We start from the raw sequence: 56,112 nt of genomic DNA, 5'->3' as shown, positions 1-56,112 counted from the left end.
ATCGTCAGCGCGCTGATCGCCCCGTTTTACGTCTGGTGGTTTAAACCCCAATTCACCTTCCCGGTATCGATGCTCTCCTGCTTGATCCTGCTGCGTCATCACGACAATATCCAGCGCCTGTGGCGACGCCAGGAAACGAAGATCTGGACGAAGCTCAAGCGAAAGAAAAAAGATCCCGAGTAGGCGGTTAGTTATGCCTTATAACCAAATGTGATTTTTGTCACCTTCTGCCTGTGGTAACTGTTAGAGACACAACACAACCACACAAAAAGAAAATGGCAGAAATCACAGACACAACTCCCCTTTCAACGGCAGGAATTCCCCCTGATGGCGACATTCAGTGGGTGCGCAGTGCATCGGACGTTTCACGTCTCGTTAATGACGGCTCACAGGGCCGGGCTAACGCCCGGATCGTGGTGGGTATCGCTCTGGGCGGGATTTTCCTCGATGCCTACGATCTGGGCGCGCTGGCGTTCGGCATTAAAGACATCACACGCGAATTTAACCTGACGCCTGCCGGTACCGGCATGGTGGCCTCGGCGATTACCTTTGGTGCGATTGTCGGGGCGCTGCTCGGCGGTTACCTCACGGATAAAATCGGGCGCTACCGCGTCTTTATGGCCGACATGGTATTCTTTGTCGTCGCCGCTATCGCCTGCGCGCTGGCCCCGAATGAATATGTGCTGGCGGGCGCGCGCTTTGTGATGGGCCTTGGCGTGGGGATCGACCTTCCCGTGGCGATGGCGTTCCTGAGCGAGTTTGCCAGGCTGAAAGGGCCGGGCAATAAGGCCTCCAGCGTCGCGATGTGGTGCCCTACCTGGTATGCGGCGATCAGCATCTCTTACCTTCTGGTTCTCTTTTTCTACGCCGTGCTGCCGGAAAGCCACAGCGACTGGCTCTGGCGTTTGATTCTCGGCTTTGGTGCAGTACCCGCGCTGGTGATTATCGCCATCCGCAGCCGCTATATGAGCGAATCGCCGGTCTGGGCGGCGAATCAGGGCAACCTGAAAGAGGCGGCGTCCATTTTACGCCAGTCGTACAATATTAACGCCCACGTCCCGCAGGATGCGCTCACCCAGCCTGCGCCTGTCGTGAATAAAGCCAAATGGTCGAACTATCTGAACCTGTTCCGCGGCATCTATCTGCGGCGTACCACGCTCGCCACGCTGCTGTCCGTCGTCTCCTCGTTCGCCTATAACGCCGTGGCCTTTGGCCTGCCGGTGATTATTTCAAGCTTCTTCGTGCAGTCTATGCTGACCACTATTGTGATCTCGCTGGCGCTGAACCTGCTTTTTGCGTTTATCGGCGGATTACTGGCGGTGCGCTATGTGCCGCGCTTCGGCGCGTGGCGGATGTCGCTGGCGGGTTACGCCTGTCAGCTTGTGGCGCTGCTGGGGCTGGCGCTGATTGGTCGACCGGACGGTGCTTTTGAAGGGGTGCTTGCCGTGGCGATGCTGGCGCTTTTCCTGTTCGGTCAGGGATTTGGCCCGGGCGCGCATACCATGACGTTCGCCTCGCTGAGCTACCCGACCTCGCTGCGCGGCGTGGGCGTGGGTCTCAACCAGACGCTGATGCGCAGCAGCTCCACGCTGTCGCTGTTCCTGTTCCCGCTGCTGGTCGCGTCTCTCGACACCGCCGTGTTCTGGGTGATTGCGCTGGCGCCGTTTATCGGTCTGGCGTCATTGCTGGCGATCCGCTGGGAGCCGTCCGGGTATGATGTGGATGCGGAGGACTACAGGTAACGACACATCGCTTCGGTGGGTTCAGCCCCACCGAAGTGCGCTTACAAATCTTCCAGCAGCGTTCGGGAGAGTTTTTTTAGCATTTCCAGCTCATCATCATTCATTCGCATGCTGCAGCGAATCTGGTCCGGCAGCGCCATCACCTGCTTTTTCAGTTCTTTCGCCTTATCGGTCAATACGACATTTTTCATCCTTTCATCCCCCACAACCGCGATACGGTTGAGAAAACCTTTTGCCTCAAGCTTCTGAACCAGCGGGGTCAATGTGCCTGAATCAAAATAGGTTTTATCGCTGAGATCGCGAAGCGGGATGTTGTCTTTTTCATAAAGCGCCATCAAAACAACAAATTGCGGATAGGTCAGATCCATCTCCTGCAGCAGGGGGCGATACTGGCGCACGAACGCATTGGTGACCGAGTACAGCGAGAAGCACAATAAATCATCTAGTGTTTTGTTTTCTTTCATTTTTCTATCAACCCTGAATCTGTTGTCTAAAAAAAATTATAAATAATGTTTGACTAAAAGTATCTTGCGCGCAAGCATTATACCAACAACTAAGTAGCGCACTATTTAGTTATCCAATCAAATACGTTAAAAGGGGTACCACCATGAAAACATTAACCGCCATCCTGATTTCTTCCGTCTTCGCGTCAGCCGCGGCATCCGCTCAAACCACCAATACTCCAGCCCCGACCGCAGGCGTACAGGCATTTCTTGATGTCCTGAATGCTGGCAAAGGGAAACCGATGGAACAGATGACCCCGCAGGAGGCCCGCCAGGTACTGATCGGCGCACAGCAAGGAGCAAAATTGCCGCCCGCTCAGGTGACTGAAAAAACGATCCAGGTCAATGGCCAGACGATCGCCCTAAAAATTGTGAAGCCTGAACATGCTGCCGGTACGCTCCCGGTATTTATGTTCTTCCACGGTGGCGGTTGGGTGCTGGGTGATTTTCCAACCCACGAACGTTTAATCCGCGATCTGGTTCGTGCATCAGGCGCCGCAGCGGTTTACGTTGATTACACACCGTCACCTGAAGCCCATTTCCCGGTGGCAATCAATCAGGCCTATGAAGCGACAAAATGGGTAGCCGAGCACGGCCATGTAATTGGCGTGGACGGCAGCCGTCTGGGCCTGGTTGGTAACAGCGTGGGCGGCAACATGGTGGCTTCAGTGGCGTTGCAGGCCAAACAGTTTAATGGGCCAAAAATTCGCTACAACGTGATGCTCTGGCCAGTGACGGACGCCAGCTTTGATACGGCTTCCTATCACCAGTTCGAAAATGGCTACTTCCTGTCAAAAAACATGATGAAATGGTTCTGGGATAACTACACCACCAGCGCTGCCGATCGTAACAATATCCTTGCCTCTCCGCTTCGCGCCAGCACTGCACAGTTGAAAGGCTTCCCGGAGACGCTGATTCAGACAGCTGAGCTGGACGTTCTGCGGGATGAAGGTGAAGCATTCGGGCGTAAACTGGATGCGGCTGGCGTCCCGGTGACCGTCACGCGCTATAACGGCATGATCCACGATTACGGCCTGCTTAACCCGCTGAGCCAGGAGCCAACGGTTAAAGTCGCCCTTGAGCAGGCAGGTGCAGCATTGCATGACCACCTGAAATAGGATCGTCATGCTTCATACAGAGCACGGCCCCGGGCCGTGCTTTTTAATTTCCTCTATCCATAAGCGACTCATATGACAGCCTTCATTTCCGCCAGGGCATACTGAAACGACCCCGATGATGCGCAGATGGAAGCAGCATGTTAGCAGCTCAGGTCACTGATAATACGTATAAAGGCTGGCAGGCGTCGCTTGCCCTGCAGTTTTGTCACGCCCCTGAGAAAACCCTCCTGCGTTCCGCGCGCCACGTCGGGCCGCTCACCGTACAACGTCCGTTTTACCCCGAAGGAAAAACCTGCCACCTCTATCTGCTGCACCCGCCCGGCGGCGTTGTGGGCGGCGATTCGCTGGATATTTCCGTTCGGCTCGATGCCAAAAGCCACGCGCTTATCACCATGCCCGGCGCCAGCAAGTTCTACCGCAGCAGCGGCCCGCAGGCGCGTCTGAGCCAGCACTTTTATCTTGATGAAAACGCCACGCTGGAGTGGCTGCCGCAGGACACCATTATCTTTCCCGGCGCGAACGCCGCGCTGCGTTCCGTCTTCCACCTTAAGGCTTCCAGCACGCTGCTGGCGTGGGAGCTGTACTGCCTGGGCCGCCCGGTAATCGGTGAGACCTTCAGCCACGGCACGCTGGAGAGCCGCCTTGAGGTGTGGGTGGATGACGAACCGCGCCTGATAGAACGCCAGCACCTCGGCGACGGCGATCTCACGCCCGTTGCCGGACACCCGTGGATCGGCACCCTGCTGTTCTATCCGGCCCGGGAAGATCATCTCGACACGGTGCGCGCGCTGCTCGCGCCTCTGGGCCATTTTGCGGGGGCAACGCTCACCGACGCTCTGCTGTCGGTGCGTTTTCTCTCCCACGACAACCTGATTTGCCAGCGGGCGATGCGCGACATCTGGCAGTCGCTTCGCCCGCTTCTTACTACCAAAACCGCCTGTTCGCCGCGCATCTGGCAGACATAAGAGAAACGTTATGGAACTGACCCCCAGAGAAAAAGACAAGCTGTTGCTGTTTACCGCCGCGCTGGTTGCCGAACGCCGCCTTGCGCGCGGGGTAAAGCTCAACTACCCGGAATCGGTCGCGCTGATCAGCGCCTTCATCATGGAAGGCGCGCGCGATGGCGAAACCGTCGCCGCGCTGATGGAGGCGGGCCGACACGTCCTGACGCGCGATCAGGTGATGGAGGGCGTGCCGGAGATGATCCCGGATATACAGGTGGAAGCCACCTTCCCGGACGGCTCCAAGCTCGTCACCGTCCACAACCCGATCGTGTAAGGAGCACGTGATGATCCCAGGTGAATACCAGATCCAGCCCGGCACTATTGCGATCAACGTCGGGCGAGACACTCAAAGCGTGATTGTGGAAAACCACGGCGACAGGCCGATCCAGGTCGGATCGCACTACCACTTTTACGAGGTCAACCCGGCGCTGAAGTTTGATCGCGAAGCCACCAGGGGCTACCGGCTGAACATTCCGGCGGGCACCGCCGTGCGCTTCGAGCCAGGCCAGAAGCGAGAGGTGACGCTGGTGCAGGTGACGGGCGCGCAGCGCATTTTTGGCTTTCGCGGCGAAGTCATGGGCGAGGTGAAACATGGCTGAAATTTCACGTCAGGCGTATGCCGACATGTTCGGCCCCACCACCGGGGATAAGGTGCGGCTGGCGGACAGCGAGCTGTGGATCGAAGTGGAAGACGATCTCACGGTCTACGGCGAAGAGGTCAAGTTCGGCGGCGGGAAGGTGATCCGCGACGGCATGGGTCAGGGGCAGATGACCGCTGACGGCTGCGTGGATCTGGTTCTCACCAACGCGCTGATCGTCGACCACTGGGGGATCGTGAAGGCCGATATCGGCGTGAAGAACGGGCGGATCTTCGCCGTCGGCAAAGCCGGGAACCCGGACATTCAGCCCGGCGTGACGATCCCGATCGGCGCCGCGACGGAAGTGATTGCCGCCGAGGGGAAGATCGTCACCGCTGGCGGGATCGACACCCACATCCACTGGATCTGCCCTCAGCAGGCGGAAGAGGCGCTGGTCTCCGGCATCACCACCATGATTGGCGGCGGCACCGGTCCGGCGGCGGGCACCAACGCCACCACCTGCACGCCGGGGCCGTGGTATATCGCGCGCATGCTGCAGGCCGCCGATACGCTGCCGGTGAATATTGGCCTGCTCGGCAAAGGTAACGGCTCCAACCCGGATGCCCTGCGCGAGCAGATCGCCGCCGGCGCCATCGGGCTGAAGATCCACGAAGACTGGGGCGCGACGCCCGCTGCGATTAACTGCTCGCTGGAGGTGGCCGAAGAGATGGATATTCAGGTGGCGCTGCACAGCGACACGCTGAACGAGTCCGGGTTTGTCGAAGACACGCTGGCGGCCATCGGCGGGCGCACGATCCACACCTTCCACACCGAAGGCGCGGGCGGCGGCCACGCGCCGGATATCATCACCGCCTGCGCGCACCCGAATATTCTGCCCTCTTCCACCAACCCGACCTTGCCCTACACGGTGAACACCATCGACGAGCACCTCGACATGCTGATGGTTTGCCATCACCTTGACCCGGATATCGCCGAGGACGTGGCGTTTGCCGAATCCCGCATTCGCCGTGAGACCATCGCTGCGGAAGACGTGCTGCACGATATCGGCGCGTTCTCGCTCACCTCGTCAGATTCGCAGGCCATGGGCCGCGTCGGGGAAGTGATTATCCGCACCTGGCAGGTGGCGCACCGCATGAAGGTCCAACGCGGCGCGCTGCCGGAAGAGACGGGCGATAACGACAACTTCCGCGTGAAGCGCTATGTCGCCAAATACACCATCAACCCGGCGCTGACCCACGGCATCGCCCATGAAGTCGGTTCGATTGAGGTGGGTAAGCTGGCGGATCTGGTGGTCTGGTCCCCCGCCTTCTTTGGCGTAAAACCGGCCACCATCGTCAAAGGCGGGATGATCGCCTGCGCGCCGATGGGCGACATCAACGCCTCGATCCCCACGCCGCAGCCAGTGCATTACCGCCCGATGTTTGGCGCGCTGGGCGCCGCACGTCACGCCACGCGGCTGACGTTTGTTTCTCAGGCGGCCCACGCGAACGGCATCCCGCAGCAGCTTAGCCTGCAGAGCGCCACGGCGGTGGTAAAAGGCTGCCGGACGGTGAAAAAGGCCGACATGATCCATAACGCTCTGCAACCGAACATCACCGTCGATTCGCAAACCTACGAGGTGCGCGTCGACGGTGAACTGATTACCAGCGAACCGGCCGACGTTCTGCCGATGGCGCAACGCTATTTCCTGTTTTGAGGAGTGAAGATGATCTACTTAACACAACGTCTGGACCACGCGCATCCGACTACCGCCAGCGTCACGCTGCCGATTGACGTGCGGGTGAAAAGCCGCGCTCGTGTGGCGCTTAACGACGGGCGCGAAGCCGGACTGATGCTGCCGCGCGGCCTGCTGCTGCGCGGGGGCGACCTGTTGACCACCGACGACGGCAGCGAAGTGATCGAAGTGATCGCCGCCCCGGAGTCGGTTTCCGTGGTGCGCTGCGCCGATCCGTTCCTGCTCGCCCGCGCCTGCTACCACCTGGGCAACCGCCACGTGCCGCTGCAGGTCATGCCCGGCGAGCTGCGTTATCACCACGATCACGTTCTCGACGACATGCTGCGCCAGTTCGGGCTGGAGGTAACCTTCGCCAGCCTGCCGTTTGAACCGGAAGCGGGCGCTTACGCCAGCGATGCCCACAGCCATAGCCATTCTCACGCCCATTCACATTAAGGATCAATCATGCGTAAGTATTTACCGCTGTTACTGCTGGCTTTTTCCGTTCCCGCGCTCGCGCATCCCGGCCACGGCGCCGACAGCTTTCAGGCCGGTTTTCTCCACCCGCTGACCGGGCTGGATCACCTGCTGATGCTGACCGGGGCTGGCGTGCTGTCTGCCCTGAGCGGCCGCAAGCTCCTGCTGCCGTTTGCCACCCTCGGCATGATGCTTGTTGGCGCCGTTGCGGGCAGCCTGCTCGGCGGCTTTAGCGGCATGGAGATGCTGATTATCGCCTCGCTGGCGGTCTGCGGCGTGATGATGTTTAAAACCGAAAACCGCCTGCTGCTGGCGGTGCCTGCCCTGGCGATGTTCCACGGCTGGGCGCATGGCGTGGAGATGTCTGGCCACAGCTTCTGGCTGTTCACCAGCGGTTTTATGCTGGCCAGCGCGACGGTGCTGTGCGCCAGTTTCGCCGCAGGCTTGCTGCTGCGCCGTCACGACGGGCTGCGTAAAACCTTCGGCGGCGGGCTGATCGTCTCCGCCCTGCTGGCGCTGATGAGCTGATGGAGCACGCTCGCCAGCGGCTGCGCCTGATGCAGCTCTCCAGCAGTAGCCTGCCGGTCGGATCGTTTACCTGGTCGCAGGGGCTGGAGTGGGCCGTTGAGGCGGGCTGGGTTACGAGCACCGACGCCTTCAGGCGCTGGCAGATCCAGCAGATGGAGCAGAGCTTTTTCGGCGTCGATCTGCCGATGTTTATCCGGCTGTTCCGGGCCTGCGAACAGCAGGACGTCGCGGCAGCAAAACGCTGGACGGCATATTTGCTCGCCTGCCGGGAAACGCGCGAGCTGCGCGAAGAGGAGCGCAACCGTGGTGCGGCCTTTACGCGCCTGATTAAAAGCTGGGAGCCGAACTGCCCGCCAGAGTGGCAGCCGCTGTTTGCGCAGAGCCAGCTCTGCGGCATGGCGTGGCTCGGCGTGCGCTGGGGCATTGGCGCGCACGAGCTGGCGCTGAGCCTCGGCTACAGCTGGATAGAGAGCGCGGTGATGGCGGGCGTCAAGCTCGTCCCCTTCGGACAGCAGGCGGCGCAGCAGCTGATTATCGAGCTGAGCGACCATTTTGCCGCCGGGTTTGAACAGGCATTTTTACGTGGCGACGACGCGCTGGGGGCAGCTACGCCACTGTCGGCCATCGCCTCCGCGCGCCACGAAACACAATATTCACGACTATTCCGTTCCTGAGGAGTCAACATGGCTGATTACAAACATCCCCTGCGCGTGGGCGTGGGCGGTCCGGTAGGATCGGGCAAAACCGCGCTGCTGGAAGCGCTCTGCAAGGCGATGCGCGACACGTACCATCTGGCGGTGGTGACCAATGATATCTACACCAAAGAGGATCAGCGCATCCTCACCGAGGCGGGCGCGCTTGAGCCGGAGCGCATCGTGGGCGTGGAGACGGGCGGCTGCCCGCATACCGCCATCCGCGAAGATGCCTCAATGAACCTCGCGGCGGTAGAAGCACTCAGCGAGAAGTTCGGTAATCTGGATCTGATCTTCGTTGAAAGCGGCGGGGACAACCTGAGCGCGACCTTCAGCCCGGAGCTGGCGGACCTGACCATTTACGTGATCGACGTGGCCGAAGGGGAAAAAATTCCGCGCAAGGGCGGACCGGGGATCACCAAATCCGATTTTCTGGTGATCAACAAAACCGATCTTGCGCCATACGTGGGGGCGTCGCTGGAGGTGATGGAGCGTGATACTAACCGCATGCGCGGCGAGCGCCCGTGGACGTTTACCAACCTGAAGGCGGGTGACGGTCTGGGGACGATTATTGCGTTTCTGGAAGAGAAAGGGATGCTGCGGGTGTAGTCGTAAATTTCCCTCTCCCCTGTGGGGAGAGGGTTAGGGTGAGGGGGTTACGCCTCAGGCAGTTCCGCCAGCGGCCAGCGCGGACGCACGGACACGCTCAGGTCGGACGTTGCCCCCGCATTCAGGCGCACCATACCGGCGTAAGCGATCATCGCCCCGTTATCGGTACAGAATTCCGGACGCGCGTAGAACACTTCCCCGCGACGCTTTTGCATCATCTCCGCAAGCTTCGCACGCAGCGTGCGGTTGGCGCTGACGCCGCCCGCCATCACCAGGCGCTTAAACCCGGTCTGATCCAGCGCACGCTTGCACTTGATCATCAGCGTATCCACCACCGCATCTTCGAACGCGCGGGCGATATCGGCGCGGGTCTGCTCGTCGTTGTCGTTATTACGGATAGTATTCGCCGCGAAGGTTTTCAGCCCGGAGAAGCTGAAATCCAGCCCCGGACGGTCGGTCATCGGACGCGGGAAGACGAAGCGCCCTTCCGTTCCCTGCGACGCCATTTTTGACAGCATCGGGCCGCCCGGGTAATCCAGGCCCAGCAGCTTGGCGGTTTTATCGAACGCCTCGCCGGCGGCGTCGTCGATCGACTCGCCCAGCAGCTCGTACTTGCCAATACCCGTTACGCTAATCAGCTGGGTATGCCCGCCGGAAACCAGCAGCGCCACGAACGGGAACTCAGGCGGATTGTCTTCCAGCATCGGCGCCAGAAGATGCCCTTCCATGTGGTGAACCGGAATGGCGGGAACGTCCCACGCGAAGGCCAGCGAACGCCCTACCGTCGCGCCGACCAGCAGCGCACCGACCAGACCCGGCCCTGCGGTATAGGCTACGGCGTCAATATCGGTTGAGCTTAATCCGGCCTCTTTCAGCGCCGCCTGAATCAGGGGAACCGTTTTACGCACGTGGTCACGAGAGGCCAGTTCAGGTACGACGCCGCCGTAGTCAGCGTGCAATTTCACCTGACTATACAGCTGGTTGGCCAGAAGCCCTTTTTCGTCGTCGTAAATGGCGATGCCGGTTTCATCGCAGGATGTTTCAATACCCAGTACACGCATGACTTGTTTTACCTCGTTTCAATACCGCGCAGTGTAGAGCCTGGGCGGGTTGATGTAAAACTTTGTTCGCCCCAGGAAGAAGGCTCGTGTATACTCCTCACCCTTATTAAAGTCCCTTTCAAAATCGCATCGGTGCTTTACAAAGCAGCAGCATTTGCAGTAAAATTCCGCACCATTTTGAAATAAGCTGGCGTTGATGCCAGCGGCAAACCGAATTTATTAAAGGTGAGAGTTACATGCCGGTAATTAAAGTACGTGAAAACGAGCCGTTCGACGTAGCACTGCGTCGCTTCAAACGTTCATGCGAGAAAGCAGGTGTTCTGGCTGAAGTTCGTCGTCGTGAGTTTTATGAAAAACCAACGACCGAACGTAAGCGCGCTAAAGCTTCCGCTGTGAAACGTCACGCGAAGAAACTGGCTCGCGAAAACGCACGCCGTACTCGTCTGTACTAATCTGTTGAGGGCCAACGCCCTCAATTGACAGACAGAGTAGTAGTCGTAAGGCCGTGCTTCCGGAAGGAATGCGCGGCTTGTTTTCGTTTATAAGTCGCTTAAATTTTTGGGGCATATGGCCGGAAGAATCCCACGCGTTTTCATCAATGACCTGCTCGCCAGAACCGACATCGTCGATCTCATCGACGCGCGGGTAAAGCTGAAAAAGCAGGGCAAGAACTACCATGCGTGCTGTCCGTTCCATAACGAAAAAACCCCCTCCTTCACCGTAAACGGTGAAAAGCAGTTTTACCATTGCTTCGGCTGTGGCGCACACGGTAATGCCGTCGATTTTTTAATGAACTACGACAAGCTCGAGTTCGTTGAAACCGTCGAAGAACTGGCGGCGATGCATAATCTTGAAGTGCCGTATGAAGCAGGCAGTGGGCCAAGTCAGATCGAGCGCCATCAGCGGCAAACGCTGTATCAACTGATGGATGGCCTGAATTCGTTTTACCAACAGTCTCTTAAGCACTCTGCGGCTGAGCCTGCGCGTCAGTATCTGAACAAGCGCGGACTGAGCGACGATGTGATTGCGCGTTTCGCTATTGGTTACGCCCCGCCCGGCTGGGACAACGTGTTAAAGCGTTTTGGCGGCAATAGCGAAGATCGTAAATCCCTCATCGACGCAGGCATGCTGGTCACTAACGACCAGGGACGAAGCTACGACCGCTTCCGTGAACGGGTGATGTTCCCGATCCGCGACAAGCGTGGCCGGGTAATTGGTTTTGGTGGTCGCGTGCTGGGTGATGCCCTGCCGAAATACCTCAACTCTCCGGAAACCGATATTTTCCATAAGGGCCGCCAGTTGTACGGTCTTTATGAGGCGCAGCAGGACAATGCGGAACCTCCGCGTCTGCTGGTCGTCGAAGGCTATATGGACGTCGTTGCGCTGGCGCAGTACGACATTAACTACGCGGTTGCGTCGTTAGGTACGTCCACCACTGCCGATCATATTCAACTGCTGTTCAGGGTGACCAACAACGTCATCTGCTGTTACGACGGTGACCGAGCCGGACGCGACGCCGCCTGGCGAGCGCTGGAAACCGCGCTGCCGTATATGACCGACGGACGTCAGCTACGCTTTATGTTCCTGCCCGACGGTGAAGACCCGGATACGCTGGTGCGTAAAGAGGGCAAAGCGGCATTCGAAGCGCGGATGGAGCAGGCACAGCCGCTCTCGACGTTTCTGTTTAACAGCCTGATGCCGCAGGTGGATTTGAGTACCCCTGACGGGCGCGCGCAGCTCAGTACTCTGGCGCTGCCGTTAATCAGCCAAGTGCCCGGCGAAACGCTGCGCATCTATCTGCGTCAGGAGTTAGGCAACAAGCTCGGTATCCTGGATGACAGCCAGCTTGAACGTTTAATGCCTAAACAGGCTGAAAACGGCACGGTTCGCCCCGCGCCTCAGCTAAAACGCACAACCATGCGTATACTGATAGGGTTACTGGTGCAAAACCCCGAACTTGCTCCGCAAGTGCCGTCGCTGGCGGGTTTGAACCACGAAAAGTTGCCCGGACTTGGCTTATTTTCAGAACTGGTCAACACTTGTTTGTCTCAGCCAGGTCTGACCACAGGACAACTTTTAGAGCATTATCGCGGCACAAAAGAGGCCGCTACCCTTGAAAAACTGTCGATGTGGGACGATATAGCAGATAAGGAAATTGCAGAAAAAACGTTCACCGACTCGCTCAACCATATGTTTGATTCGATGCTTGAGTTGCGCCAGGAAGAGTTGATAGCTCGCGAGCGCACCCATGGCTTAAGCAGCGAAGAACGCCGGGAGCTCTGGATGATTAACCAGGAGCTGGCGAAGAAATAAAAAATTTAACGGCTTAAGTGCCGAATATCGATCGGGAAGCCCCCGGCAGCCGCACTGAGAGGCAGCGGCAAAAATATAAGTACGCCCTCGCTTTAAAGGTTGGCAGCACCATCGCCGACACCAATCAAACGAATTAAGTGTGGATACCGTCTTATGGAGCAAAACCCGCAGTCACAGCTGAAACTTCTTGTCCAACGCGGTAAGGAGCAAGGCTATCTGACCTATGCCGAGGTCAATGACCATCTGCCGGAAGATATCGTCGATTCAGACCAGATCGAAGACATCATCCAAATGATCAATGACATGGGCATTCAGGTGATGGAAGAAGCACCGGATGCCGATGATCTGTTGCTGGCTGAAACCTCCAACAACACTGACGAAGATGCGGAAGAAGCTGCTGCACAGGTCCTGTCCAGCGTGGAATCTGAAATCGGGCGTACCACTGACCCGGTCCGCATGTACATGCGCGAAATGGGTACCGTTGAACTGTTGACCCGCGAAGGCGAAATTGACATCGCAAAACGCATCGAAGACGGGATCAACCAGGTTCAGTGCTCTGTTGCCGAATACCCGGAAGCGATTACCTATCTGCTGGAGCAGTACGATCGCGTTGAAGCGGAAGAAGCGCGCCTGTCTGACCTGATCACCGGTTTTGTTGACCCGAACGCTGAAGAAGATATGGCGCCTACCGCCACTCACGTCGGTTCTGAGCTGTCTCAGGAAGAGATGGATGACGACGAAGATGAAGATGAGGAAGAAGACGACGACAGCGCGGACGATGACAACAGCATCGACCCGGAACTGGCGCGCGAGAAGTTTGCCGAGCTGCGTACCCAGTATGAAGTAACGCGTGACACCATCAAAGCGAAAGGCCGCAGCCATGCCGCCGCTCAGGAAGAGATCCTGAAGCTGTCTGAAGTATTCAAACAGTTCCGCCTGGTGCCAAAACAGTTCGACTACCTGGTAAACAGCATGCGCGTGATGATGGATCGCGTACGCACCCAGGAACGCATCATCATGAAGCTGTGCGTTGAGCAGTGCAAAATGCCGAAGAAGAACTTCATCACCCTCTTCACCGGCAACGAAACCAGCGAAACCTGGTTCAACGCGGCTATCGCGATGAACAAGCCGTGGTCTGAAAAACTGCACGACGTGAAGGACGATGTCTATCGCGGTCTGCAGAAGCTGCAGCAAATTGAAGAAGAGACCGGCCTGACCATCGAGCAGGTCAAAGACATCAACCGTCGTATGTCCATCGGTGAAGCGAAAGCCCGCCGTGCGAAGAAAGAGATGGTTGAGGCGAACTTGCGTCTGGTTATCTCTATCGCCAAGAAATACACCAACCGCGGTCTGCAGTTCCTGGATCTGATTCAGGAAGGCAACATCGGTCTGATGAAAGCGGTAGATAAGTTTGAATACCGTCGTGGTTACAAGTTCTCTACTTACGCGACATGGTGGATCCGTCAGGCGATCACCCGCTCTATCGCGGACCAGGCTCGCACCATCCGTATTCCGGTTCATATGATTGAGACCATCAACAAGCTCAACCGTATCTCCCGCCAGATGCTGCAGGAGATGGGCCGCGAGCCGACGCCGGAAGAGCTGGCCGAGCGCATGCTGATGCCGGAAGACAAGATCCGTAAAGTGCTGAAGATCGCCAAAGAGCCAATCTCCATGGAAACACCGATCGGTGATGATGAAGATTCGCATCTGGGGGATTTCATCGAGGATACCACCCTCGAGCTGCCGCTGGACTCGGCTACTACCGAGAGCCTGCGTGCCGCCACGCACGACGTTCTGGCTGGCCTGACCGCCCGTGAAGCGAAAGTGCTGCGTATGCGTTTCGGTATCGATATGAACACCGACCACACGCTGGAAGAAGTGGGTAAACAGTTCGACGTGACCCGCGAACGTATCCGTCAGATCGAAGCGAAGGCGCTGCGTAAGCTGCGTCATCCAAGCCGCTCTGAAGTGCTGCGTAGCTTCCTGGACGACTAAACTGTCGTGACCGTGAAAAAGCTCCCTTCGGGGAGCTTTTTTATTGCCTCTTGCTGTGGGAGAGGACCAGGGTGAGGACATCAGGCCGCAGAGGCTCCTAAAGCCCCCGCACCATCAGCGCCTCATCCAGCTCCCGATACGCCTCTACCAGCTTATCCAGCGTTGCCCTGTTGAGCCCGCTCGGATTCGGCAACACCCACACCTGCGTAACGCCGATGGTGATGTTCTGCTTACCCCACTTAGCCCCGCGCTGGCTAAACGCCTGCTCGTAGGCCTGCTTACCGAGGATCGCCAGCGCGGCGGGCTGATAGTCTTCAATCTTCTTTACCAGTTCCCGCCCGCCGCTGCGCAGCTCATGCAGGTTGACCTCGCTTGCCTGTACCGTCGGCCTCTCGACCAACATGGTAATTCCGCAGCCCGTGTCCAGCAGGTGCTGCTCCTCTTCCGGCTTGAGTAACCTGTCGGTAAACCCGGCCTGATAGATCACCTTCCAGAAGCGATTGCCCGGATGGGCGAAGTGAAAGCCGGTGTGCGCCGAGGACTTTCCTGGATTGATTCCGCAAAACACCACCCGCAGGCCAGGGGCCAGAATGTCGTTGATCATCTTTACTCCCGCTGATACGTCGTAATGGAAGTATAAAGGATTGATAATGCGTTGTTTATAAAAACAGCAGGCAGGTGTGAATGGCTGGATTGCTGCGGGGAGTTACTTTATAATTCACCGCCACGGCCCCTTAGCTCAGTGGTTAGAGCAGGCGACTCATAATCGCTTGGTCGCTGGTTCAAGTCCAGCAGGGGCCACCAAATTTTAGCTATAGAATCATATAATTAAGTCACTCGCAAGAGTGGCTTTTTTGTTTTCTAATTCTGGAGTAGCAATAAAATGGCGGTAGGTATTGCAGCGCAGTGTGATTGGTTCAACCTTTTGACTAACGGTTCACTCATTCCTTTGTCCGCATTAGTTGCGATTTGTCTTTTCATTATAAGAGAATTGTTGGATTGTTATCGTAAGTCACAATCCAAGAAAAATGAGATCAGGGCTCTAAAAAAGATTTTTGCTAGAGAGTGTCAACTCGCCTGGAGTGTATGTGTAACAATTAAAGAACTATGTGAGCAGTTTGCGCCCTACGAAGCACGTCCTATGAACGAGTGTCCGCTCAACTTCAGCATCACGAGAACGACAGCTGGTAAAACGCGTTATGCCGTCAAAGAAAATGATAATTTGAGTTCAGGAGGAGTTCTTAACAAGCCATCTGTAGAAACTTTCAAAAAACACCTCTACGATATCCTGAAACTTGATTCTTCCTTCTATAAAGAGGCAAACTCAGCCTTTTCAGCTGTGATAGAGCTGCAACATTTTTACGAATCTTTAGTCGATAATGATGATACTGCTCAGCTATTGGGACTTAATAGCGTAATGTATGGCTTTTCAGGGTATGCCATTGAAGAAATCGTGTGGATTGAAAGAGATATTAAGGGGCTCTATCAATACTGTACTGATGAAGAACTGACTGAAGGCCTTTTACGTTAAAACCCGCCGAAGCGGGTTTTATCAGAGCCACAATGACCGCTGACCACCAATAGTCGGGTGAGGTGGGGCTGGAGTTATAGTTCCGGGTGTAACAATAAAACGCTCTACCGACTCCATCGTCACAAACGTACAACTGCAATTTATATTTTTGCATTGATGGTAGCGCTCTTTGGTATTCTCACTTAGATATCTACTGGTTCGAGCATGCGCCCCGTGCTGGCATTTCGGACATAGGAAAATTATTACGCTCTCAATTCACAATTTGTGAATAAATGATACGCCACATCTCACAAACTGAGAATGGTTTATATTTATTCACCTCTTCGGTAAAATACCCCACATCCGAAACCTTAAGCTCTAAGCCCGTCGTGTAGCTGTTTCCGTTAAGGTTATGCACCACCCGGCTGATTATCCAAGTCTGTTCGTCTATAACGCGCTTAAAGTCTAAATAGACCCGTTTTAGTTCCAAGAGTTTTTTGAGATCCTGGCCAGATAATGGTGCTGTCGGTATTCCTCCGGTGTCATATTGTTCAGCGATTCATGCGGGCGTTCACAGTAGTATTCTGATAACCATTTATCTGTGATTTCCTGCACCCCATTCAGCGTTCTGAGCAGATAAAAATCGAGTATTTCTGTAAGGTATATCCGGTTAAAAAGCTCAATGAAAGCGTTCTGCGTTGGCTTACCCGGCTGGATAAACTCCAATTTTACTGCATGTTTATCTGCTCATTCAGCCAGTTAAGGTTGCGGATCGCGCAAGCGATATCCTTCAGAGAAGTTAGATTGTTCATGGAGGGCAGGATGCCGTCGGGGTAGAGATAGGGCAATAAAGCGGGGTTTTATGAAGGATGAAACAACAATCATACCCTAAGTTTTAACCAACGAATTTGGCGAACTCAGTTTGACAAAAGTGGTGACTAGAATGGTAAGTTGTGATGAGGTTACTAGCATGACCTACGCTATTGATTCTAAATTCAATTAGACTTACATTAAAGTTATCTGAGTAGAAACAAGGGACGTAAAATGAATGGTCTGCAAAAAATAGAATTATTAGAAGAAATCGGCACAAAATTACAATCACGGATGACATTTTCGGATATTGATATTTATTTCCGCGGACATGGAGTACCAACTCAGGATAATTACCCAAATAATAGCAAAAGATCCTATGCAAAAGATATGCTGGCTAATGCAAATGAAAATCTATTATTGGTCATTGCGAGCGAATTGGGGCTTCTGGAGCAAGTAAATGATCATGAAACAAAGGATGTCGAAGTTAGTTTTTGGCAGCCAGGCTATTTCAGGTTGTTTTTAAGTCATTTAGCTTCATTCAAAGTTCAAACCTCACACCTCCAGTCCGCATTACGAAAGTTTGCAATATCAAGTTTTGTAGCACATGAAGATATTGAGCCAACTAAAGAATGGCAAAATGAAATTGAAGCTGGCCTTAAAACCATGGATGCTTTAGTGGCAATTTTAATGCCTGGATTCCCTGAGAGCAAGTGGTGTGATCAAGAGGTTGGAGTTGCAGTGGGGCGTGATATTTTAATAATACCTGTTCGCAGAGGACTTGACCCATACGGTTTCATTGGAAAATATCAAGGCATTCAGGCTCAGGGAAAGAAAACGGGAGAAGTTGCAGAAGCTATCTTCAACACCCTTGTGAAATCACCTAAGACGAGGAATAAAATCCTTCTCGCCCTCTCTGGTTCACTCTCAAATGCAATCACAGTAAAGGATGCAATCGAGAAAATAGAAATTTTCAATTCTCTTACATTGGTACCTCCTGACATTTTGGAAAGTCTTAAACAACAAATCATAAAGAATAAAAGACTAGTCGATTCAAAAGAACTCCTAAATAAGTTAAATTTAATGTTAGAAAAATTCAATGTTGAAAAACTTAAAACAGGAAATATCGAACAAGAAACTCATTGGGACGACATTCCTTTTTAACAAAACCTTATCGAATCACATTTTTGATATTATATAGCAAATAAAAAACTCCAGCGAGGATTAAATATGAGTTCAATGGATTATGATTCCTACATGAAAAAATTAATGGCCGAATCTGGGGTCAAAAGCACATTGGAAATATTGACGATGAAATCTCTGTTTATCGAAATGTTCTTCGATGAACAAAAACTTAGCTCGGGAACCGCTTTTTTAGCAGCAAATGATACGACTTCCCATTGTGCCTTGATAACTAACAGGCATAACGTTACAGGCAGAAATCAAGAAACAGATGAATGCCTTAGCAGGCTAGGCGCCATTCCTAATAACATTGTTATCCATTTTCATAAAAAAGGTTCAATAGGAGAATGGCATAAAGTTAACTTGCCATTATATAGAGAGAATGGCGAACCATATTGGATAGAAGATCCACTTCATGGAAAAAAGGCAGATGTAATAGCTTTAAATCTAAATTGGGGAAGTGATGTAAACAAATTACCTTACTACATGAAAACCACCTTAGACCGAGACAACTTATATGTTGGCCCGTCTGACACTGTAAGTGTGATAGGGTTTCCTTTTGGGATAAGTAGTTCTGGGAAATTCCCTGTATGGGCTACGGGTTTTATGGCTCAAGAATTACTTCTGATAACAAAGGAAAATCCAGTTTTTTTAATTGATTGCAGAGCAAGGCAAGGTCAATCAGGTTCACCTGTAGTTGCATATCGGTCAGGCGGATTTAGAAAAATCGATGGGGATAAAATAACCTCGATTCTATCCGCCGCACCGAAATGGGAGTTTTTAGGGATTTACAGCGGGCGAATTAATAACGAATCAGATTTAGGGAGGGTATGGCATGCATCTGTTATTGAGAGGATTTTAAATGCAGCAGAAAAAGACTTTCAAGATAGAATGACCAAATCAAAAGAAAAGAATTAAACCCATTTCATAGACCTACGAGCCTTTATCACAGAAAATGATTAAGGCTTCTATTCCTGAAAGCATTTCCACCACACAAATTATCAAAAAAAACCAACACCTTTTAAATTAACCCGGCACCTCTTCAAGGCCAATCCATTATATCTAACGTGCAATTTAGTATTTTTAATATCTCAATTGGAATATTTCATAATTACCTCCTCAATAAGCTGCGGCCGTCATCGAACGTGCAGATATCCGGCTGATTTTCCCTGAGCCATACGGCCACCGGCACTAAAATCAAGTCAGGGTCGCCCACGCAGTCACACACGAGCACATTCAGGATGTAAATTTTCTCATGCGACAGCGAGGCCGTGAGCCGCGCATCGATATTCCCCTCATCGGCAAAGATGCGCATCATTTCGGGATTTGTTTCAAGCTGCGGGACGGCTTTAATCAGCGCTTCGCTCAGGCTGCGTGCTTTCTTCATCGAGTACCTGACAGTCTTTGACGGTTTCAACCTGCAGCGCGCAGGCGGCGAGCGCGTGCTCAAGCCTGCGAATATCGGCGCTGAGGTCGTTATTAGTGGCTGGGTCACTTGTCGGCATCGGGCAATAGCTCACCTTCGGGCAGGCGCTGTAAACAATGACCGGCGCGGGTGTGCAGCCTGCGCACAACATCAGGCAGCTCAGCGCTATACCAGCGGCGTAACGTTTCATTCCAATTTATCAGCCTCGTAATGGTTTCTTCACTCCGCACGACCATCGCACCAGCGGCCAGCAGTTCGCCGCATAAACTGACCTGCGCGGTTTCATTTCGCTTGGCAATTCCCTGCGAAACGGAAAGCTGATTTTTCAGTATCCCGATCACGTTTTCCTGTTCACCTGCGATCTTGTTTGCCCGTTCAAAAGAACGCGTCAGGTTCCCACGTTGAATGAGAAGCAGACCAGCGCGTCGTAAACGTACTGCGGCATTTTAACCGGCGCGCATACCCAAACGGTGCAAAAGGCAAACGTATCAGAAAGAAATTCGCTACAAAGGGCGAGGCTCTGGCGTTTGAACAGTACACCGTTCAAAACCCGTGGCTGAAGAAAAGTAAGACAGGCGCACGTTAAAAGAACTCGTTGATTCATGGTATAGGGCTCATGGTATTACATTGAAAGACGGCTTGAAGTGCCAGCTAACCATGCACCATGCTTTTGAGTGTATGGGCGAACCACTTGCACGCGATTTCGATGCCCAGATGTTTTCCCGCTACCGAGAAAAACGGTTAAAAGGTGAATACGTCCGTTCAAACAGAGTGAAAGACGTTTCGCCTCGCACGCTTAATCTTGAACTGGCCTACTTCCGGTCTGTATTCAATGAGCTAAACCGCCTCGGAGAATGGAAGGGTGAAAACCCACTGAAAAACATGCGCCCATTCCGCATATAAGAAATGGAAATGGCCTGGCTAACTCACTACCAGATATCGCTACTGCCAGGAGAGTGTAAACGGCATGACTACCCTGATTTAGAAACTGTGGTAAGAATTTGTCTCGCCACTGGCGCACGGTGGTCTGAGACCGAGAGCCTGAGAAAAAGCCAGCTTGCGAAATACAAAATCACATACATCAACACGAAAGGCAAAAAAAAACCGCACCGTTCCAATTAGCAAAGAGCTCTATGAGTCTCTGCCTGATGATAAAAAAGGGAAATTGTTTAGTGATTATTATGGCGCGTTCCGGTCTGCGCAGGAAAGAACAGACATCGAATTACCGGCAGGGCAACTTCCCCATGTTTTACGCCACACCTTCGCCAGTCACTTTATGATGAATGGAGGTAATATTCTGGTCTTGCAGCGCGTGCTCGGTCATACCGACATCAAAATGACAATGCGTTACGCACATTTCGCACCAGACCATCTGGAGGATGCTGTGAGGCTAAACCCACTGAACAACAACAGAGATTAGCTCCATTAAGTCATTTGCCGAGCATCTCTCTTAAATCTTGAGCCCAATGCGTATCGTCAGATTTGATCGTTCCTTCAACATCAGTAAGCAGTTTTTGCTCAAGAATTGTCTCGGCATTTCGACTCTGGCTAAAGTATCTTACTGTTTCGGCAAAGTCCCAATTCTCATCTGCAAGCAGGCGCGGCTGGAAAGAATGACAGTAGATTGCAGCTATATCTTTACCCATAAAGTTAAAATCAGAAATCAATTCGCAAATTTTCATATCACGTGCAAATTCGACCTCAGGGCCATGCAAGGTTTCATATCCAATATGAATTATTGTTGATTCTCCAATCGGTGCCTGCTTTACAGCCTGAACAAGTACCCTTTTTATATCTTTTGCTTTTTTATCGACAGACTCATCAGCGAGACAAATCCATTTTGCGCAGAAAGGCATTTCTATCTCATCAATGAATACGTTTATTGTACTAAGTTCATCATTGCTAAAAGTGCATAACTTGGCGTTGCAAACCATTGTATAACTTCCAAACGGGTCATACTGGTCATCTAATAAGGAATTTAACTGAGGAGAAGGATATTTCACATGCCACTTTCTTAAATGATTATCCACCCGTTCCATATCAATTAAGTTAGCCTGGACCAAAATAACATCGCTCTCACATACTGCAACCTTACCTTTCACAAGATGATCAGAGCCGTAAATTTTTGCTACAGCACCGAGAAGCACATCGATACGTGTTTGTACTATTTCAGTTTTAAAAATCACATCAAAAAAAACTGGCTTATGGTATCGAGTAATCAATGGTCGAGCCATTTCCCACCGCTTCAACCACTCCGCCCTTTCTTCTTCTGAATACTGAGTCACCTTTGCTAATCGCTTGCACTCAACATAAAAAATATCAGCGCCTTTAACAACTTTGAGGTCTGGTGTTTTATGAGCACCTGTTTCTGGAATGAACTCAACTTGCCAGCCATTTTTCAAATAGCAGATAGCCACAATCAACTCAAACAAAATGGAATCAGGTTGATTAATTGTCTTAACAAGCAAGTCATTTAATTTGGATTCAATACCTTTGACCTGCTTCAACTTTTCGCTATGTTCACCGATAACTGCGAAAAAATGCCAAATTCTTGACGATTGAGCTGGCTCATCTACTGTTGGGCGATCAGCCAAAGATTCAACTAAGTACAAATACCATGCAATCCAGTCATCATAGAATGCCAGCCGTGCATCTTTCTCATGGAAAGAAACGTCAGATTTTCCTGTGAAAAGGCGCTCCGACATTTCGCGGAAGTAAGCCAAAACAGCCCCACGACGCTCAACCCATTTATCTTCACCCATTACATCAATAAACCAACGGTATGCTGTTTTTATCTCTTTGACTAATGGTGCATCATGTCTATGATTGAAGCGTTCAAAAAATGCAGCATACTCATCTTCAACATTTTGATTTTTAATATTTTTTTCACCCACCGTGATTCCACCTAGCTTATGCGGTTTATGCATTCAAGATTAACTAACTTGCATGTTATCATTTTTGATATCAGGCAAGTGTTAGTCACGCTATAAAGGCTAGGTTGTCGCTTAAAGGCAATTTGATAAGTGGCGATAAAGTGGCGGTAGAAATAGCTGATAATGTCTAATCACTGGCAAACGCTGGCAATTTATGTCAATAATAAATAACGCAAACTATTGATTTTCTATTGTTCAGGTAGGAACTCATAATCGCTTGGTCGCTGGTTCAAGTCCAGCAGGGGCCACCAAATTTTAGTTTTAGAATCATATGATTAAGCCACTCTAGCGAGTGGCTTTTTTGTTGGCTGAATAACGGGTACCATCTTGTTGTCCCCTGAGTTTTCCCCCAAGCATTCGCCAGGCTGTATCCCTCCTTTGATTTTGCTGCCCCCTATGCAAGCACATACGGAATCAATCACACGTAGCCCGGCCTGCAGCTCACCCTCACAAACTGCAAATCTAAAGAAATCCCCCATCGCGCCGATCATCATCCGTGTGTATTATTTCCTGTAGCTTTTACAACAACTACCCTTAACTCAAATACTTAAGCGCCAAAGCGAAAGGCATCATGAGCACACCGATCAAACGGCTAGAAATCATTAAAAATGCCATTGAACTGGAAGATGACGACATCATCCAGAGCCAGCTGACACGCCTGAAAAATGAAGCGTTTGACGATGAGCTACAGGCAATCGTCGTGGCGCTTGAGGAAAAGAACTATACCTCGGCCATGGCGGCCATAACCGCCTGGCTGCAGGGCCAACGCGCCGTGACCCAGTGGCGTGACCCACAGGTAGCCGCCAGCAAGCTGGAGCTGAAGGCGCTGGAAGAGCGTCTGCGCGATCTGATTGACCGCCGCAACGCGCGCGTGCAGCAGCTTGATGAGTTCAACGATCTCTATTTCTCCCGCCTCGGACCGCTGATGCAGCAGATCCTCGCCCTGCGTAAAACGCTGGCGGAGCTGAACCTGCGTCGTCAGCAGGCGGAGGCACGTCGTCGCGAGGAGGATTACCGCCGCTGTCAGCGCTATATGGCGCAGGCGGTGGAGGTGCTGGCGACGCTTACCCAGCGCTGGCGCGATCTCCCGGCTGACTCCGTCCAGGCCGCTCAGGCGCGTAAGCATCTGGAGCAGCAAAGCAATCTGATTGCCAACCTGCTGGCCGAAGCGCTCGAACTGGAAAGCGGCTTAACGCGCGAAGAAGAGCCCGCGCGTCAGGCGCGCGACGAGGCCAACGAAGAGTACGAGAAGTATCGCGAACAGCATCACGATGCCGAAGTGCGGCTGCGCAAGGGCAAACATCTCTCGGAAGAAGATCAGAACGAACTCAAGCGCCTCTGGCGGCAGGCGAGCAAGCTCTGCCATCCGGATTTAGTCGCAGACGATCTGAAAGAGGAAGCCAACGCGATGATGGTGCAGCTCAACCAGGCCAAACAGCGCGGCGACGTCAAAACCATTCGCTCGCTGGTGGCCCGCCTGCAGCAGGGGTTCGAGCCATTGATGGCGAGCGACAGGCTGAACGATCTGGAGCGTATCCGCAAAAAAATGGCGCAGGTCCGCGAGCAAATCGACACCTTAGTGAACGAGCTGGCGGAGCTGGAAAAAGAGGAGTCCTGGCTGCTGGTATCGTCGCTGAGCAATATGGAAGCGTACTTTGCTCAGCAGGAGAAAGCGCTAAAAGAGGTATGCGCCTCGCTCGAACACCAGGTTAACGAAGCGCAGATGGATTCGGCAGCCTGATTATTTAGCGTGCCAGTATGCGCTGGCACGCACCAGATGCTGGTCAATCGCGTTGGTTTCAAACTGGCGGCTCAGGCTTTTTACCACCTTCCCTTCTCCGGTCAGCCAGATAAAGTAATCCTCCGCCGGCACGGCCAGCGCCGCCAGACGGTCAGCCACTGCCTGCTCGCTGTGGCCCACCACCCAGGTGATGTTGAAATCACTCAGGTGCGCCAGATAGTCCTTATAAGATTCGTCACCTACGGTCACCACCGCGTGAATCTCCGGACAAACCGGCAGTTTAGCAATGCTCTCTAAACGTCGACGCAGCGCCGGCATGCCGGACTCGTCGCACACGTACAGCTGCCAGGCGTAATCCTCCGGCACTACCAGCGAACCGCGCGGGCCGCCGATCGTCAACCTGTCGCCCACCTTCGCCTCGACTGCCCAGCCGCTGGCAATCCCGCCGTCATGAATGAAGAAATCGAGCGCCAGTTCATGATTTGCCTCATCGTACAGCGGCGTATAGTCGCGCGCCTGTGGACGTACGCCGTCGCCCCAGTCGATGCCTTCATCGGTGACCTTCGGCGGGACAAACGTGGTGCCAGGTGCAGGGAAAAAGACTTTGGTGTGGTCGTCGAAGCCGCGGGAGCTAAAGCCCTCCAGCGCCTCGCCGCCTAAAACAATGCGCTGAAAGCCTGCGCTAACGCGTTCAACGCGGCGCACCGTCAACTCGCGAAAGCGCAGGTCATTACGCACGCGCTGTGGGTAACGGGTAGATGCCATTTTTAGCCTCTTCTCTGGTAAATACGATATATCGGAATTGATTTTTAAATGATAATGATTACTAATCAGTAAAAAAGCAAGATTTTTTAGATTGCATCTGAATATATCTTAGATATAGTTTAGATATATCAAATTAAGAGACACAACATGCGACATGAACACGACGGCGGCGGACGCCGACCGCGCTTTTTCGGCCACGGCGACCTGCGACTGGTGATTCTGGATATCCTGACCCGCAGCGCCAGCCACGGCTATGAGCTGATCAAAGAGATCGAGAACCTGACCCAGGGGAACTACACGCCGAGCCCCGGTGTGATCTACCCGACGCTGGAATATCTGCAGGATCAAACCTTTATCACCATTACGGAAGAAGAGAGCGGTCGTAAGAAGATTGCGATTACCGCTGAAGGACAGCGCTGGCTGGACGAAAACCTGGAACAGCTGGAACAGATCCAGGTGCGTATTAAGGCGCGCAGCGTCGGCTTTGAGCTGCGCAAAAACCCGCAGATGAAGCGGGCGCTGGATAACTTTAAAGCGGTGTTAGACCTGAAGGTAAATCAGGGAGAGCTCAGCGACGCGCAGCTCAAGCAGATTATCGGCATAATCGACCGCGCGGCGCTGGAGATCTCCCAGCTGGATTAAGCTGGCGCGTGCTCGCTCACTCGGAATACGCGTACCAACTCTTTCAGGTGCATCGCCTGCTCGTTAAGGGATGCCGCCGCCGCGACGGACTCCTCCACCAGCGCAGAGTTCTGCTGGGTGGTGGCATCAATCAGGCCAATCGCGCTGTTGATCTGCGAGATCCCCTCCGTCTGTTCGTGGCTGGCCTGGCGGATCTCGCGCAGGATCGTGTCCATCTCCTCCACGTTGCCGACCATGCCGTTGATCAACGCGCTCGCTTTTTCCACCAGATTCATCCCGTCCTGGGTCTGGCTAGTGGAGCTCTCGATCAGCTCGCGAATTTCACTGGCAGACGACGCGCTCTTCTGGGCAAGCTGGCGAACCTCACCGGCAACCACCGCGAAGCCGCGGCCGTGCTCGCCCGCACGCGCCGCTTCCACCGCCGCGTTCAGCGCCAGAATGTTGGTCTGGAACGCAATAGCGTCGATCAGGTCGATAATGTCGGACATCCGGTTCGACGTCTCGTTAATCAGGCGCATTTTGCTGGTCACCTGCTTCATCATCTCCCCGTTGTTTTTGACCACCGTGGCGGCATCTGCCGAGAGATTAGTCGCTTCCCCGGTGTGCGAGGCGGTGTTTTTCACCGTCGCGGTGATCTGCTCCATCGAGGCGGCGGTCTGCTCAACGGAACTTGCCTGCTCCTCGGTGCGCGCGGCAAGGTCCTGGTTACCAGCGACAATCTGCGCGGCTGCGCTGGAGATATTCTCCGAGCCCGTTTGCACCTGCTGCACAATATCCAGCAGGCGGTTTTTCATCTCCATCAGCGCGTGCAGCAATAGGCCCGTTTCGTCTTTGCCGTGCGGCGTGATGCTGCCCGTCAGGTCGCCCTCTGAAATGGCATTGGCAAAATTCACCGCCTCGCCGAGTGGGCGGGTAATAGCGCGCACGATAAACCAGCCAATCAGGCTGCCAGCGGCGACGCTAAAGAGGGTGATCAGGATCAGTAGCAGTCGGCTGGACCTGAAGTCTCCTTCCACCTGCGCCCCCGCGCTCTGCATCTCATGGTTCTGAATCGCAATCAGCTCCTGCACTTTAGCTTTATAGGCCTGCTGCACGGTGAGGGTATGGGTCATCATCTCCTGGATAGCACCCGCACGGTCATTATTCTGCACCGCCTGCAAAATGCGATAGCGCGAGTCCAGATACTGCTGACGAACGTCGCGGATCTCGGCAAGGACCTGCTGCGATTTCGGGTCCTGCAACACCGTATTCAGCTCGCCCAAAATCACCGTGATATGCTCGCTGATCTCTTTAAGATGCTGCTGCGACTGTGCCGTGTACGTCCCCTGTTCATCCAGCAGCATGAGCTGCTGAGTGCTAATAAATTCCTGGAAGTTGTCGATTAACTGGTTCGCTTTAACCGTGGTGGGATAATCATGGGTAATGATGGATTGCATCCCGTTGTTTGCCCGGTTCAGGCTCAGTAAGGACATACTGGCGCTGATCACCATCAGGACAATAAAGAATCCAAACGCCAGAAATAATTTCGTGCCGATCTTTACGTCATGTAAGAACATATTTACTCCATCGATGTGATTATTTCTCAGACGATCGCTGTTATCGGTAACGAATCCGCTAACTTTATGACTTTGATCGTTTTTTTATTTCATAACCATCACAATGGATAGGTAAAGGCTATTAATTCCGCCCCATCGATCGTTACCAGACCACCAGAACAGTGTTTTGCAAAATAGCATCGGGGAAAACTGACTTAGGCAGGGATAAATAACTGAGACATTTTCTTTAGTTATTTAATATCTCATTAACAATAAAAAACATTAATAGTCACAACCACAAATAAAAAAGCCGTTTATTCCTTACGGTATAAACGACTTTTCCGGAACATTACTGGCTCAATGGAGCACCGTCACCGCATCCTTAAGACGCCCGGCGCGGTGTTTCACCATGGCAGAGATATGCGCGCTCTCCTCGACCAGGTCGGCATTTTTTTGCGTAATGCTGTCCAGTTCCGCCACCGCGCGGGTTAGCTCTGACAGCCCGGTCGCCTGTTCGGACGTCGAGTGGCTGATCTGCGCGATGAGCTGCGTGACGTTTTTCACCTGCTCGACAATGTCATCCATCGTGCGGCCTGCGGCGTGCACCTGCTCCGAGCCGGACTGTACCCTGCTGGCGCTGGCATCAATCAGCTTGCGGATATCGTTAGCCGCATTCGCGCTGCGGCTGGCAAGGTGGCGCACTTCCCCCGCGACCACGGCAAAGCCTTTCCCCTGCTCGCCGGCTCTTGCCGCTTCAACGGCCGCATTCAGCGCCAGGATATTGGTCTGGAAAGCGATGTCGTTAATCAGGGAGGTAATCGAGCCGATGCGCTGCGTGCTATCGGCGATGTCATCCATCGTTTTCACCACGGTCTGCATCGCGTTGCCGCCTTTCGTCGCCGCGCTGCTCGCGGCGACGGAGAGTTTGTCCACTTCGGCGGCGGTTTCTGAGTTGCTCTGAACGGAAGCGGCCATCTGGTTCATCGTTGCGACGGTCTGCTGCACGTTCGCCACGGTCTGACGCGTACGATCGTTCAGCGCTTCGTTCCCCTGCGCCAGCCTGTCGCTGCCGTCACGGACGCTCATCACCTGGCTTGAGACGTCATTGATGAGCCAGCGGCACATCAGCCCCAGCTGTCCTACCGCGCGCAGGGTCAGCCCCAGCTCGTCGCTGCGGTTCAGATGCTGCACGCTGTTGCGCTCGCCGGTCGCCACCTTCAGCGCCTGATGCGCGACGTTTTCGATCGGGCGGACAATCTGTTGCTCAAACAGCAGCGTTCCCAGCAGCGTTACCACGGCGGCCGCGGCGAGCGGCACCCAGCCTGCGGAGGTGGTCACCAGGGTAGCGGCAAGCGCGGCAAAGAGCGCCGCCATCACGCTGCGTACGCGCCAGCGTAGCGGCATGGAAGGAAGTTTACCCAACCAGCCCTTACGCACCACCAGTCCTTTTTGGATGCGTTTTTTACAGCTCCCGTTATTCAGCGCCCGGTAGAGCGGCTCTACGGCAGCGATCTCTTCCTCCGTGGCTTTGGTGCGGATCGACATATACCCCGTCACATGCCCATTCCGCACCATCGGTACCGCATTCGCGCGCACCCAGTAATGATCGCCATTTTTACGCCGGTTTTTGACAATGCCGCTCCACGGCTCACCCTGCTGCAGGGTGTACCACATATCGGCAAACGCCGCTTTTGGCATGTCGGGATGGCGCACCAGATTGTGCGGCTGGCCCATCAGCTCATCAAGCTGATAGCCGCTCACCTGCACAAAGGTGTCGTTTGCATGGGTCATATAGCTGTGGACGTCGGTGGTCGACATTAAGGTGGTGTCATCGTCCAGAGGATAATTATTCTGGGTGACACAGGAAGGAGAAGACATGACGGGCATTCCTTGCAGGTTATTCGAATGTTAATTTTGTGGTTTATTGTTTTTTCGGCGGTAAACAATTTATCTTTAGTTGTTAAACTTGATGGAGATCGCAGATTTCACTTAAACCGCACTTTTTGTGAGATTTTATAATTCATTGATTCCAAATACTTTCGTAAAGAAATTATCTATAAAGCATGACCTGTTAACGCCCACTTAAGCCGCAAGCCATGCACTCCTTTAGTGCAATTGCCTTTTTGTGCACCTGAGAATGCGGGTTGCCCTGTACCCCTAAATCCCGTTTCGATTGCTCCGGCATGATTAAATATTGCGCAACATAATTTTAACCTGGCGTTTATCCCGATTTTCGTTAAGTCATCTGAAGTGGCGTAATCCCTGCAATACTTAACTCAGTATCATGTGATACGCGATCCCCGGGAGCATATTTTGAACAGGTTACCTTCCAGCGCCTCGGCTCTTGCCTGTACCGCGCACGCACTGAATCTCATTGAGAAGCGAACGCTCGATCATGAGGAGATGAAACAACTTAACCGAGAGGTCATCGATTATTTTAAAGAGCATGTGAATCCTGGTTTTCTGGAGTATCGCAAATCTGTTACCGCCGGCGGGGATTACGGAGCCGTAGAGTGGCAAGCGGGAAGTCTCAACACGCTTGTCGACACCCAGGGACAGGAGTTTATAGATTGCCTGGGTGGTTTCGGTATCTTTAACGTGGGGCACCGTAATCCAGTAGTGGTTTCCGCCGTACAGAATCAACTTGCGAAACAACCTCTCCATAGTCAGGAACTGCTCGACCCGCTTCGCGCCATGCTCGCGAAAACGCTGGCGGCCTTAACGCCCGGCAAGCTGAAATACAGCTTCTTCAGCAACAGCGGCACCGAGTCGGTCGAGGCGGCGATCAAGCTCGCCAAGGCGTACCAGTCGCCACGCGGGAAATTCACCTTTATCGCCACCAGCGGCGCGTTCCACGGGAAATCCCTGGGGGCACTGTCTGCGACCGCCAAATCCACTTTCCGCAAACCGTTTATGCCGCTGCTGCCGGGCTTCCGCCACGTGCCGTTTGGCGACATTAACGCCATGCGCACCGTGCTGAGCGAATGCCGTAAAACCGGTGACGACGTGGCGGCGGTGATCCTCGAGCCGATTCAGGGTGAAGGCGGCGTGATTTTGCCTCCACAGGGCTACCTGCCCGCCGTGCGTCAGCTGTGCGATGAGTTTGGCGCGCTGCTGATCCTCGACGAAGTGCAGACCGGGATGGGGCGCACCGGCAGGATGTTTGCCTGCGAGCACGAGAACGTTCAGCCGGACATACTGTGTCTTGCGAAGGCGCTCGGCGGCGGCGTGATGCCGATTGGTGCAACGGTTGCCACCGAGGAGGTGTTCTCGGTGCTGTTCGACAATCCGTTCCTGCACACCACCACCTTTGGCGGTAACCCGCTGGCCTGTGCGGCGGCGCTGGCCACCATAAACGTGCTGCTGGAGCAAAACCTGCCTGCGCAGGCGGAGCAGAAAGGCGACATGCTGCTGGACGGCTTCCGCCAGCTGGGGCGTGAGTACCCGGATCTGGTGCAGGAGGCGCGCGGCAAAGGAATGCTGATGGCAATCGAGTTTGTCGACAATGAAATCGGCTACAGCTTCGCGAGCGAGATGTTCCGCCAGCGAGTGCTGGTAGCCGGCACGCTCAATAACTCGAAAACCATCCGCATTGAGCCACCGCTGACGCTGACCATTGATCAATGTGAGCAGGTGCTGAAGGCGGCGCGCAAGGCGCTGGCAGCGCTGCGGGTAAGAGTAGAAGAAGTATGATTTAATCCCTCCTCTTATGGAGGAGGGAGTTATATCCACTCTAATTTCATTTCAATTTGTAATTAAACATGGCATATTGAAAATCACTCTTACATTGCCCTAAAGAACAATTCCCGTTTTAAATTAATATTTAATTTTAATAAAAGGATAGCGTTCAATAACAATGCAGAAATATCACTCTCGGCGATTGCACCTTACTAAATCAGGCTAAATAGCTCATCAAACATACCCTCCCATTCTAAAAACTAATAAATTTTTAATTAAAACCCATTTAAGAATTTCTAAGCAAAAATCAACCAGCAATAGATTGATATAATATGCCTCGCCTCATAAAATACGCTTTCGGAACATCACGAGAATGTGCAAAACACAGCGTACTGTATGATTCTGTATATTCATGATTTTTAATCTGAATAGTCTTGTATTAAGTCACCTTTAATTTTGTTTCAACTTGACAGAAAACTTTTTATTTAAAAGGATTTGTATGAAAAAGCATGTTTTAGCAATGGTTGTTGCTGCATCTATGGCAAGCGGCGTGATGATGAACGCACAGGCAGACACCACCACAGTAAGCGGCGGTACCGTTAATTTCGTCGGTCAGGTTGTTAACGCTGCCTGTTCAGTTGCTGCCGATTCTGTTGACCAGACCGTTATCCTGAGCCAGGTTCGTACCGTGAAGCTGACTCAAAGCGGAATGCTGGCGAATCAGAAAGAAGATTTCAACATTAAACTGGAAGATTGCGACACCACTGTCAGCCAGAACGCAGCGGTTATTTTCAACGCGCAGCAGGATGCTACTCAGCCGGGCGCTATGGCGAATACCGCGGGTGCAGGTTCCGCACAGAACGTGGCTCTGCAGCTGTTTGGACCGGACGGTAAAAACCTGGATCTGGGTACCACCTCTTCTGCAATCGGCCTGATCAACGGTGAAAACATTATCCCACTGAGCGTTGACTACATCGCTACAGGCGCAGCAACACCAGGTAACGTAGCATCTACCGCTACCTTCCAGATGGTTTATTCCTAATCGAATTAGGATGCTGTCATCCCTCCTTCGTACGCCTGTACGAAGGAGGGATTTTTAATATAACCGACCGTTTTATATAGATTAAATACATAGGCTTAAACGGCATGTTTTATTCTATGTATTTGATTATGTATTCAATGAAGTGATATATAAATGAAACGAATTAATACTGTATCTTTGATAACGAAGCTGATTACGCATTCTTTTTTATTCGCAGCTACGGTGCTGACTACGGCTCACGCTGGGGGGATAGGCCTGGGCGCAACGCGTATTATTTACCCTCAGGGTGATAAACAGATTTCGTTACCTATTACGAACTCGTCTCAAAGCAATGCTTTCCTGGTGCAATCGTGGGTTGCGAACGCCGATCAATCGAAGTCCACAGACTTTATTGTTACGCCTCCACTTTTTGTTATGCATCCTAAAAAAGAAAACACCATCAGGATTATGTACGCTGGCCCAGATTTGCCGAAAGACAGAGAAAGCGTTTTTTATTTCAACAGCAAAGCTATCCCGGCCGTGGATAAAAGTAAGTTGCAGGGAAATACATTGCAGATTGCGACGCAGAGCGTCATTAAGCTTTTTATTCGCCCAAAAAAATTGCCTACCCCGTCAATTGACGCGCCAAAGGCGCTGCGCTGCACGGTCAGTAACGGCAAGTTGACCATCAAAAACGCGTCGCCTTATTACGTGTCGCTGGTGCAATTCAAAGCGGGAAACGCAAAGTTAACCAATAACATGGTTCCGCCAATGAACAGCCTGGTCGTTGATCTACCTGCCGGTAGCGGGAGCCAGGTGACGTTCCAGACCGTTAACGATTTCGGTGCTACCACCCCTGTTCAGACATGCCCTGGAGCATAATTTTCCCGGAAAAATACCGAACATAGCGCGTTGAAGCAGGCAGAGAAAAATGAAGTTTCGCAAGTATCAGACAAGGATAGTCAATCATCGTTTGGCCCCTCTCACGCTGGCCATGCTCGGCGCATTCGCATCCGTTAATGCGGATGCGGGCTATTATTTCAACCCTGCCTTTCTTTCAAGCGATCCTGCGGCGGTTGCTGATTTATCACGTTTTAGTAATGCTGGTCAGGCGCCAGGGGTCTATCGCGTGGACGTATGGCTGAATGACAATTTTTTAGCCACGCGCGACGTGACGTTTAACGTGCGCAAAAATTCAACACCTACGGATGACGATACGGGGCTGACGCCCTGCCTCTCGCGTAAGTCACTTGATGCGATGGGGGTAAATGTCGATGTCTTACCCGGTCTTAAGGACGAAAAAGCGGGCAACTGTGTCGATTTGCCGGCAGCCATTCCCGCTGCCACCACATTTTTTGATTTTGAACACCAGCGCCTGAATATCAGTATTCCGCAAGCGGCGCTGCGTAATAACGCGCGCGGGTACATTCCCCCTGAGCAATGGGACGAAGGCATTAACGCCCTGTTGCTGAATTATGACTTTTCGGGTTCGCATAGTCACAATAGCGGTGATTACGGTTCGACGACAGACAACTATTTTCTGGGACTTAACAGTGGATTAAACCTGGGGCCGTGGCGGCTGCGGGATTTCTCTACATGGAGCTACAACAGCAGCGGCTCAGAGACCTACACCAACTGGGAACACATTAAAACCTATGTTGAACGTGCCGTTATCCCGCTAAAAAGCAAGCTAACAATCGGCGAGAACTATACCACTTCGGATGTCTTCGACAGCCTGCCATTCCGCGGGGTGCAGATCAATTCTGATGACAACATGCTGCCTGATAGTATGAAAGGTTTTGCGCCAACCATTCATGGGATCGCTAAATCCAACGCCCAGGTCACCATCAAACAAAACGGTTACACCATTTATCAAAGCTATGTGCCGCCCGGGGCGTTTGCCATTAACGATCTGTACCCCACCTCCTCCAGCGGTGACCTGAATGTAGAGGTCAAAGAATCTGACGGAACGATCAGCAGCTACTCTGTGCCCTATTCCGCGGTTCCGGTTTTACAGCGTGAAGGCACCGTAAAATATGCCGCCACTGCCGCCCGCTATCGCAGTAACAGCGATCAGCAGGAGGACACAAACTTTGTCCAGGGAACACTTATCTGGGGGTTACCAAAAGGATTTACCGTCTACGGTGGTACGCAGCTGACGGAAAAATACTCTGCCTTTGCGTTGGGTACCGGGGTGAACCTGGGGAATTTTGGCGCCGTATCGGCCGATCTCACCTCCGCACAAAGCGAACTGAGCGACGGTAGCTCACATAACGGGCAATCAATACGTTTCTTATATGCAAAATCGTTGAACGGCATGGGCACCAATTTCCAGCTGTTAGGCTATCGCTATTCCACATCCGGTTTTTATACCCTGGATGAAACCACCTATAAGCAAATGAAGGGTTATGTCGGCCAGGACGATCCCAACGACCACACCGACGACAATCAGCCCGTGTGGACCGATTATTACAATCTGTACTACACCAAACGCGGCAAGCTGCAGGCCAATATTTCCCAACAGCTGGGCACTGCCGGGTCGATTTTCCTCAACGGCAGCCAGCAAACGTACTGGCATACCGATGAAAAAAATACGCTTATTCAGCTGGGTTATAGCGGAACGGTTGCGGGCGTAACCTATAACCTGACCTACAACTACAATAAATCCCCTGGCATGAGTGAAAGCGATCGTATTTATTCTTTAACGCTCTCCTTCCCGCTCAATCTGTGGCTTCATCCAGGTGGAGATGTGACCAAACGTTTAAACAGCATTTACGCCACATACGGCATGAGCACCGATAACGACGGCAGGGTCAATAATACTGCCGGCATCAACGGAACGCTGCTTGAAGACAATAACCTCAGCTACAGCGTTCAGCAGGGATATCAGAACCAACATACCGGTGCCAGTGGAAGCATCAGCACGGAATATGATAGCGCCTACGGTAATGCGAGCCTGGGGTACAACTACAGTAACAATGGCGATTATCAACAGATCAACTACGGCCTCAGCGGCGGTATCGTCGCGCATCGCAACGGCATCACCTTAAGCCAGCCGTTGGGGGATACCAATGTCCTGATCGCCGCGCCGGGCGCCAGTAACGTTAAGGTCGAAGACGGCCCAGGGATCCACACCGACTGGCGTGGTTATGCGGTTGTGCCGTATGCCAGCGCATACCATCGTAACCGCATGGCGCTGAACACCAACTCGCTCAGCGACGATCTGGACATTGACGAGGCTGTAACCCACGTTGTTCCAACCCAGGGCGCCCTGGTTCGCGCCACCTTTAAGGCGCGCTCAGGAACGCGCGCGATGATTGCACTCATGCATAACGGGCGCCCTGTGCCCTTTGGCGCGGTTGTTACGCGCAGCGATGAAGGTGGGGACACCATCGTAGGCGATAACGGCGAAGCGTATCTGTCTGGGCTGGGCGAAACAGGGAGTCTGACAGCGCAATGGGGCGACACAGATGATAAAAAATGTGTTGCCGTTTACAAGCTAAGTGAAACAAAGCAGTCCCTCGTGCGTTTAAAAGCGGAGTGCCGATAAGTGAAAGTACGCATTATTTTTTTATTACTCAGCCTTACGGCTTCTACGCAAAGTCTGGCAGCGGTTTGCCATAACTTTGATCACAGCATTACGAATGTGAATTACGATCTGACGGCCACGCTGACAAAAGAACAAAACCAGCTGGGGCAGGCAGTTGAACTGGTTAAATCACAGGATGTGGGCGTAAACGCCATATGTGACTATCATCCAGATGGCGATTCCCGTACCTATCGCTCATACAGGAATACCTACCCGGTGATTTTCACGGAAGACCAGTGGCAGTATATGAATCTTGACCCGATCTATATTGCAGGGGCGATGCGGATAACCGATTCCGAAATTGGTGAATATTTTCCGCCTGGAGACTATATCCATATGGGTAAAGATTACAGGGTGGATAAAGAGGATATGAACATACCTTTCCCGGTATATGACTCCAACCTGGTATTCCGGTTAAAAATTATCAAACCTTTTATCGGCACGGTCATTATCCCCAGTAAAGTGATGTTTAATGTTTATATCACCACCGAAAATACCGACCCGTTGAATGATATTGTTTATCAAATAACATACAGCGGCGCGGTCACGGTGCCGCAAAACTGCATCATTAATGCGGGGCAAATCATTACGGTTGACCTGGGAAAACTCAACAGTTCTTCATTCACGAAAGCGGGTGAGAAACCTTCTAATGCGCCGGTAAAAACCTTTAATGTTCCCATCGAGTGTAATGCGGACGTGATTTCGCCTGCGCATCTTACGCTTCGACTGGTCGCCAACGCAGACAGCAACGTCGGCCAGGCGATCGCTACGGATAATAAAGATGTCGGCGTGGTGGTAACCAACGAAAATGGCACCGTCATGATACCTAACGACGCCTCCAGCACCGCTGATTTTATTACTGATAGTTCGGGCCATGCTGATGTCACGTTAAAAACCTACCCCATCAGCACGACAGGGAAGGCCCCGGCAGAAGGTCTGTTTACTGCGTTGGCCTGTTTACGTATCGATTTTGCGTAAGGGTGAAAAATGAGAGTCTTGTATTTTGTCGCCCTGGCGACGCTGTTCTCTGGCATAGCAACAACGTACGCCGATGAGGGTTTTACAGTTAACCTCCAGATATACGGCACAATTATCGGCGAATCGTGTGAAGTTGATGTGAACAGTAAAGAACAAACGGTTGATTTAGGCGCATTCGATATATCTGAATTTCCCGCAACCGGAACAACGACACCGGAAAAAGCGTTCACGATCGATCTTAAAAATTGTTCACGCGCCATTCAGGGGACAAAAATCTGGTTCAGCGGTATGCCGGATACCAATAACTCGGACCTGCTGGCGCTCAGCGACACGGGTAAAGGAACGGCTGGCGAAATGGCGACGGGCGTTGGCGTAGAGCTTCTCAATGCCGGAATGAATCCGATTAAAATAAATAATACGGAATCCGAAATTTATCCCTTAAAGCAGGGAGATAATAGCCTGACGTTTAATTTACGGTACAAATCGACCCTGCCCGAGGTTACGACAGGGAATGCTACGGCCATCATGTATTTTGATCTGCTCTATCAGTAGGATGCGGAAATGAAAAAGTTTTTCACAATAATATTCACCGCGCTTTTTCTGGTGCCATTTTTTTCAGCGCGTACACTGGCGCACGACGGTACAATTTATATCACTGGCGTGATCCATAAAAAGACGTGCAGTATCGCGCCTGATTCTCAGAACCTGACCGTCACAATGGACAGCGTGCAAAGTAAATATTTCACCCAGTCAGGTATGGGCGCTGATTATCATCCGTTTGCTATTAATGTGGAAAACTGTGCCGGAACAGAAGGCTCAGTCAGTATTACCTTTGACGGCACACCCGATACAGCAAACCCGGATTTACTGACGCTCATCGGCGGTGAAGGCTACGCAACCGGTATCGGCGTAGGAATTTACAACCAGGACAAGTCGCTCATCTCTATGGGAAGTAAAAGCCAGAAGACGATGATTATTCCTAATCAAAGCGACGCGACTCTCCAGTTTTACGCCCGCTATGTTGCCACCGCAAACAAGGTCACCACGGGAACGGCAAATGCGACGACAACCTTTATTCTCAATTATGCGTAAGTGTGTTTATCCGGCGAAGATCCTGCTTCTCTTTTTTCTCTCCACCATCATGCTTCAGGCGCAAGCTGGCGTGGTGATCGGCGGAACGCGGTTTGTCTATCCGGAACGTGAGAAATCGATCAGCTTTTCCGTGCGTAACCCTTCTGACGAATCGTATCTGATCTACACCAAAGTCGAGCCGGGTGGCCTGTGGACTGGGGCGGATGCCCCACACGGGGTTCAATCCGCATTTGTGGCCACGCCGCAGCTGTTCTCATTGCGTCCGCAACGCGAAAACACGATTCGGCTGATATTTACGGGAGGAAAGTTACCCGAGAACCGGGAAACGCTGTTCACGTTAAACGTTGCGGCGATCCCTTCCGCTAACCCGCACACCACGGGTGTGCAAACGGCGGTACGTTCACGCTTTAAACTTTTTTATCGGCCCACCGGGCTCACCGGCAATCCCGATGATGCTTATCAGGCCTTACGCTGGTCACGAAACAAAAAAAACGTCGTTGTGAATAATCCGACGCCTTACTACATCACGCTTTATCAGCTCAGCCTCGGCGGTAAGCGCATCGCTGATGGCGGCCTTGTCGCCCCTTTTAGCGAGCGAGCGCTCGAGGGTTGTCCAGACCCAGGGGTATGCCAGGTGCGCTGGCAAGCGATTAATGACTATGGACGCATTATGCCTGTTCGTACACAGGCACTGGCGTCCTAGTCCCGTCTCTCTCTTTTACGGAATAATATCAATGGAAGTTTCAACCTCCCTTCGTCGCCTTTCGCTTCTGCTGGCTGCGACCCTGACTTTCTCAGCCGCAGCGCAGGCAGAGCAAGCAACGCCACAGCAGATTGAACAAACAGGAAAAGCCGCCGAAGCGTATTTCGCCGCCCATCCTGAAAAAATGGGTGAAATTGTCTCTACCTATCTCGCTGAACATCCTGAGTTTTTAGTTGCGGCAGGGGAAAGCCTTCGCCAGCGTCAGGAGATAGCGCAGCAACAGGCCATGGTGCAAAATGTCATCCTCCATCGCGAGCAGCTGCTTGCTGGCGGCGATCCTGTTGTCGGGCCCGCCAACGCAAAAGTCGCCGTGGTGTCTTTTGTGGATGAGCAATGCGTGAACTGCAACGTCACAGAAACGCTTATCCATGCCAACCCGGATATCCGTTTTATCTTTAAAAAATTGCCTTCGGCCGGGTCGGCAAACAAAGTGTTACAGGACAATGTGAAGCTCGTGAAGCAGATCGGTTTTGCCAACGCGCCGGCGTTTGTGGTTTTACCTCAGGAAAAAGATCCGGTCATTCAGCGCATTAGCGTCATGTCAGGAAACGTCTCTTCCGATGCATTAATCATGGCGATCCAGAAAGCCAAAGGATAAGCCAGGATGCCCGATGACGCGCATGAGTGCGTCATCGGGCATCGAATTACTCCGGCAACAGCCCCACAAAACTGCGTTTCTTACGCGGCTCCGACATCAACTCCTCAAGCTTATCCACGCACGCCAGATAGTGCGGGGTTTGCTTATGCGCCAGCACCGCCTCTTCGTCTTTGTAGGCCTCGTAGATAAAGAACCGGGTTTTCACCCTCGGGTCCTGCAACACGTCAAAGCGCAGGTTTCCCGGCTCCTTGATTGCTCCCTCGTGGTTGGCGCGAAACACCTCCAGGAACTCGTCCACCCGCTCGGGCTTGATGTTAATCTCAACCAGAGTCACGTTCATTTTGCTTCTCCCTGTTTCTCGTCCTGCCAGAACTGGAACGCATCACGGGCTTTCCAGTTCTCGTGTACCACTTTCTTCACCGCCTTCAGCATGGCGAGCGGCGCGCTGGACTGGAAGATATTGCGCCCCATGTCCACGCCGGACGCCCCCTGATCAATCGCCCGCCAGCACATCTCCAGCGCCTCGAGCTCCGGCAGCTTTTTGCCCCCGGCGATAACGATCGGCACCGGGCAGCTGGCGGTCACTTTTTCAAAGCCCTCGTCCACGTAGTAGGTTTTGACGAACTGCGCCCCCATTTCGGCGGCGATGCGGCTGGCGAGCGAGAAGTAGCGCGCGTCACGTGCCATCTCCTTGCCGACGCCCGTTACCGCCAGCGTTGGCATGCCGTAGCGTGCGCCCGCGTCCACCAGCTTAATGATGTTGTTAATCGACTGATGCTCAAACTCGCTTCCGATATACACCTGCGCCGCCACCGCGCAGACGTTCAGGCGCAGGGCATCCTCCATTGCCACCGCCACGCACTCGTTCGACAGCTCGCCCAGAATGGAGTTACCGCCGGAGGCGCGCAGCACCACCGGTTTGTTAGTCGCGGCGGGCACCTGGCTTCGCAGAATGCCACGGGTACACATCAGCACGTCAGTTTCGCCAAACAGCGGGGCGATGGAGAGATCGATACGCTCAAGGCCGGTGGTCGGCCCCTGAAAGTAGCCGTGGTCAAAGGCCAGCATCACCGTGCGGTTGCTCTTCGGGTTGAAGATACGCGCCAGGCGGGACTGCATGCCCCAGTCCAGCGAGCCGCAGCCCTTCAGCGTGAACGGCACATTCTGCTGCGGCGTGCCGATACCAAAATCCTTGCCGTCTTTGATGTCGTCTAAATCAGCCATTTGCTCCCCCGTCAGAAATCGTATTTGCTGATGTTCTCTTTGGTGAACACCACCCGCTCCGGCAGCAGCACGATGCCGTTGCCCTTCGCCTCATACTGATAGCCCTGCACGCTGTTCGGCTCCACCTTCAGCGCGCCGATACCTTTTACGTCCACGCTGTCGCCAGGGTTAAGATCGCCTTTTTTCAGCAGACGATCGGCGACATTGACCGCAATTTTGCCCTGTTGTACGACATCCCACAGGCCGAAGGCTTTCACCGTCCCGCGCTCAACGTATGGACGCATGACGTTCGGCGTGCTGAAGCCGACAATCGCCACCCCTTCCCGCTTCAGGTTTTCCGCCGCCTGCGCCGCCGCCGGCAGGGCGTTGGCGTCCGGCGCGATTATCGCGTCCAGATCCGGATACGCTTTTAAGATCCCCTCGGCGGTCTGCAGAGATTTGGTGGCGTCGTTATAGCCAAACTGGGTGGTCACGATCTGCCACTGGGGGTGATCTTTCTCGATTTTGGCCTTCGCCTCTTTCACCCACTGGTTCTGGTCGGTGACGGTGGGGCTGGAGTAGAAGAACGCCACTTTGGCATTCGGCTTGGTGACCTGCTTACCCGCCATCTCCACCAGCAGGCCGCCGAGCTGTTCCGGCGTCCCCTGGTTGATATAAATGCTGCGACACTCCGGTTTGGTGTCGGAATCCCAGGTCAGCACCTTCACGCCGCGCTGCATCGCGCGCTTCAGCGCCGGGCAGAGGCCGTCCGGCGACACGGCGGAGACGATAATGGCGTTGTAGCCCTGGTTGACGAAGTTATTGATGAGCTGCACCTGGCCGGAAACGCTCGGCTCTGTCGGGCCGTCGTAGGTCACGTCCACGCCAAGATCTTTCCCCGCCTCTTTCGCGCCGTTGCCGCCGCTGGTGAAGAAACCCACGCCCACCAGCTTGGGGATAAAGGCAATGCGGTCCGCCGCCTGCGCCGAAGCGAAGCTGAGGGCCATTGCCAGGACGAGCAGTTTTGTTTTCATCTTACGCTCCGGATAGTTTTCTGAAGAGAGATCGCACCCATTCGCGGTGCAGACTTAGCGAACGTCCCATCACCACCACAACCAGCAGCGCCCCCGACAGCGCGCTCGACACCTGGTTGGGGATGCCGACCATCTGTAATCCCTGCTGGAGATACCCCACCAGCAGCGCCGCCAGCGCCGTACCCAGCACCGACCCTGAACCCCCGTAAATATTTGCCCCGCCGAGTACGGCGGCGGTGAGTGCGGGCATCAGCAAATCACGCCCCAGATCCGAACGCGCAGAGCCGAAATAGGAGACCATCACCAGCGCTGCCACCGCCGACGCCACGCCGACCAGACCGTACAGCGCGTAGGGCATGCCGTTCACCGACAGCGCCGCATAGCGCGCCGCGCGCGGATTCTGGCCGATTAAAAATAGATGGCGGCCAAAGCGCCCGCGATGGGTAATCAGCCAGAAGAAGGCGGTAATCACCGCGAACAGCACCAGCGGGATCGGCAGCCCCAGCACCGTGAGGTTAGCGAACGCGGTAAAACCGTCCGGGAAGCCGCCGATGCCCTCGTAGCCCGTCGCCCCCGCCATGCCGGAGAGCAGCAGCGCGCCGCCGCCGTAGAGGTAGAGCGTGCCGAGGGTAATGACTAAAGGGCTAATGCCGGTGTAGTGGATCAGCGCCGCATTCACCAGCCCACACAGCAGGCCAAGCAGCAGCGTCAGCGGAACGGCGATCGTCATGGGCCACCCCGCCTGCATCATCACCCCCAGCGCGATGGCGCACAGGCCGATGGTGGAGCCCAGCGAAATGTCGATCCCGCCGCTGATAATCACCAGCGTCAGCGGCAGCGCCACGATGCCGATGCAGATGAAATCGCTGGTGCTGAACAGCAGCATATTAACGTCGAGCATGCGCGGGTTAATGGCGCCGAAGAGCAGGATCTCCAGCACCAGCAATATCAGCAGCGCGATTTCCCAGTTGAGCCTCATTTACGCCACCTCTTTGTTGCGTTTGGGAAAGGGGGTGACGTGCTTTCCCCCTCTGTTGCCAGGCTGGAACCGGCCGTACTTCAGCGCCCGCTGATGGCGTGACAGCGCCTGGCGCAGCCGCCCGTCGAGCACCAGCACGCCCAGCAGCACCAGCCCGGCGATGAAGTCGTTCCACCACGCCGGTAGCCTGAACAGCACCAGCACGGTGTCGATTTGGGTAAGGAAGAACGCGCCGAGGAACGCACCGACCAGCGTGCCGGTGCCGCCCAGCAGCGAAATGCCGCCGAGCACGCAGGCGGCAATGGCCTTCATCTCCAGCCCGCTGCCGGTCTGGTTGGGCACAAAGCCGATCTGCGCGGCAAAAACAATCCCGGCGCAGGCTGCCAGCATGCCGTTGAGGGTGAAGGCGATCATGCGCGTGCGGTTCACCGCCACGCCCAGCTGGCGCGCGGCGGCGAGATTATCCCCCACCGCGTAAAAATCACGCCCGAACGAGGTGCGCGATAGCCCCCACGCGCCAACGACAACGAGAATCAACACTCCCACGCCGAGCGGTGAAATACCGATGGCGGCAGGCTCGGAGAGAGATTTAAGCCCCGGCGGCAGCCCTTCAATCCACTTTCCGCCCGTCCAGAGCAGCATCGCTCCGCGGTACAGCCCCAGCGTACCGAGGGTGGCGACAATCGCCGGAATGCGCAGCCCCACCACCAGAAAACCGTTAAACGCCCCCGCCAGCGCGCCAATCGACAGCGCAAAAAGTATCGATACCGGCAGGCTGTAGCCACCGTTGAGCGCCACGCCGACGGCAATCGCGGACAGCCCGACGGTCGAGCCCACGGAGACGTCGATATTGCGGGTCAGCATCACCAGCGCCGCGCCGATGGCCAGCAGGATCAGGATCTGCGCGCTGGCGAAGATCATCCCCAGCGTTTGCAGGCTGAAGTAGGACGGATTCAGCGCCACCAGCACGGCGAACAGCGCCAGAATGGCAAGAAACGCGCTCAGCTCGCGGTTTTTGAGTAAGATCTTCATGATTGTCCTCCAAACGCCAGCGCCATCATCCGGTCGAGGCTGACGGCGTGGCGCGGCAGCTCGCCGCTGAGTACGCCCTGATGCATCACCAGCACGCGGTCCGCGAGGCCGGGGAATTCATCGAGATCGCTTGAGATCATCAGCACCGCAACATTCTGCGCCGCCACGCTTTTAATGAGCTGGTAGATATCGGCGCGCGCCGACACGTCCACGCCGCGCGTCGGCTCATCGACGATCAGCAATAAAGGATTGGCCTCCAGACAGCGCGCCAGCAGCACCTTCTGCTGGTTGCCGCCGGAGAGCGTGCGCACGGTTTGATCCGCATGATTGAGCTTGATCCCCAGCGCACGGTGATAGCGCTCCACCACCGCAGACTCCCGCTTTCGCTGCTGCCAGAGCGACGGCTCGTTCAGCGCCACCGTGTTCCAGCGGACAGGCGCGTCGAGAAACAGGCCGGACACCTGCCTGTCTTCCGGCAGATAAACCAGCCCTTTTTCCAGACGTAAACCCACCGGATCGGAGGTGATCTCCCGGCTCTCCAGCCACACCCGCCCGCCGCGTACGGGACGCAGGCCGTAGAGCGTTTCGGCAAACTCGGTGCGCCCGGATCCGACCAGTCCGGCAAGGCCGACGATCTCCCCGGCGTAAATCTCCAGGCTGAGATCGATAAAGCCCTCTCCGGTGAGATCTTCCACGCGCAGCACCGGAAAATCCTGCGGCTGGGTGCGGCGGTTTCCCGGCAGCGCCAGCCACAGCTTTTGCGCATCGCTTAAGCCTTTCTCGCGGCTGACCGGCGTCATGGCGGCGATCAGGGCGCTGTCGTCAAACTGGGCGGTTTCGCCGCTGAGCACCACCGCGCCGTCGCGCATCACCGAAACGTGGCTCGACAGCGTGCGGATTTCCGGCAGCTTATGCGAGATAAAGACAATCCCGACGCCGAGCGCCTGTAAGGCGCGGATCTGGCGAAACAGCCGTTCGGTTTCGCCGGGCGTCAGCGAGGCCGTGGGTTCGTCGAGGATCAGAATTCTGGCGTTGCGCATCAGCCCGCGCAGGATCTCCACCATCTGCTGGTCCGCCACTTCCAGGGTGCTGGCCGTTGCGTCGAGATTAAGCTGACATTGCAGCTGCTGGAGTTTCTCCGCCAGGCGTTTTTCCCGATCGCGCTCTCGCGGCAGGCGGAACAGGATGTTTTCCCGCACCGTCAGGTTGGGAAAAAGCAGAGGCTCCTGCGGCACCAGATAAATGCCTAACCGGTGCGCCTGCGCCGGGGTAAGCCGTGCAAAAGAGTCGCCCGCAACCGAAAGTTCACCGCTATCCGGCATTTCCACCCCAGCGACGATCTTCATTAGCGTCGATTTTCCCGCGCCGTTACCGCCCATCAGCGCATGCACCTGCCCCGCAAGCAGCGTGAAATCAATGCCTTTTAAGACCGGCACGCCTGAGAACTGCTTGCTGATATTTCGCGCGTTGAGAAGTGGTGTCATCATCGCTCCGCTATTGAACAAATGATTTTTAGATTTAATAATGTTCAAAAGCGTAGACGGTGAACTATATTTACAACCGTGCAGGGATCACAGTTTTATCGATTGAGATTCAGATTAACCAGAAACGATCTAAAAGATCCGTTTTGCCGCGTGGCTCACATTTTCACGCCGCGCCATCACGAACATATGATCTAAATTTTTATAAGAGTTCAATTATGAGCGATAAACGCACTGCGGAAGAAGGACGGTTTGCCGGGCTGGCGCTGGCGGAAGAGGAGCTGGTGGCGCGCGTCGCCTGGTGCTACTACCACGACGGGCTGACCCAGAATGATATCGGCGAACGGCTCGGTCTGCCGCGCCTGAAGATCTCCCGCCTGCTGGAGAAAGGCCGCCAGTCGGGGGTGATCCGCGTGCAGATCAACTCCCGCTACGAGGGCTGCCTGTCGCTGGAAACCGAGCTACAGCAGCGCTTTGGGCTGAAGCTGGTGCGCGTGATGCCTGCCCTAAATACCCCGCCGATGAACGTGCGGCTGGGCATTGGCGCGGCGCAGTCGCTGATGGGCGTGCTGGAGCCCGGCCAGCTGCTGGCGGTGGGGTTCGGTGAAACCACCATGAGCAGCCTGCAACACTTAAGCGGCTTTATCAGCTCGCAGCAGATCCGCCTCGTGACGCTTTCCGGCGGCGTGGGGCCGTATATGACCGGTATCGGCCAGCTGGACGCTGCCTGCAGCGTCAGCATGATCCCCGCCCCGCTTCGCGTCTCATCTGCGGAAGTCGCCGGGATCTTAAAGCGCGAAACCAGCGTTCGGGACGTGATCCTCGCCGCGACCGCCGCTGACGTGGCGGTGGTCGGCATTGGTTCCGTGAACCAGCGCCGTGACGCGACCATACTGCGCTCCGGCTATATCAGCGAAGGTGAACAGCTGATGTACGCCCGTAAAGGGGCGGTGGGCGATATCCTCGGCTATTTCCTTAACGCCGAAGGGGAATGCGTCGAGGAGCTGGAGATCCACAAAGAATTACTCGGCGTCTCGCTCGATGAACTGGCGCAACTGCCAACAATCGTCGGCGTGGCCGGAGGGGAAGAGAAAGCCGATGCGATTTATGCCGCACTGAAAGGTCGCCGTATTAATGGCCTGGTGACGGAAGAGACGACAGCCCGCGCGGTGCTGGCTCTGGCCGAATAAGAGTCGCCCTGCGCTAATAGCGAGGCAAGCTCATGAGTTACCTTTTAGCGTTAGATGCAGGGACAGGCAGCGTTCGCGCCGTGATTTTCGATTTACAGGGCAACCAGATTGCCGTCGGCCAGGCCGAATGGAAGCACCTGAGCGTGGAGAACGTGCCGGGGTCGATGGAGTTCGATCTCGACACCAACTGGCAGCTGGCCTGCCGGTGCATTCAGCAGGCGCTGGAGCGCGCGCGCCTGAGCGCGGCGGATATTCAGTCCGTCGCCTGCTGTTCGATGCGCGAAGGGATCGTGCTGTACGACCGCAGCGGCGAGGCCATCTGGGCCTGCGCCAACGTTGACGCCCGCGCCAGCCGCGAGGTGGCTGAACTCAAAGAGATCCACGACTACCGTTTTGAATCCGAAGTGTATGACGTTTCCGGCCAGACGCTTGCCCTTAGCGCCATGCCGCGCCTGCTCTGGCTGGCGCATCACCGTCCGGACATCTACCGCAAGGCCGCGACCATCACCATGATCAGCGACTGGCTGGCGGCAAAGCTCTCCGGCGAGCTGGCGGTCGATCCGTCTAATGCGGGCACCACCGGCATGCTGGATCTCTTTTCACGCGACTGGCGTCCGGCGCTGCTCGACATGGCCGGGCTGCGCGCCGATATTCTCTCGCCGGTGAAAGAGACCGGCACCGTGCTGGGGGCCATCACGAAAGAAGCCGCACAGCAGAGCGGTTTACGCGAGGGCACGCCGGTAGTGATGGGCGGCGGCGACGTGCAGCTGGGCTGCCTGGGGCTGGGCGTTGTCCGCGCCGGACAAACGGCGGTGCTGGGCGGCACCTTCTGGCAGCAGGTGGTTAACCTGCCGCAGGTGCGCACCGACCCTGAGATGAACATCCGCGTGAACCCGCACGTTATCCCCGGCATGGCGCAGGCGGAGTCGATCAGCTTCTTTACCGGGCTGACCATGCGCTGGTTCCGCGACGCCTTTTGTGCCGAAGAGAAGCTGATTGCCGAGCGGATGGGGATGGACACCTATTCCCTGCTGGAAGAGATGGCGGGCCGCGTACCCGCTGGCTCCCACGGCGTAATGCCAATCTTCTCCGACGCGATGCATTTCAAGCAGTGGTACCACGCCGCGCCGTCGTTTATTAACCTCTCTATCGACCCGGAAAAGTGCAACAAAGCGACGCTGTTCCGCGCCCTGGAGGAGAACGCGGCAATCGTCTCGGCCTGTAACCTGACGCAGATTTCGCGCTTCTCCGGCGTGACGTTTGATAGCCTGGTGTTTGCGGGCGGCGGCGCAAAGGGTGCCCTGTGGAGCCAGATTTTAAGCGACGTCACCGGCCTGCCGGTGCGCGTGCCGGAAGTCAAAGAGGCAACGGCGCTCGGCTGCGCCATTGCCGCCGGAACGGGCGCGGGGCTGTTTGCGGATATGGCCTCGACGGGCGAGCGGCTGGTGAAGTGGAGCCGCGAGTTTACGCCAAACCCGCAGCACCGGGAGCTGTACGACGGCATGATGAAGAAGTGGCAGGCGGTGTACGCGGATCAGCTCGGGCTGGTGGACAGCGGGCTGACCACGTCGATGTGGCAGGCGCCGGGGTTAGCGCGTGCAGCGACGCCGTAAATAACGCCGGATGGCGCTGCGCTTATCCTTCCTGGGGTTTTGTAGCCCCGGTAAGCGTAGCGCCACCGGGGAAGTTCTTTGAGATCTATCACAATCATTCGATCCCGCTTTTACCTTTCTGCTGCCGCTGGCTAAATTAGTAACTCATCCGACCACATAACAATAATTTTACACTGGAAGAGACTATGAGCCGCTACCCGTCGCTATTCGCCCCCCTCGATCTGGGGTTTACCACCCTCAAAAACCGCGTGCTGATGGGCTCGATGCACACCGGGCTGGAAGAGCGTCCGGACGGAGCCGAGCGCCTGGCGGCCTTCTACGCCGAACGTGCCCGCCACGGGGTGGCGCTGATTGTCACCGGCGGCGTAGCCCCTGCCCCTTCAGGCGTGACGATGGAGGGCGGCGCAGTCCTGAATGATGCGACACAGCTGCCGCATCACCGCATTGTCACGGACGCGGTGCATAACGAAGGCGGCAAAATCGCCCTGCAAATTCTGCATACCGGGCGCTACAGCTATCAGCCAAAGCTGGTTGCGCCATCGGCTATTCAGGCGCCGATTAACCGCTTTACCCCTCACGCCCTCAGCCACGACGAGATCCTGGCGCTGATCGACGATTTTGCCCGCTGCGCCGCGCTGGCGCGTGAGGCGGGCTACGACGGCGTGGAGGTGATGGGCTCTGAAGGCTATCTGATTAACGAATTCCTCGCCGCACGCACCAACCAGCGCGACGACGAATGGGGCGGTGACTATGCCCGCCGGATGCGCTTTGCCGTGGAGGTGGTGCGCGCGGTGCGCGAACGTGCGGGCGCGGACTTTATTATTATCTTCCGCCTGTCGATGCTCGACCTGGTGGAGGGCGGCGGCACGTTCGACGAAACCGTGCAGCTGGCGCAGGCGATTGAAGCCGCAGGTGCCACCATCATCAACACCGGGATTGGCTGGCACGAAGCGCGCATCCCGACCATCGCCACGCCGGTGCCGCGCGCGGCGTTCAGTTGGGTAACGCGCAAGCTGAAAGGCAAAGTCTCCGTTCCGCTGGTAACGACGAATCGCATTAACGACCCGCAGGTGGCGGACGATGTGATCTCACGCGGCGACGCCGATATGGTCTCGATGGCGCGTCCGTTCCTCGCGGATGCCGAACTGCTCTCTAAAGCGCAAAGCGGCCGTGCGGATGAGATCAACACCTGCATCGGCTGTAACCAGGCCTGTCTGGATCAAATATTCGCTGGCAAAGTTACCTCATGCCTGGTGAACCCCCGCGCCTGCCATGAAACCAAAATGACGGTGGTTGCGACGGTCAATAAAAAACGCCTGGCCGTGGTAGGCGCTGGCCCCGCTGGGCTGGCGTTTGCGGTGAATGCCGCCTCGCGCGGGCACAGCGTGACGCTGTTTGATGCCGCCGGTGAAATTGGCGGGCAGTTTAATATCGCCAAACAGATCCCCGGCAAAGAGGAGTTCTATGAAACCCTGCGCTACTACCGCCGGATGATCGATCTGACGGGTGTTGATCTGCGGCTTAACCAGCTTGTCAGCGCGGCGGATCTGATCGGTTTCGACGAGGTGATCCTCGCGAGCGGGATCGCACCGCGCACGCCTGCAATCGAGGGTATCGATCATCCGAAGGTGTTGAGCTATCTGGACGTATTGCGTGACAAAGCGCCCGTTGGCGAGAAGGTGGCGATTATCGGCTGCGGCGGGATCGGCTTTGATACCGCGATGTATTTAAGCCAGCCGGGCGAGGCCACCAGCCAGAACATCGCCGAGTTTTGCGTAGAATGGGGCATTGATACCAGCCTGAGCCAGTCCGGCGGATTACGGCCGGAAGGGCCGCAGCTGCCGAAAAGCCCGCGCCAGATCGTGATGCTCCAGCGTAAGGCCAGCAAGCCGGGTGAAGGGCTGGGCAAAACCACGGGCTGGATCCACCGCGCCACCCTGCTCTCGCGCGGAGTGAAGATGATCCCGGCGGTGAGCTACCAGAAGATCGACGACGATGGGCTGCATGTGCTGATCGGTGGTGAACCGCAGCTGCTGCGCGTGGATCATGTGATTTTGTGCGCCGGACAGGAGCCAAAGCGCGATCTGGCCGATCCGCTGCGCGAAGCGGGTAAAACGGTGCATTTGATCGGCGGGTGCGACGTGGCGATGGAGCTGGATGCGCGGCGGGCGATTGCGCAGGGCACCCAGCTTGCACTGGTTATTTAGCGACGGCGACCCAGCTTCACCGCTTTCAGCACCACAAACTTGTTATTGGTCGCAATGGTGACGCAGTTGCCGAAAATCTTCTTCAGCTTGTGGAAGTAGTCCAGGTGGCGGTTCGCCACGATATACAGCTCGCCGTTGATTTTCAGGCAGCGGCGCGCGTGGTGGAACATCTCCCACGCGACGTTATCCGTCAGGGCGTGCTTCTGGTGGAACGGCGGGTTGCAGAACACGGCGTTGAAGCGGAAAGGCTCAACGCCGGAGAGCGCGTTGTTGATCATAAATTCGCAGCGATCCACCGCTTCCGGCATGTTGGTTTCTACGTTCAGACGGCTGGAGGCCACCGCCATCGGCGACTCGTCGCTGAACACCACGCTGGCTTCCGGATTCTTCGCCAGCAGCGTCAGGCCAATCACGCCATTGCCGCAGCCCAGATCGACAATCTCCCCTTCCAGGTTTTCCGGCAGGTGCTCCATAAAGAAACGCGCCCCAATATCCAGCCCGGTGCGGGAGAAAACGTTCGCATGGTTATGGATGGTCCAGTCGGTGCCTTCCAGTTTCCAGCTCAGCGTCTCCGGCGCGTCGGCCAGCGCCGGTGCGCTGAAGGTGCAGTTGATCAGGCGCGCTTTTTTCCAGGCAAGCGTGGTAGTGGTCGGGCCGAGCACTTTCTCGAACAGCTCCAGCGTTGAGGTGTGAATATCGCGCGCTTTGGCACCCGCAATGATGCGGGTTTCCGGCGTGACGACTTTACGCAGCGCGCGCAGCTGCTGCTCCAGCAGCGCCATGGTTTTGGGCACTTTGATCAGCACCACGCCCGGCGCCTGCGGGTAGTCCGCGGTGCTGTCGAGGAACTTCACGCTGGACTCGTCGATGTCGTTATGGCGCAGGTTTTCACGCGTCGCCAGTTCGCTTAAGTAGGAATCGCCAATGCTGTACGGCGTGTGCTCTGCCAGGGCGCAGCCCAGGGCACCAAACGCGTCATTCAGGATCAGAACCGGGCCGCGGATTTCAGTCTCATCCAACTGCTGCAGCAGATATTCATCCGCCGCTTCCCACGCCTGAAGCGGGTTAACGTCGTCCGTTTCCGGGAAACGTTTAAGGTTGAGTGAACGGAAACCGTTGTCTAAGTGGCTCATCGGCCCTCCTGAATGGTAAAATTTGGCGTATCCCTGAAAAGGGTGCGTGAGTATACCCGTTTTCGCATTAATTTGGGCTTTTGATGAACCAACTTACTTATCTCCAGGGCTACCCGGAGCATTTACTGACTCAGGTTCGCAGCCTGATTGCCGAGCAGAAGCTCGGCGCGGTGCTGGAAAAACGCTACCCCGGCACGCACGATTTCGCGACCGATAAGGCCCTCTGGCAGTATACGCAGGATCTGAAAAGCCGATATCTGAAGAGCGCGCCGCCGATCAACAAGGTGATGTACGACAACAAGATCCACGTGCTGAAAAACGCGCTCGGCCTGCACACCGCCATCTCCCGCGTGCAGGGCGGCAAGCTGAAGGCTAAGGCGGAGATCCGCGTGGCGACGGTGTTTCGTAACGCGCCGGAAGCCTTTCTGCGGATGATCGTGGTGCATGAGCTGGCGCACCTGAAAGAGAAAGAGCACGACAAAGCGTTCTATTCCCTGTGCTGCCACATGGAGCCGCAGTATCACCAGCTGGAGTTTGATACCCGCCTGTGGCTTACGCATTTATCGTTAAATGGTAATGCGGAATAGCGCACTGGTTTTGCAATAATCCCGTGCTACAGTGGCTAAAGGTTCCCCGCTACGGAGTACGTAAACGTTTATGATACGTTTCGCAGTCATTGGAACGAACTGGATCACGCGCCAGTTCGTCGACGCCGCCCACGAAACCGGCAAACTTAAACTCACCGCAGTCTATTCCCGCAGCCTTGAGCAGGCGCAGAGTTTTGCTAACGACTACCTCGTCGAGCATCTCTTCACCTCCCTGGATGAAATGGCGCAAAGCGACGCCATTGACGCGGTCTATATCGCCAGCCCGAACTCCCTGCACTTCCCGCAAACGGCGCTGTTTCTCGGCCACAAAAAGCACGTGATTTGCGAGAAGCCGCTGGCCTCGAATATTGAGGAAGTGGAAGCGGCCATTGCGCTTGCCCGCGAAAACCAGGTGGTGCTGTTCGAAGCGTTCAAAACCGCCAGCCTGCCGAATTTCCTTCTGCTGCAGCAGTCCCTGCCGAAAATTGGCAAAGTGCGCAAAGCCTTTATCAACTACTGCCAGTATTCGTCGCGCTATCAGCGCTATCTGGACGGCGAGAATCCGAATACCTTTAACCCGGCCTTCTCAAACGGCTCGATTATGGATATCGGTTTTTACTGCCTGGCCTCTGCCGTAGCGCTGTGGGGCGAGCCGCACGGCGTTACGGCCACCGCCAGCCTGCTGGAGAGCGGCGTGGATGCACACGGTTTGGTGGTGCTGGACTACGGTGATTTTAGCGTCACGCTGCAGCACTCCAAGGTGAGCGATTCCGTGTTGCCGAGCGAAATTCAGGGCGAAGCCGGGTCGCTGGTCATCGAGAAGATCTCCGAATGCCAGAAGGTGAGCTTCGTGCCGCGCGGCGGCAAAGCGCAGGAACTGACGCAGCCTCAGCATATTAACACTATGCTCTATGAGGCAGAGGTCTTCGCCCGTCTGGTGGAAGACAACGAAGTGAATCACCCAGGCCTTGCGGTAAGCCGCACCACGGCGAAGCTGCAAACCGAGATCCGCCGCCAGACCGGCGTGGTGTTCCCGGCAGACGGCATAGGCGCGGAAGCGATCGCGTAAAGCTGTGTAATGAAACGGCGCAGGCCATTGACGAAACCGATGGTCTGACATATTTTGTTACCTGCAAAGGGGAGTAACTTCTTCGCCGGTGGATCGTCATTACGATGCGTTAAATATGCATCCGGTCGCCGGGCAACCTTCGTGGTTGTAAGTGAGACCTTGCCGGAAGGCGAGGTCTATGCATAAAAAGCTAACGGCTATCGTCTTCTGACCATGGCCGTTTTTGTTTTTTATGTGTAAGGAAAATAGTATGCATTCTGTCGGCACTCCAATGCTGTGGGGCGGATTCGCGGTTGTCGTGCTCATCATGCTGGCGATCGACCTCTTTTTGCAGGGTCGTCGCGGCGAGCACGGCATGAGCGTTAAGCAGGCCGCCGTCTGGTCGCTGGTCTGGGTTACCCTCTCGCTCCTCTTTTGCGCCGCCTTCTGGTGGTACCTGGCCTCAACCGAAGGCCGTGCGGTGGCCGATCCTCAGGCGCTCGCCTTCCTCACCGGTTATCTGATTGAAAAAGCCCTGGCGGTTGATAACGTCTTCGTCTGGCTGATGCTGTTCAGCTACTTTGCTGTGCCTGCAGCATTGCAGCGCCGCGTGCTGGTCTACGGCGTGCTGGGTGCCATTGTCCTGCGTACCATCATGATCTTCGCCGGCAGCTGGCTAATTACCCAGTTCGAATGGCTGCTGTACGTGTTCGGCGCGTTCCTGCTGTTTACCGGGGTCAAAATGGCGCTGGCGAAAGAAGACGATACCGGTATCGGTGATAAGCCGCTGGTGAAGTGGATCCGTGGTCATCTGCGCATGACGGACAAGATCGAGAGCGAGCACTTCTTCGTGCGTAAGAACGGCCTGCTATTCGCCACCCCGCTGCTGCTGGTGCTGATTCTGGTCGAGCTGAGCGACGTGATTTTCGCGGTAGACAGCATCCCGGCAATCTTCGCGGTGACGACTGATCCGTTCATCGTGCTGACCTCTAACCTGTTTGCGATCCTCGGTCTGCGCGCCATGTATTTCCTGCTGGCAGGTGCGGCAGAGCGCTTCTCGATGCTGAAGTACGGTCTGTCGGTGATCCTGGTGTTTATCGGTATCAAGATGCTGATCGTGGATTTCTACCACATCCCGATCGCCATTTCGCTTGGCGTGGTGTTCGGCATTCTGCTGGTGACGCTGGTTATCAATACCTGGGTTAACCGCCAGCACGATAAAAAGCAGCAGGCGGAGTAATCCCCTCACCCTAACCCTCTCCTCAAAGGGGAGAGGGTTAACACACTTTTGTGACTCAATAGTTAAAAAATATGATGTGACACGTAAAATCCAGCATTTTACTCTTCCGCCTTTACACGCTTTCCTTGATACTCAACCAGGCAAACAAATATTTACATCCTGAAATAAATGTGACTTAGAGCACATCCAGGATGGAACACAATTTCACTTAGGAATTTAGTATGAGCACACAATCTAAGGGCCTGCTTGCGCGTCTGACGCAGGGTAGCCTGGTTAAACAAATCCTGGTAGGTCTGGTTCTGGGTATTCTGCTGGCGCTGGTGTCAAAACCTGCCGCGGAAGCGACGGGGCTTCTCGGAACGCTTTTCGTGGGCGCGCTGAAGGCCGTTGCGCCGGTGCTGGTACTGATGCTGGTCATGGCTTCTATCGCCAATCACCAACACGGACAAAAAACCAACATTCGCCCGATTCTCTTTTTATATCTGCTGGGCACGTTTTCTGCTGCGCTGACCGCAGTGGTCTTTAGCTTCCTCTTCCCCTCCACGCTACATCTGACCTCTGCGGCGGGCGACGTCACGCCGCCTTCAGGCATTGTGGAAGTGCTGCGCGGCCTGCTGATGAGCATGGTTACGAACCCCATTGATGCCCTGCTGAATGCCAACTACATTGGCATCCTGGTGTGGGCGATCGGCCTGGGCTTCGCCCTGCGTCACGGCAACGAAACGACGAAAAACCTGGTCAACGACATGTCCAACGCCGTGACCTTTATCGTTAAGGTCGTGATTCGCTTTGCACCCATCGGTATCTTCGGTCTGGTGTCGTCTACCCTGGCCACAACCGGCTTTGACGCGCTGTGGGGCTACGCGCAGCTGCTAATGGTGCTGGTCGGCTGTATGCTGCTGGTGGCGCTGGTGATCAACCCGCTGCTGGTGTTCTGGCAGATCCGCCGTAACCCGTATCCGCTGGTGCTCACCTGCCTGCGCGAGAGCGGCGTATACGCCTTCTTCACCCGCAGCTCGGCGGCAAACATTCCGGTTAACATGGCGCTGGCGGAGAAGCTGAACCTGGACCGCGATACCTATTCCGTGTCGATCCCGCTGGGTGCGACAGTGAACATGGCAGGTGCGGCGATCACCATCACCGTGTTGACCCTGGCGGCCGTGCAAACGCTGGGTATTCCTGTGGATCTGCCAACGGCGCTGCTGCTGAGCGTGGTGGCGTCGCTGTGTGCCTGTGGCGCATCCGGCGTGGCGGGAGGTTCGCTGCTGCTGATCCCGCTGGCGTGCAATATGTTCGGCATCCCGAACGAGATCGCCATGCAGGTTGTGGCCGTCGGCTTCATCATCGGCGTGCTGCAGGACTCCTGCGAAACCGCGCTGAACTCCTCTACCGACGTGCTGTTCACCGCAGCGGCCTGTCAGGCGGAAGACGCGCGTTTAGCGAAGAACGCGCTGCGAGGTTAACAGCAAAACGGCAACCCTGAGGTTGCCGTTTTTAGTGTTTGTACCCTCTCCCTGTGGGAGAGGGTCAGGGTGAGGGCATCAGGCCGCACCGATTAAAGTTCAGTAGGTCGGGTAAGCGCTAGCGCCACCCGACAAAACACTTAAAGCGTCACACCACTCTTAAAGATCGCCAACTCGCGGAAGTCGTTCTTCTCGTTACAGGTCTGCCTGCCGTTAGCAAACTCCACGATAGTGTCCACGAACTCCGTCAGCAGCTGCGGCATCGCTTTGCCGTGGATCAGCTGGCCTGCGTCGAAATCGATCCAGTGCTTTTTCTTCGCCGCCAGCTCGCTGTTGGTGGCGATTTTGACCGTCGGCACAAAACCGCCGTACGGCGTACCGCGACCGGTGCTGAACAACACCATGTGACAACCCGCCCCCGCCAGCGCGCTGGTGGCGACCGCATCGTTACCCGGTGCGCTCAGCAGGTTCAGGCCGTGGGTTTTCAGGCGTTCGCCGTAGCGCAGAACGTCCACCACCTGGCTGGCCCCCGCTTTCTGGGTGCAGCCGAGGGATTTCTCCTCCAGCGTGGTGATTCCGCCCGCCTTGTTTCCCGGGGACGGATTCTCGTAAATCGGCTGATTGTGGGCAATGAAGTACTGTTTGAAGTCGTTCACCATGGTGACGGTCTTCTCAAACGTCTCTTCGTCGCGGCAGTGGCTCATCAGAATGCGCTCCGCGCCAAACATTTCCGGCACTTCGGTCAGCACCGTGGTGCCGCCGTTGGCAATCACGTAATCCGAGAAGCGGCCCAGCATTGGGTTAGCGGTAATGCCGGAAAGACCGTCAGACCCGCCGCACTCCAGGCCAAACTTCAGTTCGCTCAGCCTGCCCGGCTCGCGCCTGTCGTGGCGCATCACCTCATACAGCTGATGCAGCTGCTCAACGCCCGCTTCCACTTCGTCGTCCTGATGCTGGCACACCATGAAGTGCACGCGCTCAGGGTCGAATTCGCCCAGCGTGTCGCGGAAGGCGTCGACCTGGTTGTTCTCGCAGCCGAGGCCGATCACCAGCACCGCACCCGCATTCGGGTGGCGCACCATGTTTTGCAGCATGGTGCGGGTGTTGATGTGGTCGTCACCCAGCTGGGAGCAGCCGTAGGTGTGGCTGAACAGATGTACCCCGTCGATGCCCTCGGCATCGTGGGTCTCCTTCAGAAAGCGGGTCTGGATCTGACGCGCAATGCCGTTCACGCAGCCGACGGTCGGCAGGATCCACAGCTCGTTGCGGATCCCCACATCA

At 55.0% G+C, this 56,112-nt stretch carries 53 protein-coding genes, 1 tRNA gene and 4 pseudogenes (2 of these 58 only partly in view); 37 read left to right on the top strand and 21 right to left on the bottom strand.

Annotation, left to right across the window (positions count from 1 at the left end; all coding sequences use genetic code 11):
• A protein-coding gene (plsY, locus tag ACTJI7_RS17760; RefSeq protein WP_014833311.1) for a glycerol-3-phosphate 1-O-acyltransferase PlsY crosses the window boundary here: on the top strand, window positions 1–183 show its end. Its footprint begins 432 nt before the window's first position; the window shows 183 of its 615 coding nt (coding positions 433–615); the start codon falls outside the window, past its left edge; it ends in the stop codon at window positions 181–183.
• Between the two features lie 92 nt (window positions 184–275).
• Window positions 276–1,742: an MFS transporter gene (locus ACTJI7_RS17755; protein WP_063155324.1), complete on the top strand. Its 1,467-nt coding sequence runs from the start codon at window positions 276–278 to the stop codon at window positions 1,740–1,742.
• A 41-nt stretch (window positions 1,743–1,783) separates the two neighbouring features.
• On the opposite strand, the gene ACTJI7_RS17750 is transcribed toward ACTJI7_RS17755, so the two are convergent.
• Window positions 1,784–2,206, bottom strand: coding sequence for a MarR family winged helix-turn-helix transcriptional regulator (locus tag ACTJI7_RS17750; protein ID WP_047367377.1), 423 nt, complete (start codon window positions 2,204–2,206; stop codon window positions 1,784–1,786).
• A 143-nt stretch (window positions 2,207–2,349) separates the two neighbouring features.
• On the opposite strand from ACTJI7_RS17750, the gene ACTJI7_RS17745 reads away from it, so the two are divergent.
• The 9 genes from ACTJI7_RS17745 to ureG all read left to right on the top strand — a co-directional run bounded on the left by ACTJI7_RS17745 (window position 2,350) and on the right by ureG (window position 8,986).
• The gene (locus ACTJI7_RS17745; protein WP_440670482.1) at window positions 2,350–3,363 is read left to right on the top strand and encodes an alpha/beta hydrolase; all 1,014 of its coding nucleotides are present in this window, start codon (window positions 2,350–2,352) and stop codon (window positions 3,361–3,363) included.
• A gap of 137 nt (window positions 3,364–3,500) precedes the next feature.
• Entirely contained in the window at window positions 3,501–4,328 is an 828-nt protein-coding gene (locus tag ACTJI7_RS17740; RefSeq protein ID WP_063155322.1) for an urease accessory protein UreD, read from the top strand.
• Between the two features lie 10 nt (window positions 4,329–4,338).
• Entirely contained in the window at window positions 4,339–4,641 is a 303-nt protein-coding gene (locus ACTJI7_RS17735; RefSeq protein WP_041908071.1) for an urease subunit gamma, read from the top strand.
• A 10-nt stretch (window positions 4,642–4,651) separates the two neighbouring features.
• A complete protein-coding gene (locus ACTJI7_RS17730) occupies window positions 4,652–4,966 on the top strand; it encodes an urease subunit beta (RefSeq protein WP_049000594.1) in 315 nt (104 codons plus the stop codon).
• Window positions 4,959–6,662 (top strand): urease subunit alpha, encoded by a 1,704-nt coding sequence (ureC, locus tag ACTJI7_RS17725; protein ID WP_063155321.1) that lies wholly within the window; start codon window positions 4,959–4,961, stop codon window positions 6,660–6,662. The genes ACTJI7_RS17730 and ureC overlap by 8 nt, the downstream gene beginning before the upstream one ends.
• Window positions 6,663–6,671: 9 nt before the next feature.
• A complete protein-coding gene (gene ureE, locus ACTJI7_RS17720; RefSeq protein WP_059355109.1) occupies window positions 6,672–7,136 on the top strand; it encodes an urease accessory protein UreE in 465 nt (154 codons plus the stop codon).
• Between the two features lie 9 nt (window positions 7,137–7,145).
• Window positions 7,146–7,685 carry a HupE/UreJ family protein gene (locus tag ACTJI7_RS17715; RefSeq protein WP_063155320.1) on the top strand — a complete coding sequence of 180 codons (540 nt, stop codon included), beginning with the start codon at window positions 7,146–7,148 and terminating at the stop codon, window positions 7,683–7,685.
• Window positions 7,685–8,359 carry an urease accessory protein UreF gene (locus ACTJI7_RS17710; RefSeq protein WP_063155319.1) on the top strand — a complete coding sequence of 225 codons (675 nt, stop codon included), beginning with the start codon at window positions 7,685–7,687 and terminating at the stop codon, window positions 8,357–8,359. Before ACTJI7_RS17715 ends, ACTJI7_RS17710 begins: the two co-directional genes overlap by 1 nt.
• Window positions 8,360–8,368: 9 nt before the next feature.
• Window positions 8,369–8,986: an urease accessory protein UreG gene (gene ureG, locus ACTJI7_RS17705; protein WP_022651876.1), complete on the top strand. Its 618-nt coding sequence runs from the start codon at window positions 8,369–8,371 to the stop codon at window positions 8,984–8,986.
• A gap of 47 nt (window positions 8,987–9,033) precedes the next feature.
• Here ureG and tsaD read toward each other — a convergent pair whose 3' ends face one another.
• Window positions 9,034–10,047: a tRNA (adenosine(37)-N6)-threonylcarbamoyltransferase complex transferase subunit TsaD gene (gene tsaD, locus ACTJI7_RS17700; protein ID WP_041908060.1), complete on the bottom strand. Its 1,014-nt coding sequence runs from the start codon at window positions 10,045–10,047 to the stop codon at window positions 9,034–9,036.
• A 236-nt stretch (window positions 10,048–10,283) separates the two neighbouring features.
• Between tsaD and rpsU the strand changes: the two genes are divergently transcribed.
• From rpsU to rpoD, 3 genes are all read left to right on the top strand, one after another.
• Window positions 10,284–10,499: a 30S ribosomal protein S21 gene (gene rpsU / locus ACTJI7_RS17695; protein ID WP_001144069.1), complete on the top strand. Its 216-nt coding sequence runs from the start codon at window positions 10,284–10,286 to the stop codon at window positions 10,497–10,499.
• Window positions 10,500–10,614: 115 nt separating this feature from the next.
• Window positions 10,615–12,360: a DNA primase gene (dnaG, locus tag ACTJI7_RS17690; RefSeq protein WP_028014472.1), complete on the top strand. Its 1,746-nt coding sequence runs from the start codon at window positions 10,615–10,617 to the stop codon at window positions 12,358–12,360.
• A 153-nt stretch (window positions 12,361–12,513) separates the two neighbouring features.
• Entirely contained in the window at window positions 12,514–14,358 is a 1,845-nt protein-coding gene (gene rpoD, locus ACTJI7_RS17685; protein ID WP_028014473.1) for an RNA polymerase sigma factor RpoD, read from the top strand.
• Between the two features lie 97 nt (window positions 14,359–14,455).
• Here the strand turns inward: rpoD and mug are convergent, their stop codons facing one another.
• Window positions 14,456–14,962 (bottom strand): G/U mismatch-specific DNA glycosylase, encoded by a 507-nt coding sequence (mug, locus tag ACTJI7_RS17680; protein ID WP_048998545.1) that lies wholly within the window; start codon window positions 14,960–14,962, stop codon window positions 14,456–14,458.
• Window positions 14,963–15,086: 124 nt separating this feature from the next.
• Here mug and ACTJI7_RS17675 point away from each other — a divergent pair.
• Together ACTJI7_RS17675 and ACTJI7_RS17670 are read left to right on the top strand one after the other, a co-directional pair.
• Window positions 15,087–15,162: transfer RNA gene (locus ACTJI7_RS17675), tRNA-Ile, on the top strand.
• A gap of 79 nt (window positions 15,163–15,241) precedes the next feature.
• A complete protein-coding gene (locus ACTJI7_RS17670) occupies window positions 15,242–15,889 on the top strand; it encodes a hypothetical protein (RefSeq protein WP_063155318.1) in 648 nt (215 codons plus the stop codon).
• Between the two features lie 21 nt (window positions 15,890–15,910).
• Here ACTJI7_RS17670 and ACTJI7_RS17665 read toward each other — a convergent pair whose 3' ends face one another.
• The 3 genes and pseudogenes from ACTJI7_RS17665 to ACTJI7_RS17655 all read right to left on the bottom strand — a co-directional run.
• On the bottom strand, window positions 15,911–16,129 hold the full coding sequence (locus tag ACTJI7_RS17665) for a DNA-binding transcriptional regulator (protein WP_063155317.1): 219 nt from the start codon (window positions 16,127–16,129) through the stop codon (window positions 15,911–15,913).
• A gap of 76 nt (window positions 16,130–16,205) precedes the next feature.
• A pseudogene (locus ACTJI7_RS17660) lies at window positions 16,206–16,331 on the bottom strand (late control protein); the annotation flags it as partial.
• 17 nt (window positions 16,332–16,348) lie between these two features.
• Window positions 16,349–16,615, bottom strand: a pseudogene (locus ACTJI7_RS17655) (integrase core domain-containing protein); the annotation flags it as partial.
• A gap of 297 nt (window positions 16,616–16,912) precedes the next feature.
• Between ACTJI7_RS17655 and ACTJI7_RS17650 the strand changes: the two are divergent.
• Both ACTJI7_RS17650 and ACTJI7_RS17645 read left to right on the top strand, forming a co-directional pair.
• Window positions 16,913–17,842 (top strand): toll/interleukin-1 receptor domain-containing protein, encoded by a 930-nt coding sequence (locus ACTJI7_RS17650; RefSeq protein ID WP_063155316.1) that lies wholly within the window; start codon window positions 16,913–16,915, stop codon window positions 17,840–17,842.
• 66 nt (window positions 17,843–17,908) lie between these two features.
• Window positions 17,909–18,778: a hypothetical protein gene (locus ACTJI7_RS17645; RefSeq protein ID WP_202815540.1), complete on the top strand. Its 870-nt coding sequence runs from the start codon at window positions 17,909–17,911 to the stop codon at window positions 18,776–18,778.
• A 211-nt stretch (window positions 18,779–18,989) separates the two neighbouring features.
• On the opposite strand, the pseudogene ACTJI7_RS17640 reads toward ACTJI7_RS17645, so the two are convergent.
• The 3 genes and pseudogenes from ACTJI7_RS17640 to ACTJI7_RS17630 form a co-directional block, all read right to left on the bottom strand.
• A pseudogene (locus tag ACTJI7_RS17640) lies at window positions 18,990–19,247 on the bottom strand (phage tail protein); the annotation flags it as partial.
• Window positions 19,210–19,437, bottom strand: a complete 228-nt coding sequence (gene lysC / locus ACTJI7_RS17635; RefSeq protein ID WP_237764636.1) for an Rz1-like lysis system protein LysC — start codon at window positions 19,435–19,437, stop codon at window positions 19,210–19,212. The pseudogene ACTJI7_RS17640 and the gene lysC, both read right to left, overlap by 38 nt.
• On the bottom strand, window positions 19,352–19,702 hold the full coding sequence (locus ACTJI7_RS17630; RefSeq protein ID WP_063155315.1) for a hypothetical protein: 351 nt from the start codon (window positions 19,700–19,702) through the stop codon (window positions 19,352–19,354). The genes lysC and ACTJI7_RS17630 overlap by 86 nt, the downstream gene beginning before the upstream one ends.
• A 20-nt stretch (window positions 19,703–19,722) precedes the next feature.
• Here ACTJI7_RS17630 and ACTJI7_RS17625 point away from each other — a divergent pair.
• Window positions 19,723–20,706 (top strand): annotated as a pseudogene (locus ACTJI7_RS17625) (phage integrase).
• Window positions 20,707–20,716: 10 nt separating this feature from the next.
• Here ACTJI7_RS17625 and ACTJI7_RS17620 read toward each other — a convergent pair.
• Entirely contained in the window at window positions 20,717–22,180 is a 1,464-nt protein-coding gene (locus ACTJI7_RS17620; protein WP_136431118.1) for a hypothetical protein, read from the bottom strand.
• Between the two features lie 610 nt (window positions 22,181–22,790).
• Between ACTJI7_RS17620 and ACTJI7_RS17615 the strand changes: the two genes are divergently transcribed.
• Window positions 22,791–23,960 carry a DNA repair protein gene (locus ACTJI7_RS17615; RefSeq protein WP_041908017.1) on the top strand — a complete coding sequence of 390 codons (1,170 nt, stop codon included), beginning with the start codon at window positions 22,791–22,793 and terminating at the stop codon, window positions 23,958–23,960.
• On the opposite strand, the gene ACTJI7_RS17610 is transcribed toward ACTJI7_RS17615, so the two are convergent.
• Window positions 23,961–24,725 carry a siderophore-interacting protein gene (locus ACTJI7_RS17610; RefSeq protein WP_048958934.1) on the bottom strand — a complete coding sequence of 255 codons (765 nt, stop codon included), beginning with the start codon at window positions 24,723–24,725 and terminating at the stop codon, window positions 23,961–23,963.
• 147 nt (window positions 24,726–24,872) lie between these two features.
• Here ACTJI7_RS17610 and ACTJI7_RS17605 point away from each other — a divergent pair, with 147 nt between their 5' ends.
• Entirely contained in the window at window positions 24,873–25,367 is a 495-nt protein-coding gene (locus ACTJI7_RS17605; protein ID WP_063155313.1) for a PadR family transcriptional regulator, read from the top strand.
• On the opposite strand, the gene ACTJI7_RS17600 is transcribed toward ACTJI7_RS17605, so the two are convergent.
• Together ACTJI7_RS17600 and ACTJI7_RS17595 are read right to left on the bottom strand one after the other, a co-directional pair.
• Window positions 25,364–26,923 (bottom strand): methyl-accepting chemotaxis protein, encoded by a 1,560-nt coding sequence (locus ACTJI7_RS17600; protein ID WP_028014479.1) that lies wholly within the window; start codon window positions 26,921–26,923, stop codon window positions 25,364–25,366. The genes ACTJI7_RS17605 and ACTJI7_RS17600 overlap by 4 nt on opposite strands.
• 336 nt (window positions 26,924–27,259) lie before the next feature.
• Window positions 27,260–28,780, bottom strand: coding sequence for a methyl-accepting chemotaxis protein (locus ACTJI7_RS17595; protein WP_063155312.1), 1,521 nt, complete (start codon window positions 28,778–28,780; stop codon window positions 27,260–27,262).
• 435 nt (window positions 28,781–29,215) lie between these two features.
• Here ACTJI7_RS17595 and ygjG point away from each other — a divergent pair, with 435 nt between their 5' ends.
• From ygjG to ACTJI7_RS17550, 9 genes are all read left to right on the top strand, one after another.
• Window positions 29,216–30,595: a putrescine aminotransferase gene (ygjG, locus tag ACTJI7_RS17590; RefSeq protein WP_063155311.1), complete on the top strand. Its 1,380-nt coding sequence runs from the start codon at window positions 29,216–29,218 to the stop codon at window positions 30,593–30,595.
• Between the two features lie 484 nt (window positions 30,596–31,079).
• Complete coding sequence (locus tag ACTJI7_RS17585; protein WP_028014482.1) at window positions 31,080–31,622, top strand: fimbrial protein BcfA; 543 nt, start codon at window positions 31,080–31,082, stop codon at window positions 31,620–31,622.
• A gap of 153 nt (window positions 31,623–31,775) precedes the next feature.
• Window positions 31,776–32,483 (top strand): fimbria/pilus periplasmic chaperone, encoded by a 708-nt coding sequence (locus ACTJI7_RS17580; protein WP_028014483.1) that lies wholly within the window; start codon window positions 31,776–31,778, stop codon window positions 32,481–32,483.
• A 49-nt stretch (window positions 32,484–32,532) separates the two neighbouring features.
• Window positions 32,533–35,151 carry a fimbrial biogenesis usher protein gene (locus ACTJI7_RS17575; protein ID WP_063155310.1) on the top strand — a complete coding sequence of 873 codons (2,619 nt, stop codon included), beginning with the start codon at window positions 32,533–32,535 and terminating at the stop codon, window positions 35,149–35,151.
• On the top strand, window positions 35,152–36,168 hold the full coding sequence (locus ACTJI7_RS17570; protein ID WP_047367092.1) for a fimbrial protein: 1,017 nt from the start codon (window positions 35,152–35,154) through the stop codon (window positions 36,166–36,168).
• A 9-nt stretch (window positions 36,169–36,177) separates the two neighbouring features.
• Entirely contained in the window at window positions 36,178–36,720 is a 543-nt protein-coding gene (locus ACTJI7_RS17565; protein WP_048960488.1) for a fimbrial protein, read from the top strand.
• A gap of 9 nt (window positions 36,721–36,729) precedes the next feature.
• On the top strand, window positions 36,730–37,260 hold the full coding sequence (locus tag ACTJI7_RS17560) for a fimbrial protein (RefSeq protein ID WP_028014487.1): 531 nt from the start codon (window positions 36,730–36,732) through the stop codon (window positions 37,258–37,260).
• Window positions 37,226–37,963: a fimbrial biogenesis chaperone gene (locus ACTJI7_RS17555; RefSeq protein WP_074147987.1), complete on the top strand. Its 738-nt coding sequence runs from the start codon at window positions 37,226–37,228 to the stop codon at window positions 37,961–37,963. Before ACTJI7_RS17560 ends, ACTJI7_RS17555 begins: the two co-directional genes overlap by 35 nt.
• Window positions 37,964–37,994: 31 nt before the next feature.
• Window positions 37,995–38,621 carry a hypothetical protein gene (locus ACTJI7_RS17550; protein ID WP_049137050.1) on the top strand — a complete coding sequence of 209 codons (627 nt, stop codon included), beginning with the start codon at window positions 37,995–37,997 and terminating at the stop codon, window positions 38,619–38,621.
• Window positions 38,622–38,667: 46 nt separating this feature from the next.
• Here ACTJI7_RS17550 and lsrG read toward each other — a convergent pair whose 3' ends face one another.
• Genes lsrG through lsrA form a run of 6 tightly spaced genes read right to left on the bottom strand, consistent with a single transcriptional unit; the run spans window position 38,668 to window position 44,353 of the window.
• Window positions 38,668–38,961 (bottom strand): (4S)-4-hydroxy-5-phosphonooxypentane-2,3-dione isomerase, encoded by a 294-nt coding sequence (gene lsrG / locus ACTJI7_RS17545; protein ID WP_003862606.1) that lies wholly within the window; start codon window positions 38,959–38,961, stop codon window positions 38,668–38,670.
• Window positions 38,958–39,845, bottom strand: coding sequence for a 3-hydroxy-5-phosphonooxypentane-2,4-dione thiolase (gene lsrF, locus ACTJI7_RS17540; RefSeq protein WP_063155309.1), 888 nt, complete (start codon window positions 39,843–39,845; stop codon window positions 38,958–38,960). Before lsrF ends, lsrG begins: the two co-directional genes overlap by 4 nt.
• Before the next feature lie 11 nt (window positions 39,846–39,856).
• Complete coding sequence (gene lsrB / locus ACTJI7_RS17535; protein WP_047367089.1) at window positions 39,857–40,858, bottom strand: autoinducer 2 ABC transporter substrate-binding protein LsrB; 1,002 nt, start codon at window positions 40,856–40,858, stop codon at window positions 39,857–39,859.
• Window position 40,859: 1 nt separating this feature from the next.
• Window positions 40,860–41,837, bottom strand: coding sequence for an autoinducer 2 ABC transporter permease LsrD (lsrD, locus tag ACTJI7_RS17530; protein ID WP_063155308.1), 978 nt, complete (start codon window positions 41,835–41,837; stop codon window positions 40,860–40,862).
• Complete coding sequence (gene lsrC / locus ACTJI7_RS17525; protein WP_063155307.1) at window positions 41,838–42,869, bottom strand: autoinducer 2 ABC transporter permease LsrC; 1,032 nt, start codon at window positions 42,867–42,869, stop codon at window positions 41,838–41,840.
• Entirely contained in the window at window positions 42,866–44,353 is a 1,488-nt protein-coding gene (gene lsrA, locus ACTJI7_RS17520; RefSeq protein WP_440670511.1) for an autoinducer 2 ABC transporter ATP-binding protein LsrA, read from the bottom strand. The genes lsrC and lsrA overlap by 4 nt, the downstream gene beginning before the upstream one ends.
• A 215-nt stretch (window positions 44,354–44,568) precedes the next feature.
• Between lsrA and lsrR the strand changes: the two genes are divergently transcribed.
• The 3 genes from lsrR to ACTJI7_RS17505 all read left to right on the top strand — a co-directional run bounded on the left by lsrR (window position 44,569) and on the right by ACTJI7_RS17505 (window position 49,360).
• Entirely contained in the window at window positions 44,569–45,540 is a 972-nt protein-coding gene (gene lsrR, locus ACTJI7_RS17515; protein ID WP_028014496.1) for a transcriptional regulator LsrR, read from the top strand.
• A 32-nt stretch (window positions 45,541–45,572) separates the two neighbouring features.
• Complete coding sequence (gene lsrK, locus ACTJI7_RS17510; RefSeq protein ID WP_063155305.1) at window positions 45,573–47,153, top strand: autoinducer-2 kinase; 1,581 nt, start codon at window positions 45,573–45,575, stop codon at window positions 47,151–47,153.
• A gap of 185 nt (window positions 47,154–47,338) precedes the next feature.
• Complete coding sequence (locus ACTJI7_RS17505) at window positions 47,339–49,360, top strand: NADPH-dependent 2,4-dienoyl-CoA reductase (RefSeq protein WP_063155304.1); 2,022 nt, start codon at window positions 47,339–47,341, stop codon at window positions 49,358–49,360.
• Here ACTJI7_RS17505 and rlmG read toward each other — a convergent pair.
• Window positions 49,357–50,493 carry a 23S rRNA (guanine(1835)-N(2))-methyltransferase RlmG gene (gene rlmG / locus ACTJI7_RS17500; protein ID WP_063155303.1) on the bottom strand — a complete coding sequence of 379 codons (1,137 nt, stop codon included), beginning with the start codon at window positions 50,491–50,493 and terminating at the stop codon, window positions 49,357–49,359. The genes ACTJI7_RS17505 and rlmG overlap by 4 nt on opposite strands.
• 83 nt (window positions 50,494–50,576) lie before the next feature.
• Between rlmG and ACTJI7_RS17495 the strand changes: the two genes are divergently transcribed.
• The 4 genes from ACTJI7_RS17495 to sstT all read left to right on the top strand — a co-directional run bounded on the left by ACTJI7_RS17495 (window position 50,577) and on the right by sstT (window position 54,831).
• Window positions 50,577–51,080, top strand: coding sequence for a YgjP-like metallopeptidase domain-containing protein (locus ACTJI7_RS17495; RefSeq protein ID WP_023333531.1), 504 nt, complete (start codon window positions 50,577–50,579; stop codon window positions 51,078–51,080).
• 70 nt (window positions 51,081–51,150) lie between these two features.
• Entirely contained in the window at window positions 51,151–52,149 is a 999-nt protein-coding gene (locus ACTJI7_RS17490) for a Gfo/Idh/MocA family protein (protein ID WP_028014500.1), read from the top strand.
• 250 nt (window positions 52,150–52,399) lie between these two features.
• On the top strand, window positions 52,400–53,368 hold the full coding sequence (locus ACTJI7_RS17485) for a TerC family protein (RefSeq protein ID WP_047367080.1): 969 nt from the start codon (window positions 52,400–52,402) through the stop codon (window positions 53,366–53,368).
• 221 nt (window positions 53,369–53,589) lie between these two features.
• Window positions 53,590–54,831 carry a serine/threonine transporter SstT gene (gene sstT / locus ACTJI7_RS17480; RefSeq protein WP_041907970.1) on the top strand — a complete coding sequence of 414 codons (1,242 nt, stop codon included), beginning with the start codon at window positions 53,590–53,592 and terminating at the stop codon, window positions 54,829–54,831.
• A gap of 140 nt (window positions 54,832–54,971) precedes the next feature.
• On the opposite strand, the gene ACTJI7_RS17475 is transcribed toward sstT, so the two are convergent.
• A protein-coding gene (locus ACTJI7_RS17475) for a UxaA family hydrolase (protein ID WP_063155302.1) crosses the window boundary here: on the bottom strand, window positions 54,972–56,112 show its 3' portion. It continues 347 nt past the right edge of the window; only the last 1,141 of its 1,488 coding nucleotides appear in the window; its start codon lies off the right edge, out of view — the gene reads right to left on this strand; it ends in the stop codon at window positions 54,972–54,974.

The organism is Enterobacter sp. 22499, from assembly GCF_052044815.1.
Taxonomy (GTDB): domain Bacteria; phylum Pseudomonadota; class Gammaproteobacteria; order Enterobacterales; family Enterobacteriaceae; genus Enterobacter; species Enterobacter bugandensis.
Note: the sequence above shows the minus strand (reverse complement) of the source record. Positions and strands in the feature narration are given on the sequence as shown.

Excerpts from the sequence above, each read along its gene's own strand:
- lsrR (WP_028014496.1), top strand. The coding sequence starts at position 44,569 with ATGAGCGATAAACGCACTGCGGAAGAAGGACGGTTTGCCGGGCTGGCG.
- rpsU (WP_001144069.1), top strand. The coding sequence starts at position 10,284 with ATGCCGGTAATTAAAGTACGTGAAAACGAGCCGTTCGACGTAGCACTG.
- ureG (WP_022651876.1), top strand. The coding sequence starts at position 8,369 with ATGGCTGATTACAAACATCCCCTGCGCGTGGGCGTGGGCGGTCCGGTA.
- ACTJI7_RS17715 (WP_063155320.1), top strand. The coding sequence starts at position 7,146 with ATGCGTAAGTATTTACCGCTGTTACTGCTGGCTTTTTCCGTTCCCGCG.
- lsrG (WP_003862606.1), bottom strand. The coding sequence starts at position 38,961 with ATGAACGTGACTCTGGTTGAGATTAACATCAAGCCCGAGCGGGTGGAC.
- ureC (WP_063155321.1), top strand. The coding sequence starts at position 4,959 with ATGGCTGAAATTTCACGTCAGGCGTATGCCGACATGTTCGGCCCCACC.
- sstT (WP_041907970.1), top strand. The coding sequence starts at position 53,590 with ATGAGCACACAATCTAAGGGCCTGCTTGCGCGTCTGACGCAGGGTAGC.
- ACTJI7_RS17600 (WP_028014479.1), bottom strand. The coding sequence starts at position 26,923 with ATGTTCTTACATGACGTAAAGATCGGCACGAAATTATTTCTGGCGTTT.
- lsrK (WP_063155305.1), top strand. The coding sequence starts at position 45,573 with ATGAGTTACCTTTTAGCGTTAGATGCAGGGACAGGCAGCGTTCGCGCC.
- ACTJI7_RS17650 (WP_063155316.1), top strand. The coding sequence starts at position 16,913 with ATGAATGGTCTGCAAAAAATAGAATTATTAGAAGAAATCGGCACAAAA.
- ACTJI7_RS17710 (WP_063155319.1), top strand. The coding sequence starts at position 7,685 with ATGGAGCACGCTCGCCAGCGGCTGCGCCTGATGCAGCTCTCCAGCAGT.
- ACTJI7_RS17740 (WP_063155322.1), top strand. The coding sequence starts at position 3,501 with ATGTTAGCAGCTCAGGTCACTGATAATACGTATAAAGGCTGGCAGGCG.
- lsrF (WP_063155309.1), bottom strand. The coding sequence starts at position 39,845 with ATGGCTGATTTAGACGACATCAAAGACGGCAAGGATTTTGGTATCGGC.
- ACTJI7_RS17755 (WP_063155324.1), top strand. The coding sequence starts at position 276 with ATGGCAGAAATCACAGACACAACTCCCCTTTCAACGGCAGGAATTCCC.
- ACTJI7_RS17610 (WP_048958934.1), bottom strand. The coding sequence starts at position 24,725 with ATGGCATCTACCCGTTACCCACAGCGCGTGCGTAATGACCTGCGCTTT.
- ACTJI7_RS17670 (WP_063155318.1), top strand. The coding sequence starts at position 15,242 with ATGGCGGTAGGTATTGCAGCGCAGTGTGATTGGTTCAACCTTTTGACT.
- lsrC (WP_063155307.1), bottom strand. The coding sequence starts at position 42,869 with ATGAAGATCTTACTCAAAAACCGCGAGCTGAGCGCGTTTCTTGCCATT.
- lsrD (WP_063155308.1), bottom strand. The coding sequence starts at position 41,837 with ATGAGGCTCAACTGGGAAATCGCGCTGCTGATATTGCTGGTGCTGGAG.
- ACTJI7_RS17555 (WP_074147987.1), top strand. The coding sequence starts at position 37,226 with ATGCGACGACAACCTTTATTCTCAATTATGCGTAAGTGTGTTTATCCG.
- ACTJI7_RS17750 (WP_047367377.1), bottom strand. The coding sequence starts at position 2,206 with ATGAAAGAAAACAAAACACTAGATGATTTATTGTGCTTCTCGCTGTAC.
- ACTJI7_RS17490 (WP_028014500.1), top strand. The coding sequence starts at position 51,151 with ATGATACGTTTCGCAGTCATTGGAACGAACTGGATCACGCGCCAGTTC.
- tsaD (WP_041908060.1), bottom strand. The coding sequence starts at position 10,047 with ATGCGTGTACTGGGTATTGAAACATCCTGCGATGAAACCGGCATCGCC.
- ACTJI7_RS17585 (WP_028014482.1), top strand. The coding sequence starts at position 31,080 with ATGAAAAAGCATGTTTTAGCAATGGTTGTTGCTGCATCTATGGCAAGC.
- ACTJI7_RS17505 (WP_063155304.1), top strand. The coding sequence starts at position 47,339 with ATGAGCCGCTACCCGTCGCTATTCGCCCCCCTCGATCTGGGGTTTACC.
- ureE (WP_059355109.1), top strand. The coding sequence starts at position 6,672 with ATGATCTACTTAACACAACGTCTGGACCACGCGCATCCGACTACCGCC.
- ACTJI7_RS17565 (WP_048960488.1), top strand. The coding sequence starts at position 36,178 with ATGAGAGTCTTGTATTTTGTCGCCCTGGCGACGCTGTTCTCTGGCATA.
- lsrA (WP_440670511.1), bottom strand. The coding sequence starts at position 44,353 with ATGACACCACTTCTCAACGCGCGAAATATCAGCAAGCAGTTCTCAGGC.
- ACTJI7_RS17560 (WP_028014487.1), top strand. The coding sequence starts at position 36,730 with ATGAAAAAGTTTTTCACAATAATATTCACCGCGCTTTTTCTGGTGCCA.
- ACTJI7_RS17575 (WP_063155310.1), top strand. The coding sequence starts at position 32,533 with ATGAAGTTTCGCAAGTATCAGACAAGGATAGTCAATCATCGTTTGGCC.
- ACTJI7_RS17550 (WP_049137050.1), top strand. The coding sequence starts at position 37,995 with ATGGAAGTTTCAACCTCCCTTCGTCGCCTTTCGCTTCTGCTGGCTGCG.
- dnaG (WP_028014472.1), top strand. The coding sequence starts at position 10,615 with ATGGCCGGAAGAATCCCACGCGTTTTCATCAATGACCTGCTCGCCAGA.
- lysC (WP_237764636.1), bottom strand. The coding sequence starts at position 19,437 with ATGTTGTGCGCAGGCTGCACACCCGCGCCGGTCATTGTTTACAGCGCC.
- lsrB (WP_047367089.1), bottom strand. The coding sequence starts at position 40,858 with ATGAAAACAAAACTGCTCGTCCTGGCAATGGCCCTCAGCTTCGCTTCG.
- rpoD (WP_028014473.1), top strand. The coding sequence starts at position 12,514 with ATGGAGCAAAACCCGCAGTCACAGCTGAAACTTCTTGTCCAACGCGGT.
- ACTJI7_RS17605 (WP_063155313.1), top strand. The coding sequence starts at position 24,873 with ATGCGACATGAACACGACGGCGGCGGACGCCGACCGCGCTTTTTCGGC.
- ACTJI7_RS17730 (WP_049000594.1), top strand. The coding sequence starts at position 4,652 with ATGATCCCAGGTGAATACCAGATCCAGCCCGGCACTATTGCGATCAAC.
- mug (WP_048998545.1), bottom strand. The coding sequence starts at position 14,962 with ATGATCAACGACATTCTGGCCCCTGGCCTGCGGGTGGTGTTTTGCGGA.
- ACTJI7_RS17595 (WP_063155312.1), bottom strand. The coding sequence starts at position 28,780 with ATGTCTTCTCCTTCCTGTGTCACCCAGAATAATTATCCTCTGGACGAT.
- ACTJI7_RS17485 (WP_047367080.1), top strand. The coding sequence starts at position 52,400 with ATGCATTCTGTCGGCACTCCAATGCTGTGGGGCGGATTCGCGGTTGTC.
- ACTJI7_RS17495 (WP_023333531.1), top strand. The coding sequence starts at position 50,577 with ATGAACCAACTTACTTATCTCCAGGGCTACCCGGAGCATTTACTGACT.
- ACTJI7_RS17745 (WP_440670482.1), top strand. The coding sequence starts at position 2,350 with ATGAAAACATTAACCGCCATCCTGATTTCTTCCGTCTTCGCGTCAGCC.
- ACTJI7_RS17580 (WP_028014483.1), top strand. The coding sequence starts at position 31,776 with ATGAAACGAATTAATACTGTATCTTTGATAACGAAGCTGATTACGCAT.
- rlmG (WP_063155303.1), bottom strand. The coding sequence starts at position 50,493 with ATGAGCCACTTAGACAACGGTTTCCGTTCACTCAACCTTAAACGTTTC.
- ACTJI7_RS17615 (WP_041908017.1), top strand. The coding sequence starts at position 22,791 with ATGAGCACACCGATCAAACGGCTAGAAATCATTAAAAATGCCATTGAA.
- ACTJI7_RS17735 (WP_041908071.1), top strand. The coding sequence starts at position 4,339 with ATGGAACTGACCCCCAGAGAAAAAGACAAGCTGTTGCTGTTTACCGCC.
- ACTJI7_RS17645 (WP_202815540.1), top strand. The coding sequence starts at position 17,909 with ATGAGTTCAATGGATTATGATTCCTACATGAAAAAATTAATGGCCGAA.